Origin of the sequence: Xanthomonas sp. DAR 80977, assembly GCF_041240605.1 — a bacterium.
GTDB lineage: Bacteria > Pseudomonadota > Gammaproteobacteria > Xanthomonadales > Xanthomonadaceae > Xanthomonas_A > Xanthomonas_A bundabergensis.
The window spans coordinates 2112234-2168395 of sequence record NZ_CP162487.1 but is presented as its reverse complement, the minus strand read 5'-3'; the positions used below and the strand labels follow the sequence as shown (position 1 = coordinate 2168395).

General features: G+C 65.1%; 52 protein-coding genes and 2 tRNA genes (2 of these 54 cut by a window edge). 13 read left to right on the top strand and 41 right to left on the bottom strand.

Translation table 11 applies throughout. The features are described from left to right. A protein-coding gene (locus AB3X10_RS09220; RefSeq protein WP_369980942.1) for a TonB-dependent receptor crosses the window boundary here: on the top strand, nt 1–244 show its end. 2516 nt of this gene lie to the left of the window's left edge; only the last 244 of its 2760 coding nucleotides appear in the window; its start codon lies off the left edge, out of view; it ends in the stop codon at nt 242–244. Nucleotides 245–1100: 856 nt separating this feature from the next. Here the strand turns inward: AB3X10_RS09220 and AB3X10_RS09215 are convergent. From AB3X10_RS09215 to uvrB, 18 genes are all read right to left on the bottom strand, one after another. Next, a complete protein-coding gene (locus AB3X10_RS09215; RefSeq protein WP_369980940.1) occupies nt 1101–2717 on the bottom strand; it encodes an alpha-glucosidase family protein in 1617 nt (538 codons plus the stop codon). 262 nt (nt 2718–2979) lie between these two features. Next, nucleotides 2980–3510 carry a DUF4189 domain-containing protein gene (locus AB3X10_RS09210; protein ID WP_369980939.1) on the bottom strand — a complete coding sequence of 177 codons (531 nt, stop codon included), beginning with the start codon at nt 3508–3510 and terminating at the stop codon, nt 2980–2982. A gap of 896 nt (nt 3511–4406) precedes the next feature. Further along, the gene (locus AB3X10_RS09205; protein WP_369980937.1) at nt 4407–4895 is read right to left on the bottom strand and encodes a DUF4189 domain-containing protein; all 489 of its coding nucleotides are present in this window, start codon (nt 4893–4895) and stop codon (nt 4407–4409) included. Nucleotides 4896–4932: 37 nt separating this feature from the next. Next, on the bottom strand, nt 4933–6060 hold the full coding sequence (locus AB3X10_RS09200; protein WP_369981745.1) for a type IV secretion system protein: 1128 nt from the start codon (nt 6058–6060) through the stop codon (nt 4933–4935). A 141-nt stretch (nt 6061–6201) separates the two neighbouring features. Beyond that, the gene (locus AB3X10_RS09195; protein WP_369980935.1) at nt 6202–6978 is read right to left on the bottom strand and encodes a hypothetical protein; all 777 of its coding nucleotides are present in this window, start codon (nt 6976–6978) and stop codon (nt 6202–6204) included. Between the two features lie 81 nt (nt 6979–7059). Further along, nucleotides 7060–9528, bottom strand: a complete 2469-nt coding sequence (locus AB3X10_RS09190; RefSeq protein WP_369980933.1) for a VirB4 family type IV secretion/conjugal transfer ATPase — start codon at nt 9526–9528, stop codon at nt 7060–7062. Nucleotides 9529–9714: 186 nt separating this feature from the next. Next, entirely contained in the window at nt 9715–10026 is a 312-nt protein-coding gene (locus AB3X10_RS09185; protein WP_369980931.1) for a type IV secretion system protein VirB3, read from the bottom strand. After that, complete coding sequence (locus AB3X10_RS09180) at nt 10019–10420, bottom strand: TrbC/VirB2 family protein (protein ID WP_145706528.1); 402 nt, start codon at nt 10418–10420, stop codon at nt 10019–10021. Before AB3X10_RS09180 ends, AB3X10_RS09185 begins: the two co-directional genes overlap by 8 nt. A 77-nt stretch (nt 10421–10497) precedes the next feature. Next, nucleotides 10498–11397, bottom strand: coding sequence for a lytic transglycosylase domain-containing protein (locus AB3X10_RS09175; RefSeq protein WP_369981742.1), 900 nt, complete (start codon nt 11395–11397; stop codon nt 10498–10500). A 146-nt stretch (nt 11398–11543) separates the two neighbouring features. Further along, nucleotides 11544–12587 carry a P-type DNA transfer ATPase VirB11 gene (gene virB11, locus AB3X10_RS09170; RefSeq protein ID WP_145705893.1) on the bottom strand — a complete coding sequence of 348 codons (1044 nt, stop codon included), beginning with the start codon at nt 12585–12587 and terminating at the stop codon, nt 11544–11546. 18 nt (nt 12588–12605) lie between these two features. Then, nucleotides 12606–13808, bottom strand: a complete 1203-nt coding sequence (locus AB3X10_RS09165) for a TrbI/VirB10 family protein (RefSeq protein WP_369980929.1) — start codon at nt 13806–13808, stop codon at nt 12606–12608. After that, the gene (locus tag AB3X10_RS09160; protein ID WP_369980927.1) at nt 13805–14566 is read right to left on the bottom strand and encodes a TrbG/VirB9 family P-type conjugative transfer protein; all 762 of its coding nucleotides are present in this window, start codon (nt 14564–14566) and stop codon (nt 13805–13807) included. The genes AB3X10_RS09165 and AB3X10_RS09160 overlap by 4 nt, the downstream gene beginning before the upstream one ends. Further along, nucleotides 14563–15570: a virB8 family protein gene (locus AB3X10_RS09155; RefSeq protein WP_369980924.1), complete on the bottom strand. Its 1008-nt coding sequence runs from the start codon at nt 15568–15570 to the stop codon at nt 14563–14565. Before AB3X10_RS09155 ends, AB3X10_RS09160 begins: the two co-directional genes overlap by 4 nt. Before the next feature lie 61 nt (nt 15571–15631). Then, the gene (locus AB3X10_RS09150; protein WP_369980922.1) at nt 15632–16057 is read right to left on the bottom strand and encodes a hypothetical protein; all 426 of its coding nucleotides are present in this window, start codon (nt 16055–16057) and stop codon (nt 15632–15634) included. 423 nt (nt 16058–16480) lie between these two features. Next, nucleotides 16481–18154 (bottom strand): type IV secretory system conjugative DNA transfer family protein, encoded by a 1674-nt coding sequence (locus AB3X10_RS09145; RefSeq protein ID WP_369980921.1) that lies wholly within the window; start codon nt 18152–18154, stop codon nt 16481–16483. 34 nt (nt 18155–18188) lie between these two features. Continuing rightward, complete coding sequence (locus AB3X10_RS09140) at nt 18189–18446, bottom strand: hypothetical protein (protein ID WP_369980920.1); 258 nt, start codon at nt 18444–18446, stop codon at nt 18189–18191. 174 nt (nt 18447–18620) lie between these two features. Continuing rightward, nucleotides 18621–18695: transfer RNA gene (locus tag AB3X10_RS09135), tRNA-Val, on the bottom strand. Nucleotides 18696–18778: 83 nt separating this feature from the next. Further along, entirely contained in the window at nt 18779–20800 is a 2022-nt protein-coding gene (gene uvrB, locus AB3X10_RS09130; protein ID WP_369980918.1) for an excinuclease ABC subunit UvrB, read from the bottom strand. A gap of 146 nt (nt 20801–20946) precedes the next feature. On the opposite strand from uvrB, the gene AB3X10_RS09125 reads away from it, so the two are divergent. After that, nucleotides 20947–21474, top strand: a complete 528-nt coding sequence (locus AB3X10_RS09125; RefSeq protein ID WP_369980916.1) for a GspH/FimT family pseudopilin — start codon at nt 20947–20949, stop codon at nt 21472–21474. A 56-nt stretch (nt 21475–21530) separates the two neighbouring features. Then, nucleotides 21531–21607, top strand: a tRNA-Asn gene (locus AB3X10_RS09120). A 43-nt stretch (nt 21608–21650) separates the two neighbouring features. On the opposite strand, the gene AB3X10_RS09115 is transcribed toward AB3X10_RS09120, so the two are convergent. The 6 genes from AB3X10_RS09115 to AB3X10_RS09090 all read right to left on the bottom strand — a co-directional run bounded on the left by AB3X10_RS09115 (nt 21651) and on the right by AB3X10_RS09090 (nt 28123). Further along, nucleotides 21651–22088 (bottom strand): type IV pilin protein, encoded by a 438-nt coding sequence (locus AB3X10_RS09115; protein ID WP_369980915.1) that lies wholly within the window; start codon nt 22086–22088, stop codon nt 21651–21653. Between the two features lie 44 nt (nt 22089–22132). Further along, a complete protein-coding gene (locus AB3X10_RS09110) occupies nt 22133–25495 on the bottom strand; it encodes a pilus assembly protein (protein ID WP_369980913.1) in 3363 nt (1120 codons plus the stop codon). 15 nt (nt 25496–25510) lie between these two features. Continuing rightward, nucleotides 25511–26050, bottom strand: a complete 540-nt coding sequence (locus AB3X10_RS09105) for a pilus assembly PilX family protein (protein ID WP_369980911.1) — start codon at nt 26048–26050, stop codon at nt 25511–25513. Next, nucleotides 26047–27057, bottom strand: coding sequence for a prepilin-type N-terminal cleavage/methylation domain-containing protein (locus AB3X10_RS09100; protein ID WP_369980909.1), 1011 nt, complete (start codon nt 27055–27057; stop codon nt 26047–26049). The genes AB3X10_RS09105 and AB3X10_RS09100 overlap by 4 nt, the downstream gene beginning before the upstream one ends. After that, complete coding sequence (locus tag AB3X10_RS09095) at nt 27054–27458, bottom strand: type IV pilus modification PilV family protein (RefSeq protein WP_369980907.1); 405 nt, start codon at nt 27456–27458, stop codon at nt 27054–27056. Before AB3X10_RS09095 ends, AB3X10_RS09100 begins: the two co-directional genes overlap by 4 nt. A gap of 71 nt (nt 27459–27529) precedes the next feature. After that, complete coding sequence (locus tag AB3X10_RS09090; protein ID WP_369980905.1) at nt 27530–28123, bottom strand: GspH/FimT family pseudopilin; 594 nt, start codon at nt 28121–28123, stop codon at nt 27530–27532. A 158-nt stretch (nt 28124–28281) separates the two neighbouring features. Here AB3X10_RS09090 and AB3X10_RS09085 point away from each other — a divergent pair, with 158 nt between their 5' ends. Continuing rightward, complete coding sequence (locus AB3X10_RS09085; protein WP_369980903.1) at nt 28282–29301, top strand: sensor histidine kinase; 1020 nt, start codon at nt 28282–28284, stop codon at nt 29299–29301. 39 nt (nt 29302–29340) lie between these two features. Here AB3X10_RS09085 and ppnN read toward each other — a convergent pair whose 3' ends face one another. The 6 genes from ppnN to grxD all read right to left on the bottom strand — a co-directional run bounded on the left by ppnN (nt 29341) and on the right by grxD (nt 39232). Further along, nucleotides 29341–30729, bottom strand: a complete 1389-nt coding sequence (gene ppnN / locus AB3X10_RS09080; RefSeq protein WP_369980901.1) for a nucleotide 5'-monophosphate nucleosidase PpnN — start codon at nt 30727–30729, stop codon at nt 29341–29343. A gap of 110 nt (nt 30730–30839) precedes the next feature. After that, nucleotides 30840–34052, bottom strand: a complete 3213-nt coding sequence (locus tag AB3X10_RS09075; RefSeq protein WP_369980899.1) for a TonB-dependent receptor — start codon at nt 34050–34052, stop codon at nt 30840–30842. Between the two features lie 831 nt (nt 34053–34883). Further along, the gene (locus AB3X10_RS09070; protein ID WP_369980898.1) at nt 34884–37262 is read right to left on the bottom strand and encodes a TonB-dependent receptor; all 2379 of its coding nucleotides are present in this window, start codon (nt 37260–37262) and stop codon (nt 34884–34886) included. A 316-nt stretch (nt 37263–37578) separates the two neighbouring features. Then, entirely contained in the window at nt 37579–38178 is a 600-nt protein-coding gene (locus AB3X10_RS09065; RefSeq protein WP_145705857.1) for a YhgN family NAAT transporter, read from the bottom strand. Then, nucleotides 38175–38915, bottom strand: coding sequence for an SDR family NAD(P)-dependent oxidoreductase (locus tag AB3X10_RS09060; RefSeq protein WP_369980895.1), 741 nt, complete (start codon nt 38913–38915; stop codon nt 38175–38177). The genes AB3X10_RS09065 and AB3X10_RS09060 overlap by 4 nt, the downstream gene beginning before the upstream one ends. Continuing rightward, complete coding sequence (grxD, locus tag AB3X10_RS09055; RefSeq protein WP_369980893.1) at nt 38912–39232, bottom strand: Grx4 family monothiol glutaredoxin; 321 nt, start codon at nt 39230–39232, stop codon at nt 38912–38914. The genes AB3X10_RS09060 and grxD overlap by 4 nt, the downstream gene beginning before the upstream one ends. A gap of 127 nt (nt 39233–39359) precedes the next feature. Here grxD and AB3X10_RS09050 point away from each other — a divergent pair, with 127 nt between their 5' ends. Beyond that, the gene (locus AB3X10_RS09050; protein ID WP_369980891.1) at nt 39360–39938 is read left to right on the top strand and encodes a superoxide dismutase; all 579 of its coding nucleotides are present in this window, start codon (nt 39360–39362) and stop codon (nt 39936–39938) included. Nucleotides 39939–40050: 112 nt separating this feature from the next. Here AB3X10_RS09050 and AB3X10_RS09045 read toward each other — a convergent pair whose 3' ends face one another. Next, the gene (locus AB3X10_RS09045) at nt 40051–41202 is read right to left on the bottom strand and encodes a 5-(carboxyamino)imidazole ribonucleotide synthase (protein ID WP_369980889.1); all 1152 of its coding nucleotides are present in this window, start codon (nt 41200–41202) and stop codon (nt 40051–40053) included. Next, nucleotides 41199–41702 (bottom strand): 5-(carboxyamino)imidazole ribonucleotide mutase, encoded by a 504-nt coding sequence (gene purE / locus AB3X10_RS09040; RefSeq protein WP_369980887.1) that lies wholly within the window; start codon nt 41700–41702, stop codon nt 41199–41201. The genes AB3X10_RS09045 and purE overlap by 4 nt, the downstream gene beginning before the upstream one ends. Nucleotides 41703–41760: 58 nt before the next feature. Between purE and AB3X10_RS09035 the strand changes: the two genes are divergently transcribed. The 4 genes from AB3X10_RS09035 (at nt 41761) to AB3X10_RS09020 (ending at nt 44695) form a co-directional block, all read left to right on the top strand. Further along, a complete protein-coding gene (locus AB3X10_RS09035) occupies nt 41761–42030 on the top strand; it encodes a Trm112 family protein (RefSeq protein WP_369980885.1) in 270 nt (89 codons plus the stop codon). Beyond that, nucleotides 42027–42905, top strand: coding sequence for a carboxylating nicotinate-nucleotide diphosphorylase (gene nadC, locus AB3X10_RS09030; protein WP_369980883.1), 879 nt, complete (start codon nt 42027–42029; stop codon nt 42903–42905). Before AB3X10_RS09035 ends, nadC begins: the two co-directional genes overlap by 4 nt. Nucleotides 42906–42970: 65 nt before the next feature. Further along, nucleotides 42971–44047: a DUF2272 domain-containing protein gene (locus AB3X10_RS09025; protein ID WP_369980881.1), complete on the top strand. Its 1077-nt coding sequence runs from the start codon at nt 42971–42973 to the stop codon at nt 44045–44047. Nucleotides 44048–44350: 303 nt separating this feature from the next. Then, nucleotides 44351–44695, top strand: a complete 345-nt coding sequence (locus tag AB3X10_RS09020) for a DUF3301 domain-containing protein (RefSeq protein WP_369980879.1) — start codon at nt 44351–44353, stop codon at nt 44693–44695. A gap of 233 nt (nt 44696–44928) precedes the next feature. On the opposite strand, the gene AB3X10_RS09015 is transcribed toward AB3X10_RS09020, so the two are convergent. The 8 genes from AB3X10_RS09015 to AB3X10_RS08980 all read right to left on the bottom strand — a co-directional run bounded on the left by AB3X10_RS09015 (nt 44929) and on the right by AB3X10_RS08980 (nt 51191). Further along, a complete protein-coding gene (locus AB3X10_RS09015) occupies nt 44929–45363 on the bottom strand; it encodes a ClpXP protease specificity-enhancing factor (protein ID WP_369980878.1) in 435 nt (144 codons plus the stop codon). Between the two features lie 79 nt (nt 45364–45442). Further along, a complete protein-coding gene (locus tag AB3X10_RS09010; RefSeq protein ID WP_010342124.1) occupies nt 45443–46078 on the bottom strand; it encodes a glutathione S-transferase N-terminal domain-containing protein in 636 nt (211 codons plus the stop codon). A gap of 169 nt (nt 46079–46247) precedes the next feature. Next, a complete protein-coding gene (locus AB3X10_RS09005) occupies nt 46248–46994 on the bottom strand; it encodes a cytochrome c1 (protein ID WP_369980876.1) in 747 nt (248 codons plus the stop codon). Further along, nucleotides 46991–47143, bottom strand: a complete 153-nt coding sequence (locus AB3X10_RS09000; protein WP_369980875.1) for a hypothetical protein — start codon at nt 47141–47143, stop codon at nt 46991–46993. Before AB3X10_RS09000 ends, AB3X10_RS09005 begins: the two co-directional genes overlap by 4 nt. Beyond that, entirely contained in the window at nt 47136–48398 is a 1263-nt protein-coding gene (locus AB3X10_RS08995) for a cytochrome b (RefSeq protein ID WP_369980873.1), read from the bottom strand. The genes AB3X10_RS09000 and AB3X10_RS08995 overlap by 8 nt, the downstream gene beginning before the upstream one ends. Before the next feature lie 3 nt (nt 48399–48401). Then, nucleotides 48402–49025, bottom strand: coding sequence for a ubiquinol-cytochrome c reductase iron-sulfur subunit (petA, locus tag AB3X10_RS08990; RefSeq protein ID WP_145706523.1), 624 nt, complete (start codon nt 49023–49025; stop codon nt 48402–48404). A 137-nt stretch (nt 49026–49162) separates the two neighbouring features. After that, complete coding sequence (locus tag AB3X10_RS08985; protein ID WP_369980871.1) at nt 49163–50119, bottom strand: lytic transglycosylase domain-containing protein; 957 nt, start codon at nt 50117–50119, stop codon at nt 49163–49165. Between the two features lie 103 nt (nt 50120–50222). Continuing rightward, nucleotides 50223–51191 (bottom strand): helix-turn-helix transcriptional regulator, encoded by a 969-nt coding sequence (locus tag AB3X10_RS08980; protein WP_369980870.1) that lies wholly within the window; start codon nt 51189–51191, stop codon nt 50223–50225. A 76-nt stretch (nt 51192–51267) separates the two neighbouring features. Here AB3X10_RS08980 and AB3X10_RS08975 point away from each other — a divergent pair, with 76 nt between their 5' ends. Both AB3X10_RS08975 and miaB read left to right on the top strand, forming a co-directional pair. Next, nucleotides 51268–51891, top strand: coding sequence for a glutathione S-transferase family protein (locus AB3X10_RS08975; RefSeq protein WP_369980868.1), 624 nt, complete (start codon nt 51268–51270; stop codon nt 51889–51891). A gap of 72 nt (nt 51892–51963) precedes the next feature. Beyond that, a complete protein-coding gene (miaB, locus tag AB3X10_RS08970) occupies nt 51964–53391 on the top strand; it encodes a tRNA (N6-isopentenyl adenosine(37)-C2)-methylthiotransferase MiaB (protein WP_369980866.1) in 1428 nt (475 codons plus the stop codon). Nucleotides 53392–53466: 75 nt separating this feature from the next. Here miaB and AB3X10_RS08965 read toward each other — a convergent pair whose 3' ends face one another. Then, nucleotides 53467–54261, bottom strand: coding sequence for a helix-turn-helix domain-containing protein (locus AB3X10_RS08965; protein WP_369980865.1), 795 nt, complete (start codon nt 54259–54261; stop codon nt 53467–53469). 119 nt (nt 54262–54380) lie between these two features. Between AB3X10_RS08965 and AB3X10_RS08960 the strand changes: the two genes are divergently transcribed. Both AB3X10_RS08960 and AB3X10_RS08955 read left to right on the top strand, forming a co-directional pair. Beyond that, complete coding sequence (locus AB3X10_RS08960; protein WP_369980864.1) at nt 54381–55775, top strand: FAD-binding oxidoreductase; 1395 nt, start codon at nt 54381–54383, stop codon at nt 55773–55775. Nucleotide 55776: 1 nt separating this feature from the next. Continuing rightward, nucleotides 55777–56162, top strand: the start of a protein-coding gene (locus tag AB3X10_RS08955; RefSeq protein ID WP_369980862.1) for a class I SAM-dependent methyltransferase. The gene runs 496 nt beyond the window's last position; the window shows 386 of its 882 coding nt (coding positions 1–386); it begins with the start codon at nt 55777–55779; the stop codon falls past the right edge of the window.

The following is a 56162-nucleotide window of genomic DNA, read 5'->3' as shown; positions in this document are numbered from 1 at the left end:
CGGCGAGATCGGCAACTTCAACGGCAATCGCACCCTGCGCTACGTGGTCGGCGAGAACATCACCGACGCGCAGATCAGCTACACCTTCGGCGACCACAGCAGCCTGAAAGGCCTGAGCCTGCTGCTGCAGGCGAGCAACCTGAGCAACTCGCCGTACCGCACCTACGCCGAGACCAAGGATCGCCCGCTGGAGTACATCGAGTGGGGCCGCACCTACGTGCTCGGGGTGAACTACAAGTTCTAGGCCAACCCTCCGTGGCTGCAGCAAGCCCGTCGGCGTCATGCCGGCGGGCTTTTTTTTTGCTATTGCCTCCTGCCGGACAAGCACATGGCGGGCCGGCAGGAATGTTGCCGTATGGACAAGATCGGCCACGGCCGAAGGGGTTCGTATGGCGCCGCTGGCGAAATGGGAGATGGTGCGTCGAGCTGCCGATATGAGCGACAGAGTGCGTGGCACCCACGTGCCGCAAGCGCTTGAAACGTCGCGCCTTGCGCTGTGGCATGGAGCTACCGAAGCATCTGGTCGGCAGGCTGTGGCCTTGTCCGCAAGGCATCTGGCTCAGCGCTACCAGTCGCTATGCGATCCCTGGTCGAGCGCATCGACAGCAAGAGCACAGCCATCGAACGGGTGGCCCATGGATACTGCGCCGAGGCCAGCGTTCTGCTGAAGATTGGGCTGGCTTCCCGCGAGCTTGGCGCAGCACGTCGTTCTTGTGGGGGGGACGAACGGCCAGCAGCACGCGGCGATCGCGTAGCGCCTTCTCCGTGATATCCGCCGTCGGCACGAGATGGCCGCTGACACCGCGGCCTGTCGACGCGCCCAAGCCCCGCAGCGGCGATTCGCCGTCGCCCACCGAGTCTCGCCGATCAGAGGGAACGACTGGCCTGCACAGGCACGCAAGGCCGATGCAGCGCGGAGCGTCCGCCGTGAAGAGGGTCGCTGGGATGGCAGCGCGATGATCGGGAAGCAGATGGGCGAAGATCCAGCGCGGGAAGCCCCTCCACCCGCTCGGAATCGATATCGAGCGCCGACCAGGGCTAGGCCGTTTCACCGCCGTTCCCCACCCCACCAGCAGCAGGCGCTGTGGGGAAAGGCAGCGCTATACGCCTTGCAGGCACAGCATCGCGTGACCAGGCAATTGCAGCCGCAGTCCGTCCTCGACCTGCCCCGCGTCGACGCCCGGCACCTCCAGCACCCGCCACTGCCCCTCGGGCAGCGCAACCTCCGCGGCTTCCGAGGAAAGATTGAATGCGAGCAGCAAGGTCTGCTCGGGATGGCGGCGGAGGAACATCAGCACCGGCTCGGCCGTGTCGACGAAGGCGATATCGCCTTCGCGCAAGGCCACATGCCGCTTGCGCCAGGCCTGGAACTGCTGGAACGCGATCAATACCGAATGAGGGTCGGCCAATTGCGTCGCAACCGACTGCGCGCGATGCGCCGGCGCCACCGGCAACCAAGGCGTCGCACTGCTGAAACCGGCCTGTTCGCCGCCATCCCACGGCATCGGCGTACGGCATCCATCGCGGCCCTTGAAGCTCGGCCAGAACGCGATGCCATACGGATCCTGCAGCGCCTCGAACGGCACCTCGGCTTCGCCAAGCCCCAGTTCCTCGCCTTGGTAGATGCAGACCGAACCGCGCAGCGAACACAGCATCGCGGGCAGCAGGCGCGCGAATGCGGGCGTCTGCATGCCGCGCCCCCAGCGCGTCACCGCGCGCTGCACGTCGTGGTTGGAGATCGCCCAACACGGCCAGCCCTCGGTCATCACCACCTCGAGGCGCGATACCGTGTCTCGGATATAGGCCGCGCTGAAGTCGTCGGTCAGCAGCTCGAAGCTGTAGCCCATGTGCAGGTGCCCGGCGCGCGTGTACTCGGCGGTGGTGGCCAGCGAATCCTCCGACGAGATCTCGCCCAGGCTCACCGTTCCGGGATAACGGTCGAGCAGACCGCGCAGCTTCTGCAGGAACGGCAGGTTCTCCGCCTGCGTGTTGTTGTAGTAGTGGTACTGGAACGCGTACGGATTGTCCGGGCTGAAGCCCCGCCCCACCCGCTTCTCCAGGGGCTTGGGCGGATTGTCGCGCAGCAGGGGATCGTGGAAGCAGAAGTTGATCGCGTCCAGCCGGAAACCGTCCACCCCGCGCGCCAGCCAGAACTCCACATTGTCCAGCGTGGCCTGCTGCACCTCGGGATTGTGGAAATTCAGGTCCGGCTGCGACGACAGGAAGTTGTGCAGGTAGTACTGGCCGCGGCGCGGCTCCCACTGCCAGGCGACGCCGCCGAAGATCGACATCCAGTTGTTGGGCGGCGTGCCGTCCTGGCGCGCATCCGCCCACACGTACCAATCGGCCTTGGGATTGTCGCGGCTCTGGCGGCTCTCCTTGAACCACGCATGCTCCACCGACGTGTGGCTGAGCACCTGATCGATCATCACCTTCAGGCCCAGCGCATGCGCCTTGGCCAGCAGCCGATCGAAATCGGCCATCGTGCCGAACAGCGGATCGACCTCGCGATAGTCGGCGATGTCGTAGCCGAAATCGGCCATCGGCGACTTGAAGAACGGCGAGATCCAGATCGCGTCCACCCCAAGCGCGGCGATGTAGTCCAGCTTCTGCACGATGCCAGGCAGATCGCCGATGCCATCGCCGTTCGCATCGAGAAAGCTGCGCGGATAGATCTGATAGATGACGGCACCGCGCCACCATGGAGCCTGAGTCATGCAACGCCCCCCTTCGGGCAGAGATCGCGTGCGCAATGGGCACGCGGAAAGCTGCGTTAGGGTAACGTCGATGCAGGAATTGCAGTCACTTCTGCATACGTATTCACGCTCGATGGCAGGCGCAGACGTCGTCGACAGCCGCCGTTTATTTCTGGCCAGCCGTCATGACTGGCACATTATCGAAAAACACAAGCTAAACTGAAAATTATCTATGCCAAATACAACAATTATTTGCAACTAATAAAAATTAAAAAATAAGTGATTAGTATTTATGGAAAACAGCCTGACTGCATCCGGAATAAATTACCACACAACTATCCACATTAGAGGAATTATATTTCATACACGCGGACTTGGCGGACTGCTGCGCGGCAGCAGTATCTTTTCCAGACCTGGAAGCCGGATTTCCTTTAGCAGGGGAACCATTATGGTACGGAGAAGCAATAGCCGCGCACTGGTTTGCGTACCACATATCAACATTGCATTTCCCACCGCCAAGAGACTGACATTGAGCCAACGCCTCCTTTAGAGCTTCTTCTTTCGACTCCTTTTTCTCCGCAACGCCGATATTGCCCGTCCCCGTAGTATCGCTAGCAACAGCTCCCCACTTGGTTTCCCATTCACCAGATGGCGTGGGAGGCGGTGGCTCTACATAATTCCCGCCGGGGCCAGGTCCACAAAGCGCGCTGCCAGGCGTAACTCCCGTGGGACAAGCTGTTTGAGCGCTGGCAAAAGAGCTAACCAGCGAAACCGTTATAAATAAAAATATTTTAAAAAAATACGCCTTATTCATACGATCAGCCCAAATCCTGGTTTCGAGGTCGATTTGCAGCCCCCATAAGTCCGGGAGAAGCTGAATCGGTCGCGGAGGTATTCATGGCGACTCGAGCACCTTGCCCCTGCGGTTGTTGCCCAGAATTCAACTCTGAAAGGTTGTTATTCTGAGCTTGGGGAGCCCGAGGCACGAATGAACCTCCAGGCCCAGCCGGCACAGCAGCGGCACCGCCACCACCAGCACCCATCGCCGAGTACGGGCTGAACTGGCCCAGCACGCCCTGGAAGAACGCTGCCGCCATCGGGGGCGCGGTCACTACCAGCGTCGTCATCACCAAGCCCCAATCCTCCCTGCTGCAAGGCCATGCTGCTGACGCCTTCGCCATTGAAATCGAAGGCGCTGCTCATTGCCCGCTTCGTCACGAAGGCCAATTCCACAATGAGGACTCAGTTCATCAAAGTCAGACGCGATTACGAGTCGACACGACAACTTGCAAGCTTATACAGATCAATAGTAGGTATTATTGATGACAACACCGCGCCACACATTCAGAGCAATGCGCCATCAGAAAGCCTGATGAGAATGCAGTCATTTCAGCGCACAGGTGAGCCAGCAGCACCTAGGCAATTCAAGGTTAGCTCAATCAGCACTGCGCATTAGCGACGAAACGAGGGCATACCGCAAGTGGAATAAAATAGTTTTTAGCTGTTTTGCATCCTTCAATTAGGACAATTACAGCTTTTACAGCACTACTTGGACGGGTCACAGAAGAATTGCCAAATTCGACTTCATTCAATACCGTCAAGCATCACGACGTATTGATTAGAACAGGACATCACCCACACGCACATATCGAGACGGCATCATTGATGCCCACATCAAAAATACAAACAGCACAATAGGTAACCAATAAATCAATAACTTCTATAAACAGGATTTGAACACTCCGAAACCGCAACTTCACACTCTTTTCCTGCAGCCTCAGCTTTACATTTGGCTATTGCCCTCTCCTTAGCAACTTCTACAGTGGCAGCTGTAGAAAACATGCCACCATTTCCATTTAGGGGATACGCTAGTGCAACGCATTGATTTTTATAAGTGAATTCGATTCTGCAATTTTTTTCCCCAGAAGATATGCAATTTTGCAAAGCAACATCTTCAGCCTCTTGCTTAGTGATTCTTCCTGAGCTCGCTCCACCACCGCCGCTAGACGACGTAGCAATACTGCCCCATGTTTTAATCCATTCCCCCGAGGGCCTGGGAGGGGGGGAAGCAATTTCTTGAGTAGGAGAAGGTCCACAAGTAGCAGAACCGGGAGCCGTACCAACCGGACAGGCGGTTTGAGCGCTCGCAGTAGCCCAAGATACACAGGCCAAAACAGCCACAAGTGATTTAAAAGCCATGACCAACTCCACAGTACAAAGGTGTCTCGCTAAAAAATCACCCATTAGTTACGTTAGCTTTGCCCAAACGTCCTGGCTCCGCTGGAACAGTTTGAGCGCCAGAAAAACTACGCCCATCTACTTTTACGTCGCTTGCACTCGATCTGTCATTAGGAGAACCATCGAGAGCTTGCTGGCGAGGCACATAACTTCCACCCGGCCCAGCCGGCACAGCAGCGGCACCGCCACCACCAGCACCCATCGCCGAGTACGGGCTGAACTGGCCCAGCACGCCCTGGAAGAACGCTGCCGCCATCGGGGGCGCGGTCACTACCAGCGTCGTCATCACCAAGCCCAATCCTCCCTGCTGCAAGGCCATGCTGCTGACGCCTTCGCCGTTGAAATCGAAGGCGCTGCTCATTGCCCACTTCGTCACGAAGGCCAATGCCACGGCGCCCACCACCTTTGTGGTGATTGCCACCATGACGCTCAATACCGACAGCGAGAACACCGTTCCGATGCCGTAGTACAACCATTTGCTGAAAAGCTGCTTCGTGGCATTGAATAGCAGACACATGATGAACAGCGGCCCAAAACCGACGAACAGCGCCATCGCGATCTTGTTCAGCAGCAGCATCGAACCAGCGACCACGCCCGGCCCTGCAATGCCCAGGCCCATGAACCAACGTGCGCGGGTCTTGTCGGATTCGCGCTCCTCGCTGCCACCTGCCTGCAACGCATCGATGCTGGCCAACGCGGTCTGCATGATCAACAGATTCTCGTCGATCTTGTTGTAGGGACTCTCGTCGTCGCCGGTGACGACTTCGGTGATCTCCTTGCTCAGGCCGTCGGTCAGGGTCCAGTAAAGCTTGGAAGATCCGGTCGCCATGCTAGTCGCGACCGCAATGATCAACGTGGCGCGCAGGGCGGTGACGACCAGGGACATCGCGGATTCGCGCATCTGGCCGGTCGCCACGCGATAACCCTGGATCAATATCCAAATTGTCAGCAAGGTGAGCGCGATCGCCCCCATCCACATGGTGGTGCGCTGCAAGAGCGTCCACTGGAAGATGTCGATTTCGTCCCGCAGATAATCGTTGATCAGCGAGAAGAACGCATAGTTGGCCATGTTGCCCAGGAAGGAGCCAAGGCCTACTTGCCCTCCCCCGCCGAGTGTCGAGTCCATCAAGCCGGCAATCACATTAAACATATTGGATCTTCCATGCGGGCGAAGCGCACACCCGGATATTGATTCGGAGGCCGCCCTCGAAGGAGGGCGACCAGAAAATGTTCGGCAGATCGATGTGGAGCGATCGCCGCCTACTGCTTACTTCTCGTAGCTCAACCGGCTCATGTCGGACGGCTTGCTGGTCTTCACGCCCTCCAGGGCCGTCTTCATCACCGCACCCGCCACGGCAGCCTGCGCCATATCGGTGATCGACCCGACGAGATCGCCCAACAGGCCACCGCCGTCAGGATTGTTTTTCTTGCCCTTCATCGCCGACTCCGCTTCGCTGGACTGCTGGGTCTGCAGGTACTTGAGGCGGATGTCGTAAGCGAACATCGCAGACTCCATCTGCTGGCGATCGATGTCCATCAAGGTCTTGAGCGCGATCAGCTTGTTGGTGTTGTCCTCCAGCTTGCCGATCTGGGTCTCTTCGATGTTCTTGCGCTCGTTCTCGAGATCGCGAAGACGCTGCAGACGCTTGGTGGTGATTTCATACATCGCGACCATGTAATTGAACTGAGCGTTCTTGGTCTTCTGGATGAGCTCGCAGTTGGTCTTTTGCCCGTCGGTGACAGGCGTCCCCTTGGTCGCGTTGCATGCCGCGACGCCATAGTTCGCGTCGATCTTTTTCGGCTTCATCTCATCGGTCAACTTCTCGACTTCCTCGCCGCTCGGCTTTTCACCAGAGTCCTTGGCGCCGATCTTGTTGTCCTCACGGATCTTGTCGAGCTTCTTGTCGAGCGTGTCCGTGTTGGTCTTGTTTTCCTCGATCTGTTTGTCGTCCTGCACCCACCACTGCGCGAACGCGGTCGAGGGCGCCGACGCGCACAGGACGCAAGCAATCGCCAGCAGGCGGAATCGAGCGAAGGATTTCATATTCTTGTCCATATAGACCTCACAGCTAGTCATGTAGAACGAAACGATCTTTCAAGGGATATCTTTCAACGGATACATCGATCAAGCGAGCGCCGCGGCGCCCTTGCTGTCCGATGCCGAAGGCTTGCCCGCGGACTTGCCCGAGCCCTTGCGCTTGGCATAGAACTCGCTGAGCCATTGCTCGGGCCGCAAGTCATCCGGCGTCACCCCGTGCTCAGCGGCTTTTTGCTCCAGCACCTGGTGCATGATCTCGATATTGTCGGTGGATGCCGAAATGACCGACAGCGCGTCGTCCATGCCGCGCAGGTTGAGCTGGCAGACAGACGAGCCATGGCCCTGCTTGACCAGGAAACAGCGCGAGCGCTCGTCCAGGTTGACCACCACCTGGTATTCGGCCTCGGTCAGCTTGAGGCCCTCCATGTAGTCTTCCTTGCTCGCGTTCGGATTGGGCAGCAGGATCATGGTGGCGGTCTGCTCGACCAGCGCTGCGGAAATGTCGCTGGCCAACGCATCTTCCGGACTCTGGGTGGCGAAGATGCCCATGCCGTTCTGCTTACGGATGGTCTTCTGCTTGTTCTTGGCGAATTCCTTGAGGCCGCCCTTGCCGTCCAGGATCTTCCAGAACTCGTCCATCACGTAGATCAGCGGACGCCCGTCGATCAAGGCCTCGAGCCGGTGCAGCAGGTAATTGATGACCGGTACGCGCACTTCCGGGTTGTCGATGACGTCGGTGTAGTCGAAGCCGATGATGCTGGCCTTTTCCAGGTTGATGGTATCGACCGGATTGTCGAAGACCCAGCCCAGCGAGTTGCCCGCGGTCCATTTGCGCATGCGCGCATAGAGGCCGTCGTCGCCCATGTTGGGCAGGCTCTTGCGGAAATTGGTCATGCTGCGCAGCTGCATCGGCGTATCCAGCATGCCCTCGACCGCGCGGAAGATGTCCTCGTCGTCGCGCGAGGTATATTCGGCCTTGCCGGCAAGCACCTTGATCAGGTCCGCCAGAAACTGCACGTTCGCTTCGCTGCGCTCGCACTGGAACGGATTGAAACCGGTGGGACGGCCATTTTCCAGGGCGAGATAATTGCCGCCACAGGCGCGAACGAAGATCTCGGCACCGCGGTCCTTGTCGAAGAAGAAGATCGTCGGGATCGGGTCGAACTTCTGCACCTGGCTGAGCAGGAAGTTGATCAGCGCGGTCTTGCCCGTACCCGACTTGCCGATGACCATGGTGTTGGCGATCGCCTTTTCGCCCAGCGAATTCTCCGCAGGGTGCGTCGCATGGAAATTGAAGTAGTAAGGCTGGCCGTTGGTGGTCTGCAGCGTGGTGACACACTCGCCCCACGGATTGTTGTCGCGCTTGCCCTGCGCAAAGTTGTGCAGCGGCGACAGGCCCAGGAAGTTCAGCGAGCTCACGTTCGCCAGGCGGGTGCGATAGCGCCAGTTGCCGGGAAGCTGCGAGTAGAACGACGAGGCGATGGCCAGGTCTTCCTTCGACGACACGAAGCCGGCATTGGACAGTTCGGCGCGCGTGGTCGCGATCTGCTGCGACAGCTTCTCCTGCGTGTCGGCGTAGACCGCAATGGTGAAGTGGTACTCGCCCAGCACGAAGTTGCCCGACGACAGCTGATCCATCGCCAGGTCCAACTCGTGGATCTGGCTGACCGCCTTGTCGCCGGACGAGATCATCATGCCCTTGGTCCGATCCAGCACCTTCAGGGCATCGTGACGCCCCATCGGACTGAAGGAATGGGTCACCACGTATTCGAAATCGAGGTACTTCAGCCCGTTCAGAATGCCGGGATAGGTACCGTCGGTATATTCCTTGATATTCAGGATGGCACCGAAATGATTGGTGCCCTCGGGCGTCTTGATGACGAAGTCGCCCGTCTTGTTGGCGAACATGTGCTTGCTCACCGGCAGGTATGCGGGCACCGGCGCCTGCAGGACCGGCACCGGCTCGTCGATCCGGTTGATCAGATAGCCGAAGAATTCCAGCGCCTCGGAAAACACGACGCCATTGCTGGCCTCGTACATGCTCAGCCGATAGGGCGAGTAGTCCTTGAGCACGGCCTCGACATTGCCGGCCAGTTCCACGATCTTGGCGACGGACTGATCCTGCTCCGACTGCAGCTGCGCCAGGTTGGCCGACTTCTCCATCAAACGCTTACCGGTGACCACCGGGCGATAGAGCATGGTCAGATACAGCTCGTTCTGCATGATCTTCTGCGACGAAAGCGCGCTGTAGTACTGCTCCGACAATTCCTGGTTGAACGTCTGCCGGAACTTGCCGCGAGAATTGATGCGCCGGCGACGCCGCACGTCGTGCACCCAAAAGGCCACGTTGGCGAAGTCGGGCGCGCGCAAGGTCTGCAGCATGCGGTTGAAGGTGTTGTGGCGGTGCTCGATTTCCCACTCTTCGCGGCCGACGAAAGGCAGCCCGCCCAGATGCCAGGTCAACATGTAGTCCCCACCCGTCGTCTTGAGCACCGACGGCGCCACATGCGTAGAGATGGGGATGAACTCGCTGATCGAACTGTCTGGGATGAACATAGGGAATTACTCTGAATCCATTTCGTCTTGCCAAGGCCCGATTCGGACGAACCGGGAGTAGTCGAACGCGTACCTACTACAAACATTCGTGCAACCAAAAATTCGTGCAACACGGTAAAACCGAACAACCCCATGCACGAAACGACGTGTTCGTGCATGGGGTCAAGGCGCTGGCGCTAAGTCGGTTTACCGCTTGGCGCCAGGCACGTCTCTCCGGTATTCGTTTGGAGAAAATACCCATGCGCCAGAGTAGCGCTGCAGGTTGCGTACGCGCATCCTGAACATCCAGCGCAACCCAAGCATCCTGAATATCATCTCGTCCCGCTTGGTCATCTGCTGCATGGCAAAGATGATCACCGGGATCGACAACAGATACCAAAGATTGAAGTACATTCCCGCCAGCAAACCGCCACCCGCGCCGATGAAGAAGGGAATATAAGGAACCCCCAAAAACATGGCAGGACGCGTGCAGCCGCGGAAAAGTACGTTTTTATGCATAATGCATGGCCTGCTGAACGAGATTGATGCCCGCGGTGCAAGCCTGCTGACCGGTATCGCCGATGAGCATCTTGGCCAGCTGGCCCGCAGCGCCGATCAGCACGCCGCCGATCAGGATCGGCGAGACGTCCGAGATGCGCTTGTGCGCGAAGGCGATCTGGTAGCCCGCGATCACGACGGCAATCGTGACGACGACGATAGAGGCCATGTTGAGGATATTGTTCGTCTTGCCAAGGAAGCCGCAGACTTTGCCATCCGTACCGGCATAATCGGCAGCGCCGCCGGTCGCCATCGCGGTACCAGCGAGCAACAGCGTGCTCACGAAGACCAGAGCCTTCAGCGCAGCCATGCCGGCGACTTTTGCATTGGCGGTCACTTCACTCTTCTTGGACATCATGGTGTATCTCCTGATTTGGAACAGAGGGGTTGTGATCAAAGGCGCCATTCCCATGGCGGTGCTGCTTCCCTACGCTAGAACACAAAGGCGCCGTCGCCGGGGGGTGGCGGCGGCGAATTCAAGCTAGGGACGACCGGCTGTGTGGGACTGCCAAGGGCCGAGGCCCTGCCCACAGATGCTTGCGAAGCTGGATCGGCTCCGCCACCAGCAGGCACCGCCACTCCTTTGCCGGCGCTTGTCGGGCGTATTACATACAACTGTGCATCGGTGCCTGCCGCTTGACCCACTTGCATCGCGGAGGCATTCGATATTGGATTGGCCGGCTGGGCAGCCGGCTGCGCCAGGGCAGGCGCTGCAGCAGCAGCCGGATAGAGTGCAGATGGCTGGGCCTGCGTCGCCAAGCCGTTGGCAAGCTGGTTGGCGCCGGCGATGCGTCGCGAAACGACCGAGTCGAGTTCGCGCACGACGGATGCCTTGGCGGCCTGGGCCGGGCGACGAACGCCATTCGGCACGACCGGGATGGCATCGGCGGACGCCACGGCGAGCGCCCGGCCTTGGCTGATGGACGCATAGACCTTCTGCACGTAGCCGTGCTTGTAGCCGGTCTCGAAGTTGCCCGAATAATAGCAACTGAAGGACTTGCCCCAATTGCCGCCGGATCGGCCGTAGCACTCGGCCAGGATCTTGGACGCGGCCTGGAGATTGGGGCAGGTCTTGAACGCTTTCTCGTACGAATCGAGCCCGTACTTGACCAGGTTGTAGCGGTTGACCTGGCCCAGGCCGAGAGAGAAGTTGTAGCCCTTGTCCTCGAGCATCCGCGCGGTGGCGACGGCTTCGGAGAGATTCTGCGGCTGGCGCACCAGGCGACCACCGACGACCCCGATCGCGAACGGATTGTGCGACGATTCGACGCGCACGACGTGCTGCATCACTTCAGCCGGAACCGCCATTTCAGGACAGCTCAGTAGTTCCATGCCTGGCAACATGCCGTCATTCCTCCTATATCCGTCGACTATTGGCCTGAGAACCATGCAGTCGCAGATCACGCAAATTAATAGTGACTGAAGAGAAAATCAAAGTCAATCTGATACAGCTTCAGCAATCACCTTCGTGAACAAATTCACTTGCTTCCGTGAAGCGTTCGTTCCGGGTCGAAATCGATACCCGTGATATAGCGTCGCCCCGCGTGCGATTTAATATGCACCACGATGTCGATCGTCATCATCAGCAAGCGCTTGATGACCGAGAATTCCAGGCCCGAACCTTCCGCCGACGCCTTCACCATCAACGCGAGCTGATCCCAGGTCTGGCCGATGCTGCCGGCGTGGCAGCTGGTGATCGAACCCGGATGGCCGGATGCGCAATTTCTGATGAAGTAGAACGACTCGTCGCCGCGCAACTCCGCCAGGATGATGCGATCGGGCTTCATGCGCAGGCAAGCCTCCATGCAGCTCTTTGCCGTTACGTTACTCGCGCTTTGTCCACCTTTCGAGTAGAGCAAATGCACGGTATTGGGCTGGCTGATGAACAGCTCGCGTGCGTCTTCGATCGTGACCAGGCGCTCTTCGTTGGGAATATGGTTCACCAACGACTTCATGAAGGTGGTCTTGCCGCTGCCGGTGGCTCCGGCGACGACCACGTTCTTCTTGAACAGTACGGCCTTCTTGAAGAACTCCGAATAGTTGCGCTGCCTGCGCAACTCGAGCAATTCGCGATCCTGCTCGCTGATGCCCGCTTCCTGCTCCAGGATCTCCTGGAAGAATCCGTCCTCCTGGTACTGCTCCAAGGTCTTGGTGTGCTTGGACGGCAAACGGATCGTGATCGACACCTTGCCCGCATCGCAGGCAGGCGGAATGACGAACTGCGCACGCTGCCCGGTCGGGAAGGTCAGCGACACGACCGGATCCGTATCGGTGATGCGCTGACCCGTGTTGCTCTCGTTGACCACCGCGGTGCAGAACTGGCGCGCACGATCGAACGTCAGCGACGGAATATCCAGTTTCTGCCAGCCGCGCAGCGTCTCCAGATACAGTTCGCCGGGACGGTTGATGCATATTTCCGTCACTTCCGGCGAATTCAGATAATCCAGGATGCCCAGTACCGAGTACTGGTAATCCAGGAAATCCGAAGATATCTGCGCGGTCGGTGAATCGTCGAGCGTCACGTGATTGTCTCGTCGCTGTCAGCGGGTCAGCACGGCAGTGAAATCGACGTCTTTTGCGACATAGACGCTGACCACGGTGCCTTGGTTGATCGTCACCGTCGCAGGACGACGCCCCGAACGCTCCAATGCCTGGTCGGCCATGCGCTGCACCGTCCGCGCCGTATTGCTCTCGAACGGCTGCTCGGTCACGAGTCCCGAATTGAGGCCTACGGTGGTGGTCTCGGGACCGTGTTCCGCCGCCGCCCATTTGAACGCATCGCTGAGCATGCTGATCATCAGCGCAGACGAGATGCGACTGGCCCAGTGCGCGTTGTACTGGCCCGGATGGCCGGAGCTGCCAAGATTGTCGATACCCGGCCCCATCAGCGTCACATCGATACCGGTGGGCGTGGTGATCCGATCCCAGACGACTTCCATCCGTGGACCGGTGGGCTCGGCCGCATTGTACTGACCCAGCATCTTGGAGCCCTTCGGCAGCAACAGGCGTCGGCCATTAATCGAATAAACCGGCTCGGTGATGATGCACGAGGTGAAGCCCGGGAAATCGGTGATGATCCGCGTCTCGAGCACGCACCTGATGTAGGTACCGCGCACCAACAGGCCGTCCGGATTGGCGATCGGCGTTGCCGAGGTCACCTGCTCATCCTTGCCCGAGCCCGGCTGCTGCGCGCCAGGAGGCAGCATGCCGCCGAGCCCTCCTGCCTGGCCCCCGCCGACTTGCGCAGGATCCTGCTGCATGCCCGCCATGCGCCGCTCGAGCAGCGATGGACCGCGTTCCTGTTGCGCGGCAGGCGTCGTCCGGATGTCGTTGTCCGTCGGCATCGGCGGCAACGGCGGAAGGTTCTGCTCCTGCACCAGAGGCACTGGCTCAGCGGGCTGCGTCGGCAACGGCGCCGTCGTCTGTGGGAGGGCAGGCGCCACCACGGCTTCCTGGCGCGGCTTCGGCGGCGGCTCTTTCGAGTCGCTTCCGCCGACCAACCAGAAGATGGCGACGATCAGCAGCAACGCGATGGCGCCCAGGAACAGCAACGCTTTCCGGTTGAGCTTCTGCAGGTCGCTGGACCTCAGGACCGGTTCGTTGGCATCCAGATCCGGATCCGCGGTTTGCTGCTGGCGAGCGAAGTACGGATTTTCCTTGCCGGCGTCCCCGCCTTGCGGAGAACGAGGCTGACCCTCGGCGTGGCCGTTATTTTCGTCAGACGGAGGTATGTTTGAGTTCACTTTTGCTTATTCCTACGCAAGCCGACAACATTCTTGCCGTGGCGGACAACCAGGAAAGGATAGGTCCCGTGGACGATGAGCGTGTTGCCCTCGACCGTCGTGTTGACCAGGAAGTCCTCATCGTTTTCCTTCTCGCGCGCGAACACGGCCGGGAAATTGCCGGTGGGGAATCTGGTGAGATCCATTTTGATATAGGTGAACTTGCCGTCATCGTACACGCTATTGGGCACGATCCACGTCTGCTTCGAGCGCGTCGAATAGTCGTAGTCGAAGTAATAGTGCCTGTCCTTGGACAGCCTGGTATCGATCTGCGACTCGTCCTTCACCTCTTCGCTGGCAGCGGCGAAACTGGTGTCCTTCGGGTAGACGAAGGTCACCTTGTACTGGACGCCGGCCTGCTTGGCCTGCTCCAGTCGCTGCCAATCCGTCGCCACGACCTTCAATTCCAGAATATAGGAATGGGTCGCGGTGCGAATCATCATGTTGGTATCGACGTCGACGTTCTTCGGCTTCAAATAGAAGACGTTTTCGCGACGGCTCAATTCCCAACCGCTGGTGAAACCGGTGCTGTAGTCGAGGATCTTCTCGTTCGGGCTCAACTCCACCTGGGTCGTGATGCCGAGGCCGGTACGCACCTGGTAGATCTTGTCCGCTTCATACTCGTATTGCTGGACAACCTGAGCGGACGCGAGCGGCGCAACCAAAGCCAGGGCAAGCAGCGCAATCTGCGCCGAGCCGTTTTTAGTCATGAAACTCATCTAACGTTCGCTCCATTGCCATTGTTCTGAGGTGCAGCGTTCGGCGCGGGCGCCACCGGAGCGGGTTGCGTGCCTGGGTAGACGGGCACGCCCGCAGCGTTCATCACCGGCGCCTGCTGTTGAACGGGCGCCGCTCCATTGAAACCGGGCGCTGCCTGCTGCGGCATCGGCTGACCTGGCAATTGGCCGGGCACTTGACCAGGCATCAACTGCTGATTGACTGGCTGTGTCGGCGCGACCGGCGCCGGCGCCTGGAAGGACGCCGGTGGCGGCGCCGGGGTAGCGGCGTAATCCGCATCCACGCGATAGTCGGTCACCTGGAACCCGAGCGGATTTTCGATCCGCAGATCGTCCTCCATGGCCAGGTTGCTGTTGTAGCGGAAACCCATGATCGCGAACTTGTTGTCGAGCAGCGTCGTCTGGCCCGAGCTCTTTTCGTAGATGCTGCGCTGGAAACGGACATTGGCGCCGGTATAGGGCTTTCCGCCGCCACCGAGCAGGGTAATGCTCAAGATATTGACGCGAATCGCCCTGACCTTGCCGTAAGTGAAGTACGGAGCGGATGGATTGTTCGCAGCGTGCAAGGCCTTGTATTCGCTGGCGACAGGAGCGTCAGACATCGCGAAGACCGTCTTCCAATCCCTCAGGCCCATCATCGCGAAATCGTAAGACTCGCGCGCGGTGATGAAACGGGAGACGTTGCTCCTGGCCAGCGCTTCGCTGGCGGTGATATTGGTGATATCAGCCGTATTCTGCAGCTTGGAGATCGTTGAAGTACCAGAATACGCATCTGCCATCACCAGATACGGCACCTTCTCCTTCAACGGCAGCATGTAGTAATAGCCGCCGCCCAGCAGCAGGCACATGACGATCGCGCCGAACGCGACCCACCACGCACGGCGCTCGCTGCGCCGCGCCAGATCAGCGATGCTGACCTCGTAGTTGACAGCCTTTGCAACCGCCTTGTTGACGCTTTCGCTCTCAACTGGTTTTTTACCGAACATCAGACTTCACCAGGTTACGTAATGTGGCTGCGGGGGCAGGCAAGCCGCCCCGTCAGTAAAGTCACTTCGCGCTGTCGCCGCCGGCCGCTGCGGCCCCGCTCAGCGAGGAGGCGGGCTGGACCAGGATGCGGTTGCCTGCAGCCGAGACGGAGACCCCTTCCTGTGCATAGACCACGCTGAGTTCGGCGACCGCCTGCTGGATGCTGGTGGTGTTGATCTTGGCCACCGGCGCATACAGCGTGTAGTCGGACTGGATGCTGTAGGCCAGCTGCATGTTCGAGTCCTTGGCCCAGCGCTCGAGCATCGTCTTCAAGGTGCCGTCCATCGGCACGGCCTGGTACACGTACGAGGAGTACAGCGGGATCTCCATCGTCGACTCGGAGAACCGGTTGACCGGCTTCCACCTGCCGCGGAAATCAGGCGCCGGCCTGGTGGCACAGGCGCTCAGCAGCGCAACGGCGCTCAGAGTGGCGATCATCCGAAACATATGCGTTCTTTTCACGCGAGCCTCTAAATTGCGGAAACGTTTTTTGATGGACGGCCGGCACAGCGCCGACGGTCTGAGAACTGCAGGTTTCGCCACAGGAACGGCACGGCGCGGTACACAGCCGGCGCAAGAGTCTGCTGACAGAGTCGGGGGGCGCGCAAATCCGGCGCACGCACACGCTCCTGCAGACGAAGGTCGTCCGAGGACAGGCGTTCAGCGCCGAGAAAAACGGAATTTGACAGAAAACTTTCCATGTCACCCTCGCGTGCGTCCTGAGAACCCACGCCCCTGTTCCTATTGCCAATTGCCCCGCACCAGCATCGCGAGAATGTGCCGCAGGGCAATGCTCACGTCAAGCATTTGGCAAAAAAGCGTTCAATCCGACTAGATTGCCAAAAATTTTGCGAACCACGTCACGTTAGGTCATAAGGAAAGCGTCGGTACATTGACCTTCGGCTTCAACCTTGCGGTGAAGTGCCGGTCCTTGTAGTACTTGATCTTGTCGCACTTCACCGGATGCGGGATGCCCTCGTACAGGAACACCTCGTGATCGTTCCCCATCGCCTTCAGTTCCTGCGGCAGCATCAGCGCCCTCCTCTCTTCCGACACGCTGCGGGTCACGTCCTTGCCGCGGGTGACGTTCTGCTTGCGGAAGGTGGTGTAGCCGAGCATCTCCGAATAGTCGTTGGCATCCTGCTGCTCGCGCGGAGCGTAGAGGATCTGCAGTGCATGATTGGTGATGATGGTGCGCGACACGTCCTTGCCGTAGGTCGCGTCCAGCTGCGCCATGCTTTGGATGATCGGCAGAAGGCGCACATTGTAGCCGGCCATGTATGACACCGCCGAGGCGATGATGTCGACCTTGCCGATCGCGGTGAACTCGTCCATCAGCAGCAGGCACTGGTACTTCAACTCCGGGTTGCTCTTGGGCAGTTCCTTGGTGTTGAGGTTGATGATCTGGCTGAAGAACAGGTTGATGATCAGGCGGCTTTCGGCCAGCTTGTTGGGCTGGATGCCGATGTAGATGGTCATCTTCTTCTTGCGCAGGTCGGTCAGCAGGAAGTCGTTGTCGCTGGTGGCTGCATCGAGTACCGGATTGATCCAGGCGTTGAGCGGTTCCTTCAACGTGCCCAGGATCGAGGCGAAGGTCTCCTCGGCCTGCGACAGCATGTTGGAGAACGCCGACTTGGCGTTGCTGCTGAGGAAGCGCCGTTCCGACAGCGACTTCAGGTATTTCTTCAGGTCGCTGCCGTCGCCCGAGGACAGGCGGTAGATCGCCCCCAGCGTCGGCGTGCCCAGGCCGCCCGGGAAGCCGATGTTGCGCTCGTCGTCCCAGTTCTCGAACAGGTACAGCGCGAACGCCATGAACGCGTTGCGCGCCTGGCTGACCCAGAACTTCTGGTCGTCCGAGCCGTCCGGATACAGCATCGCGGCGATGCTCATCAGGTCGGAAACGCGGAACGCGGGATCGTCGGAGACGTAGCTGAGCGGATTCCAGCGGTGCGTGCGCCGGTCTTCGGCGAACGGGTTGAACAGGAACACCTCCTGCCCCTGGCTGGCGCGCCAGCCGCTGGTGAGATCGAAGTTTTCCTGCTTGATGTCCAGCACCACCACCGATTCCTGGTACTCGAGCAGGTTCGGGATCACCACGCCGACGCCCTTGCCCGAGCGGGTCGGCGCGGCCAGGATGACGAACTGCTGCCCGCTCAGCCGCACCAGCTTGCCGCGGAACTTGCCGACCACGATGCCGTTGCCGCCCTGCTTGAACAGGCCGTGCTTGGCCAGGTCGCCGGCGCCGGCGAAACGGGCGTCGCCGTGCAAGGCCTGCCTGCGCGGCTTGAACATCAGCACCAGCGTCAGCAGGCACAGCAGACCGGGCAAGCCGAAGCCCAGGTAGCCGGCCCACTTGATCTTGCCGACGAAAGGCGCGACCTGCGGCAAGCCGATGGCATGCACGTATTCGTAGTAGGTGCCCAGCCCGAACAGGCGCGTGTCCAGCTTGAGCAGCAGCAGCACCAGGTAGCCGGACAGGAAATAGCCGGCAATGGCAGTGAGCGCGACGACAGCTGCAGCCGCGACGATCTTACGATTCGACAAGCCCTATCCTCCCTGATGCACCGTGGCGGCTATTCTAGCTTCGGCGCCGGGCGCTCGGCTTGCTCTTGGACGGCTTTTTTTCGACAGCGACGCTGGCGCCGTCCTGCTCGACCAGGGTGTCCATCCAGACCCGCGCCTCGTCCCAGGACATGTCGTGCGAATCCAGGCGCGCGCCGCCCTCGGTGGTGACGGTGTAGCCCACCACGTTGCCGGGGCTGTATTCCGGTTCGCGCGTCAACGCCACCAGCTGGTAGCGTCCTTTGACTTGAATCGTATGATGATATTCCATCATGCGCACGGCCTCCTCGCCTGATCGTCGGCCTGGATGCTAAAGCAAGCCGGGCGCCAGGGCCACCCGCCGCAGCCCGGGGACAGGCAACCCTCCCCCGCCCCCTGGACGACGGACAACAAAAAAGCCGGCGGGCGCCGGCTTGTTGTGTTCCACGAGTGCATCGCTTGCATGTCGTGGTGGGCGGTACAGGGTTCGAACCTGTGACCCCTACCATGTCAAGGTAGTGCTCTACCGCTGAGCTAACCGCCCATCGCTGCTGCGGCCATACCGCTGCAGGGGCGCGAATCTTAGCCCACCTTGCGGCCAAGAACAATAGCCGCGGGCACGAAGCCTCAGCTGACCAGGCTGGCGTCGCGCAGCTTCTTGATCTGGTCGCGGACCCGCGCCGCGTCCTCGAACTCCAGGTCGCGCGCATGCTGGTACATCTTCTGCTCCAGCGCCTTGAGCCGGGCCGCGACTTCCGCCGGTTCCAGCATGCGGTAGTCGGCCGGCTCCTCGGCCACCCGGCGGCCCTTGCCCTTGCCGGACTTGGCCTCGACCGCACCATCGGCGCGCGCGCCCTCCAGGATGTCGACGATCGGCCGTGCCACCGACTTCGGGGTGATGCCGTGCTCGAGGTTGTACTCCACCTGTTTCTCGCGGCGACGCCCGGTCTCGTCGATCGCCGCCTGCATCGAGCGGGTCATCCGGTCCGCATACAGGATCGCCTTGCCGCGCAGGTTGCGCGCGGCGCGGCCGATGGTCTGGATCAGCGAACCGGTGGAGCGCAGGAAGCCCTCCTTGTCCGCATCCAGGATCGCCACCAGCGACACCTCGGGCATGTCCAGGCCCTCGCGCAACAGGTTGATGCCCACCAGCACGTCGAACTTGCCCAGGCGCAGGTCGCGGATGATCTCCACGCGCTCGACCGTGTCGATGTCCGAGTGCAGATAGCGCACCTTGACCCCGTGCTCGCCCAGGTATTCGGTGAGGTTCTCGGCCATGCGCTTGGTCAGCGTGGTGACCAGCACGCGATCGCCCACCGCCACGCGCAGGCCGATCTCCGACAGCAGGTCGTCGACCTGGGTGCCGACCGGGCGGATCTCCACCTCCGGATCGATCAATCCGGTCGGGCGCACCACCAGTTCGGTGATCTCGCCGGCCGACTCGCGCAGTTCGTACGGACCGGGCGTGGCCGACACATAGATGCTGCGCGGCGAACGCGCCTCCCATTCCTCGAAGCGCAGCGGCCGGTTGTCCAGCGCCGACGGCAGGCGGAACCCGAATTCCACCAGGGTCTCCTTGCGCGAGCGGTCGCCCTTGTACATCGCGCCGATCTGCGGGACGGTGACGTGCGACTCGTCGACCACCAGCAGCGCGTCGGCCGGCAGGTAGTCGAACAGGGTCGGCGGCGGCTCGCCCGCGGCCTTGCCGGTGAGATGCCGCGAGTAGTTCTCGATGCCGTTGCAGTAGCCGACCTCGGCCATCATCTCCAGGTCGAACTGGGTACGCTGCGCCAGCCGCTGCGCCTCCACCAGCTTGTTCTGCGCATACAGCTGCTCCAGTCGCTCCTTCAGCTCGAGCTTGATCGTGTCCACCGCGCTGAGCGTGCGCTCGCGGGTGGTGGCGTAGTGGGTCTTCGGGTAGACCGTGTAGCGCTGCAGCTTGCGCAGGGTCTCGCCGGTCAGCGGATCGAAAAGCGTCAGCTGCTCGACGTCGCCGTCGAACAGCTCGATGCGCAGCGCCTCGCTGTCCGACTCGGCAGGAAACACATCGATGACTTCGCCGCGCACGCGGAACGTGCCGCGGTGCAGTTCGTACTCGTTGCGGGTGTATTGCAGGTCGGTCAGGTGCTTGATCAGCTGGCGCTGGTCGATGTGCTCGCCGATCGACAGGATCAGGCGCAGCGACAGATAGTCCTCCGGCGCGCCCAGGCCGTAGATCGCCGAGACCGTGGCCACCACCAGCGCGTCGCGCCGCGACAGCAGGGTCTTGGTCGCGGCCAGGCGCATCTGCTCGATGTGCTCGTTGATCGAACTGTCCTTCTCGATGAAGGTGTCCGAGGACGGCACATAGGCCTCTGGCTGGTAGTAGTCGTAATAGCTGACGAAGTACTCGACCGCGTTGTTCGGGAAGAATGCCTTGAACTCGCCGTACAGCTGCGCCGCCAGGGTCTTGTTCGGCGCCATCACCAGGGTCGGCTTCTGGATCGCCTCGACCACGTTGGCGATGGTGTAGGTCTTGCCCGAACCGGTCACCCCGAGCAGGGTCTGCTTGGCCAGGCCGGCCTCGAAGCCGGCCACCAGCTTCTCGATCGCCTGCGGCTGGTCGCCGGCCGGCGAGTACGGCGATACGAGTTGGAAACGGTCGGACATGGATCATCACCCTGAGACGACAGATGAGTATAGCCAGCGCCGGATGACAGCCGCGTCTGGAAAACCCCTACAGGCCGGTCGGCATCCCGGCGATGCCCTCGCCCTGCGCCCGAGTCCAGGCTGGCCCTGCCAGTCGAGGAGGCGCCATGAACGCAAGGACGCAAGGCTTCACATTGATGGAGATACTGACCGCCATGGCGGTCGCCGCGGTCGCGTTGTGCATTGGCCTGCCCAGCCTGGGCCAGGTGCTGGACAGGCACCGGCAGCGTGCGGCCAGCAACGAGATGCTCGCGCAACTGGCGCTCGCACGGAGCTGGGCGATCTCCAGGGGACAACCTGTCGCCCTGTGTCCGTCCACCAACCGCCAACACTGCGATCGCGGCGGCGAGTGGAGCGGCGAATGGATCATCTACGCCGATCCAGACGGAAATCGGCAACCGGACCGCGGCAGCGACATCCTGACCGCGTCGGCAGCGCCCGGAAGCCCAAGCCTGCGCATACTGTCGTCCTCGGGACGCCCGCAGATGCGCTATCTCCCCGACGGAAGAAGTGCGGGCAACAATCTCACGTTCCGGCTCTGCAGCCGCCAGGCCATCGTGGCCGAGGTGGTGGTCAGCACCACCGGGCGGGCACGCGCAGTACGCCTGAATGACGGGCCGCCCTGCACGCCATGAGCAGAGGAAGCTGGGCGCTTGCCAGTTAGGAAAGATGTGCCTACAATACGCGCCTCGCCCGAATAGCTCAGCCGGTTAGAGCACTTGACTGTTAATCAGGGGGTCGTTGGTTCGAGTCCAACTTCGGGCGCCACGTTCAAAAAAAACCGCCGTTGATCGGCGGTTTTTTTTTTGCGTCACCAGCACTTTTCCGGAGTGGCGGACGAACTGCCAGTAACCGAGCGGGTGCCTAGTTGATTGATCTGAAGCGTCGCACACTCACCGTCTCTAGCCTGGGACTTTCCGGCGATTGGCACTGCGGTGATGGTAAAGCTTGTCGCATTGCTGGACGCCAGGCTAACCGTGTAAAAGTTGGTCACGTCGGCACTGCACGCCGGGAGCGTGGGAGCACTGCTGTCCGCATTCACGTAGCTCATGTTCGTGGTGTGGAAACGCTCCATGTATTGCGCGGCCTCCTGCACGCACCCCGCTGCGGCCGAACGCCGCGCCTTGATCATCGCCCAGTTGTAGCTGGCCACGGCGATACTGGCAAGGATTGCGATGATCCCCACCGTGATCATGAGTTCAATCAGGCTGAAACCGCGCTGCCTTGAAAATCGACGACGACTACGCATGCCATGGCTCCGATGGATATGGGGGACGTTTGATGTTGGCGTACTCATTCCTGGATTGCCTCCCTCCACTGCACACGCCCCACCTTGCGAATCTCGCGGATCTTCTTGCAGACCGCACTGCCATCGTTGATGTTGAGGCACGCCAGGCCTCCGCTACCGCCCGCACCGCCGGTGAAGTAATTGCTCGCGCTACCCAAGCCACCCAAGGCGACCGACGCGACAGGAATCGTCACGCCATTCACCGTCAGCGTTTCGTCGGCATACGATCCATCCTGGTCCAGATCGAAGAACGACTGGCTGAGGCTGGAACCGGTGAACGCATCGATGGCGTTGTCCTGACCCTTGCCGCCAGGCAGGCAAGGGTCGTCGTCGGGGATGTTGCTGGTGAAGGTAAGGACGCCGGAAATGACATTCACGCCAGTATAGACACGCTCGCCGTTGGCGGTCGCAGGCGCAGGATCGGCCACCGGCGGATCGATCAAGTCCAGATACCAGCCTTTCTTGCCGGCTCCCAGCGCACTGTTGGCCTCCATGACACGTACGCTCTGATTGTTGACCACGCCGCTGGCCGCGAACTTCCGGCGCTGCAGGTCGGCCTTGGCGACGGTGGTCGTGGAATCCTTGATGCCATAGACGGTCTGCACCGTCGTGTTGGTCACGTCGTCGGTGGTCAGGAACCGGCCGGTACCGAAGAAGATCCACAGAGAGAAGGTCGCCGGGTCACGCGCGATCGCCGGCGCCGACGTGATGGGTTGCGCGGTACCGGCAGAGTTGGTCGCGGTGAACATGCGCAGGCGGTTGCCCGCGGCGTTCCAGCTGGAGGAGGTCGCGGCGGAAAGATTGAAGCGCCAGAGGTTTCCCTGCATGTCGCCAGCGTAGACGTAGTCGATGGTGCCGTTGCCGTCGACGTCGCGCACGGCCGGCGCGAACAGGCCATTCGGAGACGAGGAAGAGCCGACGCCCGTATCGATTTCCGAGAGCAGCGCACCATCGCTGAGCCGGTACACGAACAGAACGGCGCGCTCGTTGGTGCTGTTGGGGCCATTGGCCACGATCACGCCGAGCTCGCCATTGTTGAGCTTGGCGATGACCGGAGCGCCGAGATTCAGGCCCATGTTGTTGTCGGACGTGGTGGACGCCTGGTTGTCGCCCACTTTTTCCCAGAGCACATTGTTGTTGGAAAAACCGTCGGGATTGGTGACGTCCAGTGCATAGATCCCCTTGCCGCCGCGTCCGAGCGTGCCCACCAGGGTGGTCTGGTTGCTCAATTGGTCTTTGCGGGAAAGGCTGATCGGACCATCCACGAAGAAACGATGGTCGTAGTCCGGCGCACTGAGGGTGGCCAGGTCGGTAAAGTTGAGGCCGCCTGGCACATAGGCGAAGCGTTCGACGCCGGTGTCAGCATTGAACGCATGCATCATGCCGTCGTTGGAACCCACGAAGATCGTCCCACTGACGCTGTCGTAGGCCGGAGAGGAGTTGACGATGTCGCCGATCAAGGTGCTGCGGGTACGCAGATAGCCGTTGGGTCGGTTCAGCTCGAGGTCCTGGGTTCCGGCGATGTAGGCCGCATTGTTGGCCCCCGTCACCGCGGCAGCGGTCGATGTCGCCGTACGCGCCAATGCCGTCTGCTGCGCGGAGGTGGGAAAGGCCGCACCGGTCGTGCCGTTCCACGTGCGGATATTGCGGCCCGTGCTCGGGAGGCTCCCTACCCAGCTGGGATTGGTCGCATCCACACCGGTGCTGGTGACCGGAATCGCCTTCAGCGCACCCGTCCATGTCCCCGACACGAAACTGGCCTGGTAGACGTGCGTGCTGCTGGTGAGGCTGCTGGAGTTGGCGGCAAGATTGCCGGCGGTACCGGTGCGCTCCACGATCGATCCGAGCGCCGACTTAAGGCCTTGGGTGAATTCCTTGGGGTTGCTGGCCACGATGAAGCTACCGCGACCATTGACGGCCGCATGCCACAGATCGTCGACATTGAAGATCGTATTGTTGATCGGGGTCGGCCAGTTCTTCGCACCCGACGTGATCGCCGGCAGATCCGTTGCCGGGTCCAACGTGCCCTTCGCGCCGATGGAGATCGCGAATGTCGTCATGTGCTGCCAAAACGCGGGATCCGCGGAATTGGTGGGCACGGAGTTGGCCAGATCGGTTCGCAGGTCCGTCTTCCAATAGTGCATCGCCACGTCGGCAAGCGTATCCGAATCGGCACTGGCATAAGGCCGTGCCGGTGTATAGGTATACGTATTGCCGGTCGGTCCGGAGATGGTATTGCCCGCAACGTTGTCCTGCTCGTTGAGAGGCGTGTACACACCCTTTCCGTTCCAGTAGCCGTCCGTCGTCAGAATGGTGAAGTTCTGCCGGCAGGCAAGTTGGGCAGCGCCGGATTGCGGACCGTACGGGCCAGATGCGGAGTTGCTGCTGAAGTAAATGCCCGCATCACTGAGCGCAGCGTGCAACGGCGTACCGTCGTTTCCATACGCAGCGTACAACCGGTCGTACCAAAGCGAGCGATTGTTGTCGCTGCCGTTCACGCCATTGGGATTGTCGAACAGGCCATCGTTCCTGCTCACAGGAATGGGAACCGCCTGCGTGATCGCATTGCCTGCATTCTCCCTCTTCCAGATGGTGCGGAAGCCGACACGCACATTGGTGCCCAGATCGGCGAACGCATGCCCCGCGCTCCCCTTGGCCACCTTCATGCGCGTACGGCTGTAGGACCACCAGGTCGCGAAGTTGGTGCGCTCCGCCGCTTCGCTTCGGCCGGTCGGCGTCTGCTGGATGCAGTTCTTCCACTGCCAGCCGTTGTTGCTGTTGCTGCACCCCCGGTTGGCGAGTCCCTGCTGGTTCGCGACGTTGAACAGCAACTCGCTGCGGATGATGACGCCATCGGTCCTGATCTGATAACGATAGTAGTTGGCCGTGTTCGCCAGATAGGCCTCCGACGTGTCGCTCAGATTCTTCGGAACGTAAAACGACCGCGTATTGTCGTAAAGGTTGATCGGGGTCGCCAGATTGTGCGTGTCGTTGTAGACGCTCGCATAATCCATCCCGCCCGTCATCGATGCGCCGGTTGCATCCACCCACGGCTCGTAATCCACCGCTGGATTGTAGTAGATGGTATTGCGCGTGTAGGTGCTGTTGCTGATGTTGTTGTTGTTGTTGCTGTCGGTGGTCTGCGGCACCGCATCCGGCATGTAGGTGCTTTCCATGGACCCGGAGTCGTCCAGGATGAACAGCACGTTGGGTGCGATGCGACCGCCCGACTGCAGCGGATAGCTCGGCACCACGATACCGGCGCTGGCCGGCAGCGCGAGCATGGTGCAGGCAAAGGCCGCTGCGAAGGCATTGAGACGGGGCAAGAAGCCGCGCTTGCGCAGACGATCGTCGTGGAACTGGCTCATGGTGGTGACTCCGTCTTACGGCGCGATATAGCTTGATTGAAGGATGACGCTGGCACGGTCTGCATCTTGGCTGCGCGCCACGATCCGGTACATCGGCCGCACGCAGATCGGCTGCCCCGTGTATTTCTCGTCGCTGTTGCATTCGAACCAGGCTTCGGACGTGCCCATGTATTCGATATAGAAACGCGTTGCGGAGGCTGAAGCGCTACGGCTGGTGTTGCTGGCGTTCACCCAGCCGTTGAAGTTGGGATCGCGCCAGCGCTCGGTCTGAGTGGCCACCGGTTGACCGCACACGCCAGCGCTGCATCCGTTGCCCGTCGGCACGACCGTCTGCGCCGCCGCCAACGCTTCGCCCTCGCGCAAGGCCGACTCGGCAGCCTGGAAGTTCACGCTGCGATCGAGCAGGTTGCCGCTCATCCGCTCCTGCATCAGCGTTCCACGCACGACCGCCAGCCCCAGCAATGTCATCACCAGCAGCAGCATCAGCACCACGATCAGGGAGACGCCAGCCTGGCGCGCGACTGGCGCCGGATATGAATATGAAGTTGTGCTCATTCGTTGCGATTCCGCAAGGTGATGACATTGCTGATCGTGCGCGTCACCGGCAGGCCGTTCGTTCCGATCGCGTCCTGGGTCTGGAAGGTCAAGGACAGATTGATGGCGGTGACCTGGTCCCACCGCGTCCCGACGGTAGCGGCACTGACGTAGCCGCCGTCGCTGGGAATCAGGTAGGTGATCGCCATGTTCTGCACGTTCTCGGCTACTTCCTGATTGACGATCGCCGGAGTACCGCCTGTATTGGTCAACACACCCTGGTACAGCGAACGCCCGCCCCTGGGATTCGTACCGATGAACCAGCGCGATGCGTTGAGCCGGCTGAGCATCGTGTTCGGTCCGTAGGTGAAGACGGCACCGTTGATGCCCAGGTTGCTGCTGGAATTGCCTGGCGAACCGGATGCGGCGTGGCCGATGGTCGTGCTGCCCTGGCCGCTGCTCATCTGGAACAGCGCACCGATGCGCAACACCCCCGTGGCTTCGGAGTTCGGACCGCAAGCGATCAGGAAATCGCCGTTCCTGAAGCCGTGGGTATTCGCATTCACCGTGAATTGCGCAGAGGCCGGGGTATGCGCGGTGACGATCGCGGTCGCGTCGCCCGAGGACAGCAGCATCAGGCCTTCGGTATTGGCGACGCGATTGGACACGGTATCCGGAAAGCTGCCGCTGGCCGATACGCCCACCAGCCTGTTGCCCGACCAGTTCGTCCACCATCGCGACGCCGGGCTGTTGATGACGTTCGACATGCCCATGTTGTCGCTGCTGTTGCACTGGTTCCCGCTCGCCTCGCGGATATCGCGCGTCATCAGCTCGAACGCCGTGCGCACGTTTTCCTGCACGCGCCCCAGGTTCTCGGTGGCGGCATAGGTGCGCCGGTTGGTGAGGAAGATGCCGATGGCCGCGCCCACGACCAGCAACCCCAACACCAGGGAGATCATCAGCTCGATCAGGCTCAGGCCCGCGCTGTAGCGCCTGATGGGCGCCCCGCTCCGTCGCATGCGGTTCATAGCCTGGTCACCGTCTGGAATTGCTGGGTTTGCGCGGCGGTCGCATCTGCAGCCGCGTGGCTGGCCCTGCTGTCGTCCCACTGTACCGTCACTCGGCAAGCCGTGGCGTTGCAACTGATCGCACCGCAGGCCGAAGCGCCCATGATCGCCTGCAGCGAGTTGAGGAAATTGCGCTGGTCGACCACCACCTGCGACGTGCCGGTCGGCGCAGCACAGGTCATGCCCATGTTGTAGTTGCCGTTGCGGGCAGCCGTCACGTTGGCGCGCATCGCATCGAAGATGCCGGTGGTACCCACCACCACCTGGCTGCGCTCGAAGGAGCTCTGGTTGTTGCGCAGCGCGGTCGCTTGCAAGGCGGCCACGCCCAGCATGCCGATGCCCATGATCAGCACCGAGATCATCACTTCGATCAGGCTGACCCCGCGTTGCGACGTGATTGAAACTGGCCGCGAAGAAGAAGTATGCATGGCGTTCACGGAGGTGGAGAGTCTGATGGCACAGGGCATGCAACGTTGCCAGGCGTCGTGACGAAGCCGACCCGGCTGCCGCCGACGATGTACACGACCCGCAGGTTGTCGCTCAAGCTCGTCGTCGCGATACAGCTGGAAAACCCCGCATTGAGCAACATCCCGGCGCTGCTGCGGGCGAACCCGTCCGGGCTGAAGACGATGCGATCGCTGTTGCCGCTGACCGCGCCGCTCACGCTCAGCTGGACTGGAGCCTTCACCGCACTGACGCGCAGCACGGTCGAGCCGGTCACCACGATGGTGATCCACTGGTTCCACGCGCTGCCGGTCGCGCAACTGGTGCCATTGTCGCTGCGGCACACCGCCACGTTCCGGTTGAGCCGGATCGCCTCCGAGCGCGCGAGCTGAAGCGATGCCACCATCTCGTTGGACGCAGACGTCAGCCGGCTGGTATTGACCAGGTAGGTATAGCTTGGAATGGCAAAGCTCATCGCCACCGCCAGCACGGCGACCGTCACCATCAACTCGATCAAGCTGAAACCACCGATCCGTCGGTACCGCCCGGAGTAGCGCGGTCGCTCGGCGTGAAAGCGCTGCATGTCGTATCCCCTTTTTCCCGAGGCTAAGCTAGAACTCGCCTCGGACCAATGCCAGTAGGGTCCGATGGGCGGTGGCAGATCGTAGCTGAACGGCAGGCCCGGCGACATCGGACCGGAAATCCGAGGCATCATGCGCCCAGCGTCCCCTGCCCGATCCCATGCGCCCAGCCCCCACTCCCGCCCTGCCGCTCGATATCCTGTGGCAGCCCACGACCCTGATCTGGGTGCTGTTGGCCGGCGAGGCGGTCGCGGTCATCCTGACCATGGCGCCGGGACAGTCCACGAGCGGCTGGGTCCATTTCGGCCTGGCCTCGCTGCTGCTGCAGTGGACGGCGTTGACCACGCTGGCCTTGCTGTATCTGCTGCGCGGCCACCTCGAACGCTGCCGTCCGCAGCAGGTCGCCTATCTGGCGGTGGCGCTGCTGGTGATCGTCGCCGTCGCCGTGCACGCGATCGCATGGGCGGCACTGAAAGAGCTGTCGCTATTGCAGGGAGGCTGGCACACGTTCCTGCTCAAGGTGGCGGCCATCGCCCTCACCCTGGGCCTGATGGCGCTGCTGGCGTTCCAGAACCACTGGCGCGTCCAACAACTGGCGGTGCAAGCCAAGCAGGCCCAGCTCGAAGCGCTGCGCGCGCGCATCCAGCCCCACTTCCTGTTCAACACGCTCAACACCGGCGCGGCGCTGGCGCGCTTCCGGCCGGAACAGGCGGAGCATCTGTTGCTGGATCTTGCCGATCTGTTCAGAGCAGCGCTGGCCGGACCGGATCGGCTGAGCCTTGAAGAAGAACTGTCGCTTGCCCGGCGCTATCTCGGCATTGAGCAGATGCGCCTGGGCGAACGCCTGCGCGTGGATTGGCAACTTCCCGATCCTCTTCCGGCGATCGACGTCCCCACGCTTTCGATCCAGCCCTTGGTGGAGAACGCGATCCGGCACGGCATCGAGCCCAGCACCAGCGGCGGCCATGTCCGCCTTCGGGTCGAACAGGACGCGCATTGGGTCAGGATCGAGATCGTCAATTCCCTGCCGGCGAACGGCGAGGCCGCCGCCGGCAGCGGCCACGGGATCGGCCTGGATGCGGTCCGTGCCCGCGTGGAAAGCCTTGGCAGCGGGCGCCTGAGCACCCGCCACGGGAGCGACACCTTCGTCAGCCTGCTTGAACTGCCCACCCGTCCCTGACAGCACCGATGGCCCAAGAGCGACCGTCCCGCTCCGCGCTCAGGCCATGACCCGATAGCAAGGCCGATACTCGCCGGAGATCTTCATCCGGCGCTGCTCGACGAAGGCGCGCAGCAGTTCGTCCAGGGCCTGCATCATGTCCGCGTCGCCGTGGATCTCGAACGGGCCGTACTGCTCGATGCGGTGCATGCCGTCCTCCTTGACGTTGCCGGCGACGATGCCGGAGAAGGCGCGGCGCAGGTCCGCCGCCAGCGCGTGCGGCGGGCGTCCGTGATGCAGGTCGAGCGCGGCCATCGCTTCGTGGGTGGGCACGAACGGCAGCTGGTACTCCAGCGGGATGTCCACCGACCAGTTGAAGTAGAACGCGTCCTTCTGCTCCTTGCGGTGCATGCGCACCCGCTGGATGCCGTCGGCCATCTTGCGCGCCACCGCGACCGGGTCGCCGACCACGATCTGGTAGCGCGAGGTGGCCGCCTCGCCCAGGGTCAGGCGCAGGAAGCGGTCGATCTGCTCGAAATACGGCGCGGCGATGGTCGGGCCGGTCAGGATCAGCGGGAACGGCAGGTCGCGGTTCTCCTCGCGCAACAGGATGCCGAGCAGGTACAGGATCTCCTCGGCGGTGCCGACGCCGCCGGGGAACACGATGATGCCGTGGCCGATGCGGACGAAGGCCTCCAGGCGCTTCTCGATGTCCGGCATGATCACCAGATGGTTGACGATCGGGTTCGGCGACTCGGCGGCGATGATGCCCGGCTCGGTGATGCCGATGTAGCGGTTGTCGTGCTTGCGCTGCTTGGCATGGGCGATGGTGGCGCCCTTCATCGGCCCCTTCATCGCGCCCGGGCCGCAGCCGGTGCAGATGTCCAGCCCGCGCAGGCCCAGCTCGTAGCCGACCTGCTTGGTGTACAGGTACTCGTCGCGCGAGATCGAATGGCCGCCCCAGCACACCACCAGGTTCGGATCGGCCGGCTGCAGGATGCGCGCGTTGCGCAGTTGCCCGAACACGGCGCTGGTGATGCCTTCGCTGGAGTCGAGATCGGCGGCGGAGTCCGGGCCGAGCTCGATGGCCATGTAGGCCAGGTCGCGAATCACGGCGAACAGCAGTTCGGCCACGCCGTTGATGATCTCCCCGTCCACGAACGCCATCGCCGGCGCGTTGAGCAGGTCGATGCGCACGCCGCGGTCGCGCTGCGCGACCTGGATGTCGAAATCGGGATACAGGTCGCGTGCGGCGCGCGGATCGTCGGAGGCGCTGCCGCTGGTCAGCACCGCCAGCGCGCAGCGCCGCAGCAGTTCGTGCAGGCCGCCGCTGGAGGCGTCGCGCAGGCGCGCCACTTCCGCGCGCGAGAGGATGTCCAGGCCGCCGCGCGGGTAGATCCGCGCGTCCACTACCCGCAGCGCCCGCGCCGCCGTATTGCTCGTCGTCATATCGGAATTCTTGTCGTTGTCGTCAACGGCGACTTTAGCGTCAGCCTCCGCAAAAGAAAACGGCCGGGTTTCCCCGGCCGTTCTCCTGTCTCGCTGCGGTGACAGACGGATCAGAACTCGTAGCGCACGCCCAGGTTCAGCGACCACTGCGAAACGCCGGTGTTGAAGCCGTCGGCATCGGCATTGGCGGCGCTCGGCTGGTCGGTGTACAGGGTGTTGTACACGTACTTGCCGTTGTAGATGCCCTGCAGGTTGGCCACGCGCGCGTCGGCAAAGAAACCGTAGTCGTAGATCCGGCCCCACTTCTTGTTCAGCAGGTTGCCCACGTTCTGGATGTCCACCCACACCTCGGACTTGTGGCCCTTGAAGAAGCCCGGCAGCTGCTGGCTGACGTGCAGGTCGAAGGTGTTGATCCAGGACGAACGGAAGCCGTTGGCCGGCGCGTAGCTGCCCGCGTACTTGGCCAGCTGCGGGTTCTGCGCCAGCCAATCGAAGAACTGCTTCTCCAGCGCCGGGTTGGCGGTGAACGCGCCGGTGCTGCTGAGCGAACCGAACAGCACGTCGCCCGGGCCCTTCGGCACGTAGAACAGGTCGTTGGTGCTACGGCCGTCGCCGTTGGCGTCGCCGTTGTACACGTAGCTGTAGGGACGGCCGCTGCGGCCTTCGTAGACCAGGCCCACGCGGGTCTTGTAGTCGCCGAAGAACTTGTGCTCCCAGTTCAGCGAGCCGGAGACGCGGTCCTTGATCTCGTAGCGCGAGGTGTTCTCGGTTTCCGAATTGGCGTTGAAGGCGTACTGGTAGCCCCAGCCCGAGCTGGCGGTGGAGCTGGTCAGCGAACCGACTTCGGTGGCGTGGGTATAGGTGTAGCCCAGGTTCCACGACCACTCGCCGCCTTCGCTGAACGGCTTGGACAGCGACACCGTGAACTGCTGGGTCTTGCCCTTGTCGGTGTTCTCGATCAGGTAGACGTCGCTGTAGGCGGTGTTGCGGTTGTAGCGGTTGTCGCCGGTCGCCCACGGACGGCCGGTGCGGGCCGGATTCCAGTACAGCGCGCGGCCGTCCGGACCGTAGTAGGCCGGGCTCGGATCTTCGCCGGCGGCGGTGACGCGGCCGATGTTCAGGCTCTTGTAGTACAGGCCGTCCTTGACCTTGGTCACCAGCAACTCGGCCGAGGCGACGATGCCGTACCAGGGCAGTTCGTGGTCGAGCGCGATGTTGGCCTTGTACAGCGACGGCAGCTTGAAGTCGTCGCCGACGAAGCTCACGCCCTGGGTCGCCGAACCGGGGGTGGTCGGGATCGGCTGCGTGTCCTTGTTCGGGCTGAACGGCAACGCCGGGTTGTAGCTGGTGTAGCTGTAGGCGTTGTAGTTGAAGCCGGTGTTGGAGTAGCTGTTGCCGATCCACACCTGCGGGGCGTCGCCCTGGAACAGGCCCACGCCGCCGCGCAGCTGGGTCGGACGGTCGGTGTCGAAGGTGTAGTTGAAGCCGAAGCGGGGCTGGATCAGGAAATCGCCGCCGAACACCTTGCTGTTGTTGTAGCCGAAGTACGCCTGCGCCGCCGCGTTGTAGGCCGGATCCGGGCTGACGCCCGGGCGGTCGCCGCGCAGGCCCAGGGTCAGGGTCAGGTTGTTGTTGACGTACCAGGTGTCCTGGATGAACAGGCCGAGATTGTCGTTCTTGTAGTCGGCCGCGATCGAACCCGGGGTGCGCTCGCTGTTGAGCTGGTAGGAACTCCAGCGGCCATTGGCGAAGTTGTCCAGGCCCAGGAACGTGTACACGCCCCAGCTGTTGCGGCCGAACAGGTTGTAGATGTCGTTGGTGGTGTAGTCGACGCCGAACTTCAGGTCGTGGTTGTCCAGGGTCAGGGTGCCTGCACCGTAGTAGTTCCAGGTCTTGGTGGTGAGGATGTTGCCCTGCGAGTTGGTCTCGGTACCCAGGTACAGCACGTCGCCGGTCGGCGCGGCCACGGTGCCGTCGAAGTAGATCGCGATGCTCGGGGCATCGGTCGGCACCACGCGGATCGCCGAGTAGTCGCGGTAGGACGCCTTGAACTCGGTGGAGAAGTTCTCGGACCAGTCGCTGAACAGCTGGCCGACGTAGCTCTCCACGCTCTTCTCGTGCTGGTACCAGTACGAGCTGAGCGAGGCCTGGCTGGTGCTGCTGGCGCCGTTGATGCGCAGCTTGCTCTGGTCGAGCTTGCTGTAGCGGAAGCTGGCGCGGTGGTTGTCGTTGATGTTCCAGTCGAGCTTGAGCGCGTATTCCTCGAGATCGGTGTTGCCGTTGCTGTCGAGCGAGCCGGCGTCGAAGCCGTAGTTCTGCGCGATCTGCTGGGCGCGGGTCACGTCCGCCAGGGTGTACTTGGCGTTGGCCTTGCCCAGCGCGGTGCTGCCCAGGTCCAGGCCGGGCGCGTCCTGCTGGAATTTCTCGTAGTTGGCGAAGAAGAACAGCTTGTCCTTGACGATCGGGCCGCCGAAGGTGGCGCCGTAGGTCTTTTCCTTGGTGAAGCCGTTGAACTTGCTGCCGTCCGGGTTGTCGCCGAACCAGTCGCCGTCGCGCATGTAGCCGTAGACCGAACCATGGAACTCGTTGGTACCGGACTTGGTCACCGCGTTGACGGTGGCGCCGGCGGCGCTGGCGATGCTGACGTCGTAGTTGGACAGGTTGACGTCGATCGCCTCGATCGCCTCCATCGACACCGGCTGGCGCCGGGTGGTCATGTTGTTGCCTTCCAGGCCGAAGGTGTCGCTGGCCGAGACGCCGTCGATGTTGATCGAGTTGTAGCGCGGGTTCAGGCCGCCGGCGCTGATGGTGCCGGACGCGCGATCGACGAAGGCCACGCGCGGATCCAGGCGCATGAAGTCCTGGATGTTGCCGTTGACCGACGGCAGCGATTCGATCTGCTCGCGGCCGACGTTGGTGCCCGCGCCCATCTTGGTCGCGCTGAACACTTCCGAGCCACCGGCGATCGCGACCGCGTTCACCGTCTCCAGCGTCGCCACGTCGCCGGTCAGCGCCGCATTGACGCTGGCGGTCTGATTGACGCTCAGGTACACGCTGTCTTCGGTCTTGGTGCCTTCGCCGGGCTTGGTGATGGTGATGGTGTACGGACCGCCGACGCGCAGGCCGCGCGCGTTGTAGCGACCGCTGGCATCCGTGGTGGCACGGCTCACCGTTCCCGATTCGACGTGGGTGATGGTCACGTCGGCGCCCACCACCGGCTGGCCGTCGTGGGTGACCAAACCGCCGACGCCGGCGGAGGTGCTCTGGGCGAACACGGGGGCGGCGGCAAGCGCAGCAACGAGGCCAAGGGTGAGCTTGGACATCCGGAGACGGCGGGGTTGAGTCATTGCAATAGCCTCGATGGAGTTTGACGAAATGCGCATAGCTAGCCGTCCCTGTGGGCGCACGGCAGCGGAATGTGGTTCGTGCCCCCTTGCTGGATCCCCCGCAAGGGTTAACGCGAGTTTAACACCATAGGGCCGTTTTGTTGCCAAAACGTGACAAGCTGGCACAAACGGACATGACACGACATGGATCGCAGTTTCTTTGCCGGTATCGGTCATTGCGTGCCACCGGCGCACACCCCATCCGGACCAGGCGGCGGAACAGCGCGCGCTGCCGCGCCGGCGAGAGCAAACAGGGATCCGGCTCGCCTGCATTCGAGGCGCCCACCCTACGCGCCAGCCGCTGCTGGTGAGCGATTCCTGATCCGGCCCCCCAATCCCGAATCCCGGCTCCCCGGCCAGCGGCGGGCGCCGAAGCGTTGCTCGCCAGGGTTCGCCCGCGGCGAAGCGCGGGCACCAGCCGCCGCCCTGCGGGAGGGTCGCGCCGCGGCAGGCGCGGCGAATCAGCGGCAATGCCGGCGCTGCCCTACCCGGCAGGCTTGCGCGGCGTCCGACGGCCCACGACACGTCGCCCCCCCTGCCCCGGCACGGCATGGCGAACATCGCCGACCAGGGCGCCGGACCGGCCGGAAAGCGGCTTGCCGACCCATGTGGCCGATCGCACGGCGATGACGAGATCCGCACGAAAGTCCGGCGCGGGGTCGGCGCAGGCCTGCCGATGTCGCAAGGCCGCAAACGCAAACGGCCGGGGCTGGGCCCCGGCCGTTTGCGTCGCTTGCGTTGTCCAGCCCCGCAGGGCCTGGGCTTGCCTCAGAACGAGGCGCCGAAGGTCACCGCGAACGCGCGCGGCTCCAGCACGGAGTAGTACGGGGTACCGGTGGAGACCACGTCCGGGTACTCGCTGGCGCCGGACGCCGCCAGCACCTGGGTGGTGCTGGCCCAGGTGACGGCCTGCTTGTCGGTCAGGTTGTACAGGTTGAGCTTGATCGACGGCTTCTTCAGCCAGCCCCAGTCGGCGAAGGCATAGCCGGCGTCGGCGCCGAAGGTGGTATAGCCCCCGACCCGTTCGGTGTTCATGTAGTCGCCGTAGCGCGAGCCGGAGTAACGGCCCTTCAGCGCGACCCAGAAATCGCCGATGGTGTAGCTCAGGCGCAGGTTGGCCAGGTTCTTCGGCGTATTGGCCAGCTGCTTGCCGCCGACCGCATAGTCGTAGGTGCCCTTGGAGGTGCCCACCGCCAACGTGTCGCTCAGGATCTTGGCCTGGGTATAGGTGTAGGACCCGTACAGCTTCAGATTGTCGGTGATGTTGTAGCTGGCTTCGCTGTTGAAGCCGCGCATGCGCACCTTGCCGATCGAGATGTAGGTGGTCAGCGCCGTGGTCTGGTCGTAGCTGGACATCTGCTTGTTGCTGTAGTTGCTCTGGTACAGCATGGTCGACAGCGAGAAGCGGTCGCCGTAGTAGCGCCAGCCGAGGTCGTTGGTCCAGGCCGATTCCGGTTGCGGGATCTCCTGCGCGGCCGACAGGTTCACCGAGATCGAATTGGTCGCCGGCACGCGGAAGGTCTTGGCCACGCCGTAGTAGAACTGGTTGCGGCTGTCCGGCGCGTACTTGATGCCGAACGCCGGCAGCAGCTTGCTGTAGCTGTTGTCGAAGTCCACGCCGATCTCCTTGGTGCTGTCCGGCCACTGGTAGTTGTGGCCCTTGCGCGTGGCATGGATCCAGGACACGCCGTAGTTGACCGCCCAGTCGTCGGCCGGGGTCCAGTTGTCCTGGATGAAGTACTTCTGCACGTCGGTGACGGTGTAGGTGCGGTAGCTCTGCTGCACCTGGCCGTCGGCATAGGTCAGGAAGCAATCGTCGCTGTCGGCCCAGACGTCGCAGGACTGGCCGGTGCTCTGGTCGGTCTTGACGATGCTGTTGTTCTGGCTCTTGCGCGAGCGGTCGTACCACAGGCCGTAGACCAGGTTGTGGTCCATGCCGATGTCCTGGAAGAACTTGGCGACCACGCCCGGCCGCACCGTGCTGGAGTAGGAATAGGTGTAGTCGACGTCGCGGCTGCCGCTCACGCTGGTGGAGTAGCCATAGACGTTGCTGCTGCTGGTGGACGGATACACCGACGCGGCGCTGGAGCCGCCGCCCTTGCCCCACCACAGGTACGGCACCACCGACAGCCGCAGGCTGTCGCTGAAGGTGAACTCGCCGTCCAGGCTGACCAGCAGGCTCTTGTAGGGGTTGCGCCGCAACTTCCAGTAGGACTGGTCGGCCGAGGTGGTGCCGCCGCCCCAGGTGTCGTTGTAGTCGTAGTCGTAGTCGCTGGCCAGCTGCGCCTTGCTGGCGGTGTTGTAGGAATAGTTGGACTGGCGGTTGTACTGGAACGAGGCGCTGATCGAGTTGCCCGGGCTGATGTCCCACACGCTCTTGCCGTCGATCTTGTTGACCGACATGTCGCCATTGCCCTTCCACTTGTCGGCGCTGTTGGTCGAGAACGACACCCACGAGCGCAGCGGACCGGTATCGCCGGTGTTGACCCGCACGAAGGTGCGCCGGTAGTCGTTGCTGCCGAAGCTCTGGTTGAAGTCCACGCCGAACGCGTGGCCGGGATCGATCGTGGACCAGGCGATCTGGCCGCCGGTGGCGCCCATCTCCGGCTGGTCCACGTTCGGCGTGCCCTGGGTGACGGTGATGTCGTTGTAGTTCTCGGCATCGCCGTATTCGGTGGCGTAGACCGAATAGCTGCCGCTGTCGGTCACCGGCGCGCCGTTGACGGTGACGCCGATCGCCGAGGAGTCGAAGCCGCGCAGGCTGTAGTTGCCGTTGTTGAGGCCGGTCACGTCGCTGGTGGCGGCGTCCACGCCCGGGATCGCGTCGATCATCTGGGTGAAGTTGCTGCCGCCGGACGCCTGTGCGATCGCCTCGCGGGTCACCGTGGAAATCGCCTTGCTGGCGGTCTGCACGGTCATGTTGCCGCCGCCGAGCACGTAGCTGCTCTTGTCGGCATTGACGTTGACCTTGTCCAGCTGCTGCACGCGCTTGGTCTCGTAGGCCGCGGTGGTATTGGAGGTGCTGGAGGCGGTGACCCGCTCGGCGGTGTCGGTGCCGGCGTCCTGCGCCAATGCCGGATGGGCCGCGAGCGCGGTCGCCAGCGCCAGGGAAAGCGTGGAAAGACGGTGTGTGGAACGGGACTTCATCGGGCAAGCGCCTCTGTGGCTAACGTGGGAACGGCAGCGAGCGACGGGGCGACCTGGCATGGACACCGTGCAAGCGCCCCCACCGCTTCGGAAGGCGCTACGGTAGGCAGGCTATTTCGCCCGCGTATGCCTCGGGCGTTTACGAGAACTTAATATGCCGCCACGTCCTGACATGCGACGGCACAAAAAAGCGCCGCAAATGTCATCGAATTGCCGCAAACGGCTGCCGTGTTGCGGCATTGACGCGGATCGACAGGCGCCGCACAGGCGCACTGCGGCACCCGCGCAGGCGGTAACGGCGGCGCGGGCGGCCCGCTCAGCCGGCGACCGGCAGCTTCAGATAGGCGCTGAGGCCGTCCAGGAACATCTGCACCGAGATCGCCACCAGCAGCATGCCCATCAGCCGTTCGACCGCGGTCAGCACGCGCATGCCCAGCAGCTTGTACAGCAGGGTGCCGGAGAACAGCAGCGCCGAGGTGCCGATCCAGGCCAGGATCAGCGCCAGGCTCCATTCGCCCAGGCGGGTGGGTTCGTTGCTGCCCATCAGCATCACCGCGGCCATGCCCGAGGGCCCGGCCACCAGCGGGATCGCCAGCGGCACGATGAACGGCTCGCCGTCGGGAATCTCGCCCATCAGCCCTTCCGGGCGCGGAAAGATCATGCGGATGCCGATCAGGAACAGCACGATGCCGCCGGCGATCGCCACCGACTCCTGGCGCAGGTGCATCACTTCCAGCGCGTACTTGCCGCCCCACAGGAACGCCATCAGCACGCCCAGGGCGATCAGCAGCTCGCGCGCCAGCACCACGCGCTGGCGCTTGGCCGGTAGCGGCTTGAGCACGCTGAGGAACACCGGGATGTTGCCCAGCGGGTCGAGGATCAGGAACAGCAGCAACGCTGCCGACAGGATGGTCATGCCAGGGGAGTCCAGATCGCGCCGCGGTGCGCGGCGCCGGCGGGCGACAGCAGTTCCACACAGGCGGCCGCATAGTGCGCAGGATCGACCGCGTCGAAGTCTTCCTGGTGGGTGTAGGCGCGCGCGCGAAGCGCGCTGCGCATCGGCCCGGGTTGCAGCCCGGCCACGCGCACCGTCGAGGCGGCGAGTTCGCCGTGCAGGGTCGCCAGCAGGCCGCGGCGCCCATGCTGGGCCGCGCCGTAGCCGCCCCAGTAGGCCTGGCCGACCCGCGCCGGGTCGTCCAGGGCGAACACGATCGCCGCGTCGGGCGCCTGCTTCAGCAACGGCAGGCAGGCCTGGGTCAGCCAGCCCGCAGCGGTCAGGTTGACGTGGATGGCGCGCGCGAACTGCGCCGGGTCGGCGTGCTCGAACGGGGTCAGGCCGACGAAATCGGCGGCGCAGTGCAACAGCCCGTCCAGCCGCCCGAGCTCGGCCTGCACCCGCTCGGCCAGCGCCGCGTAGTCTTCCGGGGTGGCGCCGAGCAGGTCCAGCGGATACAGCAGCGGCTGCGCGCCGATCGCGGCGATCGCGTCGTAGACCCGGTTCAAGCGCGCCGGCTTGTGCCCGAGCAGCACCACCGTGGCGCCGGCCTGGGCGCAGGCCAGCGCCGCGGCGCTGCCCAGCCCGCCGGCGGCGCCGCACACCAGCACCACGCGCTGCGCCAGCGCGCCCGCGTGCGGCGTCGGCTCCGCTGTCACGGCTGGTAGGCCTCGGCCACGATGCGCTGCAGTTCGCCGGATTCGAACAGTTCCATGGTGATGTCGCAGCCGCCGATCAGTTCGCCGTGGATGAACAGCTGCGGGAACGTCGGCCAGTTCGAATAGCGCGGCAGATTGGCGCGGATCTCCGGCTCGTCGAGCACGTTGACGGTATGCAGCCGGTCGGCGCCGGCCGCCAGCAGGGCCTGCAGCGCGCGGCTGGAAAACCCGCACATCGGGTACTGCGGCGTGCCCTTCATGAACAACACGATGGGATGGCGTTCGACGTCGGCCTGGATGCGCTCCATCACCTGCATGCGGGTTTTCTCCTGCTGGGGCGAAAGAACGACCTCGGCGGTCGGCTAGACTTTCGCGTAGCCGCATAGTGTAAGCCCTGCGCATGGCAGTACCGACATGCGCGCCCGAAACCGCCGCCGAGGATCCATGGCCATCGAACTCGCTCCCCTGCCGTACGACCGCGCGGCGCTGGCGCCGCACCTGTCCGCCGAGACCCTGGACCACCACCATGGCCAGCACCAGCGCCTGCTGGTCGAACGGCTCAATGCGCAGATCGCCGGCAGCGAATTCGCCGAACTGCCGCTGCAGGACCTGGTGCGGCGCGCCCAGGGTCGCCTGTTCCAGCACGCCGCCGAAGTCTGGAACCACGAGTTCTACTGGCGCGGCCTGCGCCCGCGCGGCGGCGGCGAACCGGGCGGCGCGCTGTCCGAGCGCATCGCCAAGAACTTCGGCGACTTCGCCCGCTTCAAGGCCGATTTCGAGCGCATGGCGCTGGCCGTGTTCGGTTCCGGCTGGATCTGGCTGGTGCAGCGCCCGGACGCCACCCTGGCCCTGCTCGCCACCGCCAACGCCGGCTCGCCGCTGACCGGCGAGGACATCCCGCTGCTGGCCTGCGACCTGTGGGAACACGCCTACTACATCGACTACCGCGGCGACCGCGCGCGCTACCTGGACGCGTTCTGGAAGCTGGTGAACTGGGAGTTCGTGGCGGCGAATATGGTGTGAGGCGGGGATTGGGGAGTCGGGATTGGGGAGTCGCGGCCGGCGGCGGCATGGCGCGCCGGCCTGTCTTGCCGGCCACGCCCGGGGCTGGCCCGGACGTCGCCGCATGCGCCGCTCAGCCCTGCGCGCGCAGCGCCTCGATCACCGGCGCGACCTGCTCGCCGCGGCCCAGCTGCGCGCCGGCCGCCTGCAGCGCCTGCGCCAGTGCCGCCGGCGTGTCCTCGCGCAATGTGGCGTGGCCGACCTTGCGGCCCTCGCGCGGCTCCTTGCCGTAGTCGTGCCAATGCCCGCCCGGCTGCGCCAGCACCGGCGCGGCATCGGGCATCTGCCCGATCCAGTTGAGCATGCAGGCATGGCCGAGCATGCGCGTGGAGCCCAGCGGCAGGCCCAGCACCGCGCGCAGGTGGTTCTCGAACTGCGAGGTCTCCGCGCCTTCGATGGTCCAGTGCCCGGAGTTGTGCACCCGCGGCGCCATCTCGTTGGCGAGCAGCTCGCCGTCGCGGCAGAACAGCTCCAGCGCAAACACGCCCACGTACTGCAGGCGCTCGGCCAGCGCCTGCGCATGGGCGATGGCGGCCTGCGCCAGCGCCGCATCGGCCTGCGCCGGGGCCAGGCTGGCCGACAGCACGCCCTGCACATGCCAGTTCTCGGTCAACGGCCAGGTGCGGAACTCGCCGTCGCGGCCGCGCACCGCGACCACGCTGATCTCGCGCTGGAACGGCACGAAGGCCTCCACGATCAGGCCCACGCTGGACGCCTGCGCGCCCAGCGCGGCCCATGCCGCATCGGCATCGGCCGCGGACTTGATCCGGAACTGGCCCTTGCCGTCGTAGCCCAGGCGCCGGGTCTTCAGGATGCACGGGGTGCCGATCCGCGCCAGCGCCGCGTCCAGTTCGGCGCGGCTGTCGATCGCGGCGAAATCCGGCACCGGGATGCCCAGCTCGCGGAACAGGGTCTTCTCGGCCAGGCGATCCTGCGCCACCGCCAGCGCGTGCGGGTTCGGGAACACCGGCACCTGCCCCGCCAGCCATTCGGCGCTGGCCGCCGGCACGTTCTCGAAATCGAAGGTGGCCACGTCGACCTTCGCCGCGAACGCGGCCAGCGCGGCCTCGTCGCGGTAGTCGCCGACCTGCAGCGGCGCGACCTGGCCGGCACAGGCGTCGGCCACCGTATCCAGCATCACGAAGCGCAGGCCCAGCGGCGCGCCGGCCACGGCCATCATGCGCGCCAACTGGCCGCCGCCCAGGATTCCGACGGTGGTGGTCATTGGCGCGGGTCGTCCTTGGCCGTCACCTCGTCGGTCTGGCGCTGGCGGAAGTCGTCCAGCGCGGTGGCGATGTCGGCGTGCCCGGGTGCGAGCATCGCCGCGGCGAACAGCGCGGCATTGGCCGCGCCGGCGTTGCCGATCGCGAACGTGGCCACCGGGATGCCGGACGGCATCTGCACGATCGACAGCAGCGAATCCAGGCCGTTCAGCGCCTTGGACTGCACCGGCACGCCGAGCACCGGCACCGCGGTCTTGGCCGCGAGCATGCCCGGCAGGTGCGCGGCGCCGCCGGCGCCGGCCACGATCGCGCGCAGGCCGCGCGCACCGGCCGCTTCCGCATAGGCGAACAGCACGTCCGGGGTGCGGTGCGCGGACACCACCTTCACTTCATAGGGCACGCCCAGCGCGTCGAGTTTCTGCGCCGCATGCTGCATGGTCTCCCAGTCGGAACGGGAACCCATCACGATGCCGACGAGCGGCGCGGTTTGCTTGGAGGTCATGGCCGTCCCCTGCCTTAAAGACGTATTCTAGCCGTCTTCCACGCAAGACGAAGACCGGATGGACCGCAAACTGCTCGACCTGCTGTGCTCGCCCGACACCCGCCAACCGCTGGCCCTGCTGGATGCGCGCGGCCTGGAGGCGCTGAACCGCGCCATCGCCGGCGGCGGCGTGCAGCGCGCCGACGGCAGCGCGCAAGCGCAACCGCTGCGGGAGGCGCTGGTCACCCGCGACCGCAAGCAGGTGTTCCGCGTCGACGACGGCATCCCGGTGCTGCTGGCCGAAGAAGCGATCGGCACCGCCCAGCTCGCCGACTTCCCGGGCAAATGAGCGCCGCCGCGGCGCCGCTGCAGGCGCCAGCGCAGGAGCTGGTCGACGCCGACGTGGCACGCGCGCTGGCCGAGGATCTCGGCAGCGGCGACGTCACCGCCGCGCTGCTGCCGGACCGCGCCGACAGCGCCTACCTGCTGTGCAAGCAGGACGCGGTGATCGCCGGCCGGCCCTGGTTCGATGCCTGCCACCGCGCGCTCGACCCGCAGGTCCAGATCGACTGGCGCATCGCCGAGGGCGACCGCGTGGCCGCCGGTACCGTGCTGGCGCTGCTGCACGGGCGCAGCCGCGCGCTGGTCAGCGCCGAGCGCGCCTCGCTGAACTTCCTGCAGACCCTGTCCGCCACCGCCACCGCCACCGCCGCCTACGTGGCCGCGGTCGCCGGCACCGGCGCGCGCATCCTCGACACGCGCAAAACCCTGCCCGGCCTGCGCCTGGCGCAGAAATACGCGGTGCGCTGCGGCGGCGGCAGCAACCACCGCGTCGGCCTGTACGACACGGTGATGCTGAAGGAAAACCACATCCACGCCGCCGGCTCGCTGAGCGCGGCGGTGCAGGCCGCGCGCGCGCAGTGGCCGGCGCTGCCGCTGGTGGTCGAGGTGGAGACGCTGGCGCAGTTGCGCGAAGCGTTGGAGGCGGGCTGCGACCGCATCCTGATCGACGATTTCGACGCGGCGCAGCGCCGCGAGGCGGTGGCGATTGCCGCGGCCGCGCCGTTCCACCGCAAGATCCCGCTGGAAGTCTCCGGCGGCGTCGATCTGGACGGCGTGCGCGCGATCGCCGCCGACGGCGTGGACTGCATCTCCATCGGCGCGCTGACCAAGCACGTGCAGGCGGTGGACCTGTCGCTGAAGCTGGGCCCGCCGCCGCACTGACTTCACGGCCGCGGCCGCGCCGCTCTGCGACGCTGCACGCATCCCCCTGTTCACCGAGTTCGCCGATGGCCCGTTTCTGGTTCGCGTTGTTGTGTGCCGCCGCCCTGTTTCCCGCCGGCCGCGCGGCCGCCGCGGAGGTCTGCGACCTGCCGCCGCGCTTCGGCCTGACCCCGGCCGCGGTGGCCATCGTGCGCACCGCCTGCAACGAGCACCGGCTGTGGTGGCGGCCGTTCATCGATACCGACGGCCGGCTCGCCGGCCTGCGCGTGACCGAGGCCGAGCGCGGCTATCTCGCCGACCACGGCATCGAGGCCTGGCAGCGCGTGGCAGCGTATTGGCGCGACAGCGGCACGCTGGGCGCGATGGGCGGCAGCGACGGCGCCGCCAGCTGCCAGGCACTGGACGGCTCGCGCTACCGGCAAACCGACTGCCGCGCGTTCATCGTCGACAACCCGTGGTCGGCGGCGTTCGTGTCCTGGGTGATGGTGCGCGCCGGCGTCAGTGGCTTCCACACTTCGGTGCGGCACATCGACTACATCCGCGCCGCCTACCAGGCCGGTGCCGACGGCCTGCCCTACCGCTACGCCGACCCGCAGCAGGACAAGCCCGCACCGGGCGACCTGCTGTGCTTCCTGCGCGGGCGCAAGCAGCCGCTGGGCGCGGCCGGGCTGCGCGAGGCGCTGGCGCGCGGCGGCGCGCTGCCGTGGGAATCGCATTGCGACATCGTGGTCGCGGCCAACGTCGGCGGCGACCACACCCTGTACCTGATCGGCGGCAACGTGCTCAACGCGGTGACCATGCGCAAGCTGCCGCTGGACCGCGCCGGCCGCCTGCAGCTGCAGGCGCCGCTGGCACAGGACCAGGCCGGCGACGACGGCGCCGGCCTGGAGTGCACGCCGGGCCGCGAGGAACTGTGCGACTTCAACCGCCAGGACTGGGCGGCGCTGCTGCAGTTGCAGGCGCAGGCGCAGCTGTTGCCGCCGGTCATCCCGAGCGCAGGGCCGGCCACCGATCCGGCGGTGCCGGTACCGGCGGCGATGCCGCTGCCGGCACCGGCGACCCCGGGCACCGTGCCGGCCGTCCCCGCGACGGTGCCGGCCGCCGAGCCGCAAGCAGTCGAACCCACCCGGCCGCCGCTCTAGACCTATCGTCGCGAAGCGACGTCTCGGCAATGTCGGTCGCGGCTGGCGGCCCGACGCCACAGCGAATCGCCCGCGCAACACGCTGGCCCCGCCCCCACGCAGCGGGGCGCCCGCGACCCTTCCCGGGGACGCAGCGCAGCAGCAAGCAGCCAAGCGATAGAAGCGCGTGACAGCGACGCACGCAAGCTGCCGCGAAGCGACCCGGCTCGAAGACCAGCTTTCGATTCCCGATTCCCGATTCCCGATTCCCCAATCCCCAGCCCGGCATTGCCGCCCCACCCCGTGCCTCGCTACAGTGGCGCCATGCCCAGCCTGATCCTGTTGATGATTGCCGGCGCCGCGGTGTTCGCGTTCTGGAACGCGTCGCGCGCCGCCGCCGAACGCGCCGAAAGCCTCGGCCGCAATGCCTGCAAGGCCGCCGACGTGCAGTGGCTGGACCAGAGCGTGCATGGCACTGGCCTGCGCCTGCGGCGCCTGCCCAACGGCTGGCTGGGCTTCGAGCGGACCTTCCGCTTCGACTACTCCTACGATGGCGTCGACCGCCACAGCGGCCGCCTGGTGCTGCTCGGCGACCAGCTGATCGCCTTCACCGGGCCGTCGGTGGCATCGGTGACGGCGTTGCACGAAGGCCGCGCGCCGCACGAATGAGGCGCCGGCATGGTCCCTGCGCGGAGACTGTCTTCGCCAAAGGGCATTGCGTTGCGGAGAGCGCACACGTGGCGGCACGCATCTGGTCGCGCCTGAAGGCGCTCCTGCAGTTGCCTCGTCGGCAAATAACACACCGCGTCCTTGCGAGGACGCGGTGGCAGGACGGGATCGGCAAAGCCAGCCGTAGCCCGCTCGCGTCCGCGCGGTAGACGCGGACCGCTGGCCAAGTACCGCTATTTCACCACGCGCAGATGCGGGCGCTTGCCGCCGGCGCCGTCGTCGGAGCCGCTGGGGCGCGGCGGCGGGGTGTCGTCGCCCGGCGGTTCGCTGGCGCCGTGGATATCGTCCGGCAGCGCCATGCCCTGCCCGGTCTCGCGCGCATACACCGCCAGCACCGCCGCCATCGGCACCTGCACCGGATAGCTGACGCCGCCGAAGCGGGCCGTGAAGCTGACCCCGTCGTTGTCGATCTGCAGGCGCACCACCGCGCGCTCGGCGATATTGAGCACCACCCGGCCGTCCTTGACCGCGCTCGGCGGCACCTGCACGTTGGGCAGGCCGGCGTCCACCAGGATGTGCGGCGTCATGCCGTTGTCGTTGATCCACTCCACCAGCGCCCGCAGCAGATACGGGCGATGGCTGGTCATGCGGGAAATATCGTCGGTCATGCGCCAATTCTACGCGCCGGCACGCGAAGGCGCCGGCGCAACTCGGGAAACAGCGGATGCGCCACGCGCGGCCGGGGCATCAGGCCGGCAGGTCGCGCAGTTTCTTTTCCTGGTCCGTCAGGCTGCGGATGAAACCGGGGTTGCGGAAGATGCGGTTGCCGTAGTCCTCGATCGCCTTGCCGTCCTTGGGCAGCGGAATGTCCAGCGCCTGCAGGCGCCAGATGATCGGCGCCATCGCGCAATCGGCCAGGCTCATTTCCGGGTTGAGGAAGAACTTGCTGGCCTTGAACAGCGGCACCGAGGCGGTCAGCAGTTCCTTGAGCCGCTTGCGCCCGGCCTCGGCCTGGGCCTTGTTGCCGAGCTGGATCGCCTGCACCTGCGGCACCCAGTCGTGCTCGATGCGCAGCATGGCCAGGCGCAGGCGCGCGCGCGAGAGCGGATCGACCGGCATCAGCGGCGGATGCGGATAGCGCTCGTCCAGGTATTCGCTGACCACGGAGGCGGCGTACAGCACCAATTCGCGCTCCACCAGGGTCGGCACCGAGTGGTAGGGATTGAGGTCGATCAGGTCTTCGGGGGGATTCTGCGGATCCACCGCCACGAAATCGTAGGTCACGCCCTTTGCCGCGAGCACCAGGCGGACGCGGTGGCACAGGACATCATCCGTGGAAGAAAACAACGTCAAGGTATTTCGCATGCGCAAACTCGCCGCCATTCAAGGCTCTCCGACGACCGGAATCCGCCGGCCGCATCGATGCCGCCAACACCTTGCTGACGGTCATCACGGCCCCTGAGTGTGCAACCCTCGCTCGCAAAAGCCAATAGGATGAACAGGGGATCGGGTCAGCAACGATGCAGCAACGCGTCGGCGCCGCGGCCGACGCTCAATGCACGTCCTTCCAGTATTCCTTCTTCAGCAGATAGGCCAGGAAGGTCAGCAGCGCCAGGAACAGCACCACCCACACGCCCAGGCTCTGCCGCTTCAGCGCCGCCGGTTCGCCGGCGTATTCGAGGAAATTGCTGATGTCGCGGACGGTCTGGTCGAACTGCGCCGGCGTTTCCCGGCCCGGCGAAGCCAGTTGCAGCCGCTCCACCGGCTTGTCCACGCCGGGTTGCTCGGCCTTGCCGTAGACCGGCTGCTGCAGGCCCTGCAGTTCCCACAGCGGATTGGGCATGGAGGCGTTGGCGAACAGCTTGTTGTTCCAGCCCAACGGGCGCGACTGGTCCACGTAGAACGACTTGAGGTAGGTGTAGATCCAGTCGGTGCCGCGCACCCGCGCGATCAGGCTCAGGTCCGGCGGGGCCTTGCCGAACCACTTGGTCGCCGCATCGTGCGGCATCGCCGCCTCGATGTGCTCGCCGACCTTGGCGCCGGTGAAGTTGAGGTTGGCCATCACCTCGTCCTCGCTCAGGCCCAGGTCCTCGGCCATGCGCGAGTAGCGCAGGTACTTCAGCGAGTGGCAGCCGGAGCAGTAGTTCATGAACAGCTTGGCGCCTCGCTGCAGCGAGGCGCGGTCGCCGAGGTCGTTGCCGGCCTGCTGGGTGGCGCCGCCCTCGGCGGCCAGCGCCGAGGCGGACAACAGCAGCGCGGAGGCGAAGCAGGCCAGGACGGCGATCAGGCGCTTGCTCATAGGGATCCCTCCGCCATCGCACCGAACAGGGAGCCGAGCGCCTGCCGGCCCCAGAACACGATCTGCCCCAGCGGCAGCAGGTAGCTCATGGCGGACAACAACGAGACGCTCGCGAAGCAGGCCAGGACGGCAATCACGGGCTTAGTCATGGGTGGTCACCCGCTCCGGCACCGGCTTGGTCCGGTCCAACGTGGTCCAGATCGGCATGGTCAGGAAGAATCCGAAGTACAGCACGGTCAGCACGCGCCCGATGATGGTCTCGCTGGCATCGGTGCCGGGACCGGACCCGATCACGCCGAGCCAGACGAAGCACACCGCCAGCACGCCCAGCATCACCCGCGAGATCCAGCCGCGGTAGCGGATCGACTTGACCTTGGCGCGGTCCAGCCATGGCACCAGGAACAGGATCGCGATCGCCGAGAACATCACCAGCACGCCGCCGAGCTTGTTCGGCACCACCCGCAGCATCGCGTAGTACGGCGTGTAGTACCACACCGGCTTGATGTGCTCGGGGGTGACCAGGCGGTTGGCCTCGGTGAAGTTGTCGTGCTCCAGGAACAGGCCGCCGAAGGCCGGCACGAAGAAGATGATGAAGGCGCCGATCAGCAGCAGGAAGCCGACCCCGACCAGGTCCTTGACCGTGTAGTACGGGTGGAACGGAATGCCGTCGGCCGGCTTGTTCGGATCCCAGCGGTTGCCCTTGGGCCCCTTCTTGATCTCCACGCCGTCGGGGTTGTTGGAGCCGACCTCGTGCAGCGCGCCCAGGTGCAGCACCACCAGCAGCAACAGCACCAGCGGCAGCGCGATCACGTGCAGCGCGAAGAAGCGGTTGAGGGTGGCGTCGGACGGCAGGTAGTCGCCCATGATCCACTCGGTCAGGCCGTTGCCGATCACCGGGATCGCGCCGAACAGCGAGATGATCACCTTCGCGCCCCAGAACGACATCTGCCCCCAGGGCAGCACGTAGCCCATGAAGGCTTCGGCCATCAGCACCAGGTAGATCAGCATGCCCAGGATCCACACCAGCTCGCGCGGCTTCTTGTAGCTGCCGTAGAGCAGGCCGCGGAACATGTGCAGGTACACCACGATGAAGAACAGCGAGGCGCCGGTGGAGTGCATGTAGCGGATCAGCCAGCCCCACTCGACGTCGCGCATGATGTACTCGACCGAGTTGAACGCCTCGGCCGCGCTGGTCTTGTAGTGCATCGTCAGGAAGATGCCGGTGACGATCTGGTTGACCAGCACCACCATCGCCAGCGAACCGAAGTAGTACCAGAGGTTGAAGTTCTTCGGCGCGTAGTACTCGCTGACGTGCTTGCGGTAGAACGGCATCAGCCCCGGCGCGCGTTCGTTGACCCAGTCGAACACGTTGCCCGCGGTGCGGGTAAGGATATTGTCAGCCATGGCTTACGCGGCCCCCTTCGCGGACGAACTCGGATCGACGCCGATGATCAGCGTGTTGTCGTCCTGGTAGTGATGCGGGGGCACCAGCAGGTTGATCGGCGCGGGCACGCCCTGGAACACGCGGCCGGCCATGTCGAAGCGCGACTTGTGGCAGGGGCAGAAATAGCCGCCCTTCCATTCCGGATCGTAGGGCTCGGGGCGGATCTCGGCGACCATCTCCGGCGAGCAGCCCAGGTGCGTGCACAGCCCGACCAGCACCGAGATGTCCGGCTTGATCGAGCGGCCCTCGCCCTTGATGTAGGACGGCTGCTGGTCGGTGACCTCGGACTTGGGGTCCTTGAGCCGCCCATCGAGCGTCGGCAACGCATCCAGGATCGCCTTGGAGCGCTTGACGATCCAGATCGGCTGACCGCGCCACTCCAGGATCAGGCGCTGGCCTTCCTGCAACGCGCTGATGTCGGCGGTGACCGGCGCGCCGGCCAGTTTGGCCTTGGCGCTGGGGTTCCAGGACTTGATGAAAGGAACCGCGACGAAACCCGCACCCACCGCGCCCACCACCGCCGTGGTGGCAGTGAGAAAGCGGCGGCGTCCTGCATTAACAGAATCGTTGACCCCATCGTTGGCCATCCGGCACTCCGATTTTTGATTGGGTAGCGTGAGGCTGCCAGCGGCTCGGTGGGGGTCGAGCCGCATAAAATCCACTGCAGTGTAGCGGAACCCTTAACGCGCAGACAATGCATCGGCACGACGGCGACGAGAATGCCTCAATGCGCCGTCGCCAGCACGCCGCGGTAGCGGTCGGCGAGCACGCCGACGCGCTGCACGTAGCGCTGCGTCTCGCTATAAGGCGGTACCCCGCCGTGTTTGTCTACCGCGCCCTCGCCGGCGTTGTAGCCGGCGGCGGCCAGGGTCAGGTTGCCGTTGAAGCGCTTCAGCAGCCACGCCAGGTACTGCACGCCGCCGCGGATGTTCTGCGACGCGTCGAACGAATCGCTGACCCCGAAGCGGCGTGCGGTGGGCGGCATCAGCTGCATCAGGCCCTGCGCGCCGGCGCGGCTCAGCGCCATCGGGTTGTACGCCGATTCGGCATGGATGATCGCGCGCACCACCGCTTCGTCGACGCCGTACTCGCGCGCGGCGGCGGCGATCTCGCTCTGGTAGGCGGTGGTGTTCAGGCGCACCGCGCCGAAGTTCAGCCCGGGGTTGGCGCAGGCGTAGCAGGTCTCGATGAAGCTGTAGTGGATGGTGCGCACCGTGCCGAGGCTGGCCACCTGGGTCGGCCGCGCGCTGGTGTAGTGGCGCACGCCGTCCTTCATGTAGGAGTAGACCTGGCCGCTGACCACCCGCCGCGGCGCGGCAGCCGTGCTGGCGGGCACGGGGGCGACGGTCTTCGGCGCCACGCTGGCGGCGACCGGCGCCGGGGCCGTGGGCGGCCTGCTGATGATGGTGGCCGGGGCGCCGGACTCCGCGCTGGCCGGGGCGATGACCGCGCGGCTGGGCGCACGCTCGGCGGAGGCCGTGGCGAGCGTCGGTACCGCGCGCGCGGCGCGGCGGTCCGGGACATAGCGGCCGACCACGCTGCAGCTGGCGCCGGCCACGCGCTTGCTGCCGTAGCTGGGCACGCCGTCGCCGCCGACGCATTTGTACAGGGTGCCGGCGCTGGCCGGCGATGCCGACAGCGTTGCGATTGCCAGCCCCAGAAGCCCCACCATCCCCTTCATGGCGGCGAGTGTCCCAACTTCGCCGGCGCTTGCCAAGTGCGCGGCGGCCGCAGCGGGACCGGCCGCCCGTTTCCTCGCAAGTACCGCGGCGCCCCGCCCCGGCTCACTCGGCCGCGACCGGCAACTGCGCCAGCAGCTCGCCCAGCGCGGCGCGCAGCCCGGCCGTGACCGCCGCATCGGCCCGCAGCGAGGCGAACGGCACGCCCAGGGTCAGCAATTGCGCCGCCAGCCACGGCAGCGCGTCGGCCAGCATCGACAGCCGGCAATGGCCGTCCTCCTCGGCCTCCAGCACGCCGCACCAGGACGGAATGCGCGTGCCCAGCTCGGCGACGCTGCCGCGCAGCCGCACGCTCAGCCCGAACTGCAGCGGCTGCGGACTGTGCTGGATCGCATCGCGGACCATCGCGGCCGGGTCGCGTGGCGGCAGGCGCAGCGCGATCGGCTCGCCCGGCCGCAGCGGCGGCAGCATGCGTTCGACCCGGAAGGTGCGCCAGTCGGCGCGATCGCGGTCCCAGCCGAGCAGGTACCAGCGGCGGCCGTAGTTGACCAGGCGCAGCGGCTCGACCAGGCGCTGGCTGCCGCGGCCGGCGTGGTCGCAATAGCCGAAGCCGAGCAGGCGCCGGTCGCGGCAGGCGCTGGCGATGCCGATCAGCAAGCGGGTGTCCGGCAGCGTCGGATCCTGGCCCAGCGACACGGTGACCGCCTGCAGCGCCCCGGCGCGCTGCCGCACCCGCGCCGGCAGCAGCGGATCGAGCTTGGCCAGCACCCGCAGCGCGGTGTCCTCCAGGCCGCCCATGCTCGCGGCGGCCGCGTGCAGCGCCACCGCGACCGTCACCGCCTCGTCGTCCTCGAACAGCAGCGGCAGCATCTGCGCGCCGGCCGCCAGCCGGTAGCCGCCACCGACCCCGGACGAGGCCTGCACCGCATAGCCCAGCGCGCGCAGGCGCTCGATGTCGCGGCGCAGGCTGCGCCGGTCCACGCCCAGGCGTTCGGCCAGCTCGGCGCCGGCCCAGACCCGGCGGGTCTGCAGCAAGCCGATCAGGCGCAGGGTGCGGGACGCGGGCGAGGCCATGGCGCACGGTATTGCGGACAGGATCCGTCCGCAATAGCGCCTAGCATGGGCGCTCGATCACCCAGGAGCGCCCGCCATGTCCATCGCCGACCGCCATGTCACGCTGTACCACAACCCCAAATCGCGCTCGAAAGGAGTCCTGATCCTGCTCGAGGAACTGGGCGCGGACTACGCGCTGGAACGTATCGACTTCGCCAGCGGCGCGCAGCTGGCCCCGGCCTACCTGGCGATCAACCCGATGGGCAAGGTGCCGGCGATCGTCCACGCCGGCGCGGTGGTCACAGAGCAGGTGGCGATCTACCAGTACCTGGCCGACCTGTACCCCGAAGCCGGCCTGGCCCCGCCGATGGGCGATCCGCGCCGCGGCCCGTACCTGCGCTGGCTGGCGTTCTACGGCTCGGCGTTCGAGCCGGCGGTGATCGACCGCGCGCTCAAGCGCGAGGCGCCGCCGCGGGGGATGTCGCCGTACGCCGACTGCGACACGGTGATGGGCGTGGTCGACGACCAGCTGGCGCGCGGCGACTACCTGCTCGGCGAACGCTGCACCGCCGCCGACGTGCTGTGGGGCAGCGCACTGGGCTGGATGGTCGGCTTCGGCCTGATGGATCCACCGGCGCCGACCCGCGCCTACCTCGAACGCATGGCGGCGCGGCCGGCGGTGCAGCGCGCGCAGGCGATCGACGCGGCCGCCGCGGCCTGAGCCGCCTGCGCGGCGCGGCCGGCCCAGGTAGACTAGCCGGCTCTCCTTAGCCACCCGCCTGGATTAAGCGCCATGACCGGGAACGCCCTGCATCCCCTGCCCTCCGCCGGCACCGCGGCCGTCGCCGCGCCCGCGGTACGCGGCAAGCTGTACATCAAGACCCACGGTTGCCAGATGAACGAGTACGACTCGGCCAAGATGGCCGACGTGCTCGCCGCGGCCGAGGGCCTGGAGCTGACCGACAACCCCGAAGAAGCCGACGTGGTGCTGGTCAACACCTGCTCGATCCGCGAGAAGGCGCAGGAGAAGGTGTTCAGCCAGCTCGGCCGCTGGAAGGCGCTGAAGGCCGGCGGCAAGCCGGTGATCATCGGCGTCGGCGGCTGCGTGGCATCGCAGGAGGGCGAGGCGATCGTCAAGCGCGCGCCCTACGTGGACCTGGTGTTCGGCCCGCAGACCCTGCACCGGCTGCCGGAACTGATCCGCGCGCGGCGCGCCTCGGGCAAGTCGCAGGTGGACATCAGCTTCCCCGAGGTCGAGAAGTTCGACCGCCTGCCGGAGCCGCGCGCCGAAGGCCCGTCGGCGTTCGTGTCGATCATGGAGGGCTGCTCCAAGTACTGCTCGTTCTGCGTGGTGCCCTACACCCGCGGCGAGGAGATCAGCCGGCCGTTCGAGGACGTGCTGGTGGAAGTGGCGCAGCTGGCCGCGCAGGGCGTGCGCGAGATCAACCTGCTCGGCCAGAACGTCAACGCCTACCGCGGGCCGTACGCCGACGCCGAGGCCGGCGAGGAGCCGCAGTACGCCGACCTGGGCCTGCTGATCCGCAGCATCGCGCAGATCGACGGCGTCGGCCGCATCCGCTTCACCACCTCGCATCCGCTGGAGTTCAGCGATTCGCTGGTGGACGCCTACCGCGACGTGCCGCAGCTGGCCAACTACCTGCACCTGCCGGTGCAGGCCGGCAGCGACCGCATCCTCAGCGCGATGAAGCGCGGCTACACCGCGCTGGAATTCAAGCAGAAGATCCGCAAGCTGCGCGCGGTGCGCCCGGACATCTCGATCAGCTCGGACTTCATCGTCGGCTTCCCCGGCGAGACCGACGCCGACTTCGACAAGACCATGAAGCTGATCGAGGACGTGGGCTTCGACCAGAGCTTCTCCTTCATCTACTCGCGCCGCCCCGGCACGCCCGCCGCCGACCTGGAAGACGACACCCCCGACGCGGTCAAGCACGCGCGGCTGGCGCGGCTGCAGGCGCACATCAACGCGCATTCGCTGCAACTCTCGCGCGACATGGTCGGCAGCGTGCAGACGGTGCTGGTCGAAGGCCCGTCGAAGAAGAACCCGGCCGAGCTGACCGGCAAGACCGAGAACATGCGCTCGGTGAATTTCCCCGGCCACCCGCGCCTGGTCGGCCAGTTCGTCGAGGTGGCGATCACCGAGGCGCTGAGCAATTCCTTGCGCGGGCGCCTGGTGGCCGCCGAGCAGGCCGCCGGCGCGTAGCGCGCAGGTGCGCGCCGCGGCGGCCGGCGCGCGTGACGCTGCCAGGCCTGCGCGACGCCAGGCCCGGCAACGGCGCTATGACGCCCGGCCGCGCCGGTTGCCGCCGGCGCGCGACGACGCACCGGCCACCGGCGCATCCGCCGCACGCAGGCTGTCGGCGATCGAGAACACCCATGGCCGCATCGCCGCCAGCATGCCGACGCTGCGCCGGCGTTCGCGCGGCAGGCTGACGTCCGCGTCGGCCGCCTCGCGGAACTCGACCACCAGCCGCTCCAGCTTGCGCCGCAACGCGGCGATCGACGCATCGCCCAGCTCGCGCACCTCCAGCGCCAGCAGCGCCTCCTGTGCGGCGAATGCGTCCTGCATGAATTCGCGGCTGGCCGCGCCCAGGTATCGCGCCCGCACCGGGCCGTCGTCGCGCCAGGAGAAGTCGCGCGCGACCCGCAGCCGCACGCGATCGCCCGGCAGCAGCTCGATCAGGCCGACGCCGTCCAGGCGCGCCAGCAACTGCAGCAGTTCGGCAGGCGCCATCGCGTAGTCCGCCGCGATCGCCTCGCTGCGCCAGCCCTGGCACAGCAGGTGGAACACCATCATCAGGCGCGGCGCATCGGCCAGCGCCTGTTCCTGGCGCAGGGTCAGCAGGCGGCGCGATTCGCGGGTGGCGCTGGCGGCGCGCGCCAGTTCGAAGAAATCGATCTCCAGCACCTCGCAGATCCGCTCCAGGCGATCCAGGTCCATGCGGCCGGTCGACAGGATGCGCTTGATCGTCGGCTCCGACACGCCGACCGCGGCTGCCAGGTCGGCATAGCGCCAGCCGCGCTCCTTCAGCAGTTGCTTCAGCGCAGCGAGCAAACGTTCGCGTTCGAGCATGGACGCGGCATCCTGTGGAATGCGACGCAAGGTATCACAAGGCAATACTTCGATTTTCGCAGTTGCGCAAGACGATACCGACCTGCATGGTCGCCCGGCCTTCACCTTGATCGCCGCCCATGTTCCCCGACACGCTCCCGCGCGAACACCTGCTCAACGACGTGCATTCGCGGCTCAATGCCACGCCGGTACGCCTGCTGACGCCGACGACGGTGCGCGACGCCGCGGCGATGGTGCGCGCCTGCGCCCGCGCCGGCCGCAGCCTGATCGCCGCCGGCGCGCGCCACGCGATGGGCGGGCAGCAGTTCCTGTCGCATGGCCAGGTCCTGGACACCTCGGCGCTGGACCGGGTGCTGGCCTTCGATGCCGAGCGCGGCCTGCTGACCGTCGAGGCCGGCATCCGCTGGCCGGCGCTGCTGGACTGGCTGCGCCGGCACCCGGGCAACGCGCGCGGCTGGACCATCCGGCAGAAGCAGACCGGCGCCGACGACTTCAGCCTGGGCGGCGCCTTCGCCGCGAACGTGCATGGCCGCGGCCTGCGCTATGCGCCGTTCGTCGAGGACGTCGAGTCGGTGCGGCTGATCGATGCGGCGGGGCGCAGCATCGACGCGAGCCGCGAGCGGAATCCGCGCCTGTTCGCCCTTGCCGCGGGCGGCTATGGGCTGTTCGGCCTGGTGGTGCAGCTCACCCTGCGGCTGACCCCGCGCCAGGTGCTGCAGCGCCGCGTCCGCCTGCTGCGCGTGGCCGGCCTCGCCCAGGCCTTCGAGCAGGCGATCGCGGCTGGTGCATGCCATGGCGATTTCCAGTTCGCCATCGATCCGGCCAGCGACGACTTCCTCGATCTGGGCGTGCTGTCGTGCTATCACCCGGCGCCGGGGCAGCCGATCGACGCGCCATCGCACCTGAACTCCGCCGACTTCGCCGCGCTGCTGCTGTTGGCGCATACCGCCCCGTCGCGCGCCTTCGACGCCTACGCCGCGTTCTACCTGGGCACCGATGGCCAGCGCTACCACTGCGACAGCCAACAGAGCGGCGTCCATCTCGGCGACTACCATGGCGCGGTCGACCGGGCGCTGGGCCATCGCGGCTCGGAGATGATCACCGAGCTCTATGTGCCGCGCGCCTGCCTGGCCGGGTTCATGGCGCGCGCCGCCGCAAGCCTGCGCCGCTGCGCCGCGCAGCCGATCTACGGCACGGTGCGCCTGGTCGAGGCGGACCCCACCAGCGTGCTGTGCTGGGCACGGCAGAATTGGGCCTGCATCGTGTTCAACCTGCATGTCCACCACGATCCGGCGGGCATTGCCGCCGCGCGCGAGGCATTCCGCGCGCTGATCGACGATGCGCTGCACTTCGGCGGCAGCTATTACCTGACCTATCACCGCTGGGCCACGGCCGACCAGTTGCAGGCCGCACATCCGCGCCTCGACGAGTTCCTCGCCGCCCAGCGCGAATGCGATCCGCAGGGCCTGTGGCGCAGCGACTGGTACCACCACATCGCCGCGCTGCGCAGCTGACATGGCGCGCCTGTCCACCGCACAGGTACTCGCCGCGGCGGCGGTGCTGCAGGCGCGCACCGGCGCCGATGGCCCGGCATGGAATGCGCGCGTGGCCGAGGCGTGCCTGCGGCACGGTGGCGGGACCGGCGCGCGCCTGCTGCAAGCGCTCGGCACGCGCACGGGACGCGGCCTGCTGCGGCTGCTGGAAGACGCCATGCTGCCGGGGATCACCGCACACTACGCATGGCGCAAGCGCCGCATCCGCGCCTGGGTCGAACAGGCCTGCGCCGATGGAACGGGACAGGTCGTGATCCTCGGCGCGGGCTTCGATGGGCTGGGCGCGGAACTGGCTGGCGGCGCCGCGCAGCCACGGGTCTACGAAGTCGACCTGGCGCCCACCATTGC

What these genes read in the sequence shown, in the direction of transcription:
- AB3X10_RS09095 (WP_369980907.1), bottom strand. Translation starts at nt 27,458, where the DNA reads ATGATCTCGGTGCTGATCATGGGCATCGGCATGCTGGGCGTGGCCGCC.
- AB3X10_RS09210 (WP_369980939.1), bottom strand. Translation starts at nt 3,510, where the DNA reads ATGAATAAGGCGTATTTTTTTAAAATATTTTTATTTATAACGGTTTCG.
- AB3X10_RS09190 (WP_369980933.1), bottom strand. Translation starts at nt 9,528, where the DNA reads ATGTTCATCCCAGACAGTTCGATCAGCGAGTTCATCCCCATCTCTACG.
- AB3X10_RS09160 (WP_369980927.1), bottom strand. Translation starts at nt 14,566, where the DNA reads ATGAGTTTCATGACTAAAAACGGCTCGGCGCAGATTGCGCTGCTTGCC.
- AB3X10_RS09075 (WP_369980899.1), bottom strand. Translation starts at nt 34,052, where the DNA reads ATGTCCAAGCTCACCCTTGGCCTCGTTGCTGCGCTTGCCGCCGCCCCC.
- AB3X10_RS09105 (WP_369980911.1), bottom strand. Translation starts at nt 26,050, where the DNA reads ATGAGCACAACTTCATATTCATATCCGGCGCCAGTCGCGCGCCAGGCT.
- AB3X10_RS09200 (WP_369981745.1), bottom strand. Translation starts at nt 6,060, where the DNA reads ATGGACTCGACACTCGGCGGGGGAGGGCAAGTAGGCCTTGGCTCCTTC.
- AB3X10_RS09020 (WP_369980879.1), top strand. Translation starts at nt 44,351, where the DNA reads ATGCCCAGCCTGATCCTGTTGATGATTGCCGGCGCCGCGGTGTTCGCG.
- AB3X10_RS09125 (WP_369980916.1), top strand. Translation starts at nt 20,947, where the DNA reads ATGAACGCAAGGACGCAAGGCTTCACATTGATGGAGATACTGACCGCC.
- AB3X10_RS09140 (WP_369980920.1), bottom strand. Translation starts at nt 18,446, where the DNA reads ATGATGGAATATCATCATACGATTCAAGTCAAAGGACGCTACCAGCTG.
- petA (WP_145706523.1), bottom strand. Translation starts at nt 49,025, where the DNA reads ATGGCCAACGATGGGGTCAACGATTCTGTTAATGCAGGACGCCGCCGC.
- AB3X10_RS09185 (WP_369980931.1), bottom strand. Translation starts at nt 10,026, where the DNA reads ATGCATAAAAACGTACTTTTCCGCGGCTGCACGCGTCCTGCCATGTTT.
- AB3X10_RS09205 (WP_369980937.1), bottom strand. Translation starts at nt 4,895, where the DNA reads ATGGCTTTTAAATCACTTGTGGCTGTTTTGGCCTGTGTATCTTGGGCT.
- AB3X10_RS09005 (WP_369980876.1), bottom strand. Translation starts at nt 46,994, where the DNA reads ATGAGCAAGCGCCTGATCGCCGTCCTGGCCTGCTTCGCCTCCGCGCTG.
- AB3X10_RS09115 (WP_369980915.1), bottom strand. Translation starts at nt 22,088, where the DNA reads ATGCGTAGTCGTCGTCGATTTTCAAGGCAGCGCGGTTTCAGCCTGATT.
- AB3X10_RS09180 (WP_145706528.1), bottom strand. Translation starts at nt 10,420, where the DNA reads ATGTCCAAGAAGAGTGAAGTGACCGCCAATGCAAAAGTCGCCGGCATG.
- AB3X10_RS09175 (WP_369981742.1), bottom strand. Translation starts at nt 11,397, where the DNA reads ATGGAACTACTGAGCTGTCCTGAAATGGCGGTTCCGGCTGAAGTGATG.
- AB3X10_RS09100 (WP_369980909.1), bottom strand. Translation starts at nt 27,057, where the DNA reads ATGAACCGCATGCGACGGAGCGGGGCGCCCATCAGGCGCTACAGCGCG.
- AB3X10_RS08980 (WP_369980870.1), bottom strand. Translation starts at nt 51,191, where the DNA reads ATGGCCTCGCCCGCGTCCCGCACCCTGCGCCTGATCGGCTTGCTGCAG.
- grxD (WP_369980893.1), bottom strand. Translation starts at nt 39,232, where the DNA reads ATGCAGGTGATGGAGCGCATCCAGGCCGACGTCGAACGCCATCCCATC.
- nadC (WP_369980883.1), top strand. Translation starts at nt 42,027, where the DNA reads ATGAGCGCCGCCGCGGCGCCGCTGCAGGCGCCAGCGCAGGAGCTGGTC.
- AB3X10_RS09015 (WP_369980878.1), bottom strand. Translation starts at nt 45,363, where the DNA reads ATGACCGACGATATTTCCCGCATGACCAGCCATCGCCCGTATCTGCTG.
- AB3X10_RS09010 (WP_010342124.1), bottom strand. Translation starts at nt 46,078, where the DNA reads ATGGCGGCGAGTTTGCGCATGCGAAATACCTTGACGTTGTTTTCTTCC.
- ppnN (WP_369980901.1), bottom strand. Translation starts at nt 30,729, where the DNA reads ATGACGACGAGCAATACGGCGGCGCGGGCGCTGCGGGTAGTGGACGCG.
- AB3X10_RS09195 (WP_369980935.1), bottom strand. Translation starts at nt 6,978, where the DNA reads ATGAAATCCTTCGCTCGATTCCGCCTGCTGGCGATTGCTTGCGTCCTG.
- AB3X10_RS09215 (WP_369980940.1), bottom strand. Translation starts at nt 2,717, where the DNA reads ATGACTCAGGCTCCATGGTGGCGCGGTGCCGTCATCTATCAGATCTAT.
- AB3X10_RS08995 (WP_369980873.1), bottom strand. Translation starts at nt 48,398, where the DNA reads ATGGCTGACAATATCCTTACCCGCACCGCGGGCAACGTGTTCGACTGG.
- AB3X10_RS08985 (WP_369980871.1), bottom strand. Translation starts at nt 50,119, where the DNA reads ATGAAGGGGATGGTGGGGCTTCTGGGGCTGGCAATCGCAACGCTGTCG.
- AB3X10_RS09110 (WP_369980913.1), bottom strand. Translation starts at nt 25,495, where the DNA reads ATGAGCCAGTTCCACGACGATCGTCTGCGCAAGCGCGGCTTCTTGCCC.
- AB3X10_RS08965 (WP_369980865.1), bottom strand. Translation starts at nt 54,261, where the DNA reads ATGCTCGAACGCGAACGTTTGCTCGCTGCGCTGAAGCAACTGCTGAAG.
- AB3X10_RS08975 (WP_369980868.1), top strand. Translation starts at nt 51,268, where the DNA reads ATGTCCATCGCCGACCGCCATGTCACGCTGTACCACAACCCCAAATCG.
- AB3X10_RS09000 (WP_369980875.1), bottom strand. Translation starts at nt 47,143, where the DNA reads ATGACTAAGCCCGTGATTGCCGTCCTGGCCTGCTTCGCGAGCGTCTCG.
- miaB (WP_369980866.1), top strand. Translation starts at nt 51,964, where the DNA reads ATGACCGGGAACGCCCTGCATCCCCTGCCCTCCGCCGGCACCGCGGCC.
- AB3X10_RS09155 (WP_369980924.1), bottom strand. Translation starts at nt 15,570, where the DNA reads ATGTTCGGTAAAAAACCAGTTGAGAGCGAAAGCGTCAACAAGGCGGTT.
- AB3X10_RS09065 (WP_145705857.1), bottom strand. Translation starts at nt 38,178, where the DNA reads ATGACCATCCTGTCGGCAGCGTTGCTGCTGTTCCTGATCCTCGACCCG.
- AB3X10_RS09070 (WP_369980898.1), bottom strand. Translation starts at nt 37,262, where the DNA reads ATGAAGTCCCGTTCCACACACCGTCTTTCCACGCTTTCCCTGGCGCTG.
- AB3X10_RS09025 (WP_369980881.1), top strand. Translation starts at nt 42,971, where the DNA reads ATGGCCCGTTTCTGGTTCGCGTTGTTGTGTGCCGCCGCCCTGTTTCCC.
- purE (WP_369980887.1), bottom strand. Translation starts at nt 41,702, where the DNA reads ATGACCTCCAAGCAAACCGCGCCGCTCGTCGGCATCGTGATGGGTTCC.
- AB3X10_RS09150 (WP_369980922.1), bottom strand. Translation starts at nt 16,057, where the DNA reads ATGTTTCGGATGATCGCCACTCTGAGCGCCGTTGCGCTGCTGAGCGCC.
- AB3X10_RS09090 (WP_369980905.1), bottom strand. Translation starts at nt 28,123, where the DNA reads ATGCAGCGCTTTCACGCCGAGCGACCGCGCTACTCCGGGCGGTACCGA.
- AB3X10_RS09045 (WP_369980889.1), bottom strand. Translation starts at nt 41,202, where the DNA reads ATGACCACCACCGTCGGAATCCTGGGCGGCGGCCAGTTGGCGCGCATG.
- AB3X10_RS09035 (WP_369980885.1), top strand. Translation starts at nt 41,761, where the DNA reads ATGGACCGCAAACTGCTCGACCTGCTGTGCTCGCCCGACACCCGCCAA.
- AB3X10_RS09085 (WP_369980903.1), top strand. Translation starts at nt 28,282, where the DNA reads ATGCGCCCAGCCCCCACTCCCGCCCTGCCGCTCGATATCCTGTGGCAG.
- uvrB (WP_369980918.1), bottom strand. Translation starts at nt 20,800, where the DNA reads ATGTCCGACCGTTTCCAACTCGTATCGCCGTACTCGCCGGCCGGCGAC.
- AB3X10_RS09050 (WP_369980891.1), top strand. Translation starts at nt 39,360, where the DNA reads ATGGCCATCGAACTCGCTCCCCTGCCGTACGACCGCGCGGCGCTGGCG.
- AB3X10_RS08960 (WP_369980864.1), top strand. Translation starts at nt 54,381, where the DNA reads ATGTTCCCCGACACGCTCCCGCGCGAACACCTGCTCAACGACGTGCAT.